At 54.8% G+C, this 57331-nt stretch carries 59 protein-coding genes, 2 pseudogenes and 1 riboswitch (2 of these 62 running past the window's edge); of the genes and pseudogenes, 58 read left to right on the forward strand and 3 right to left on the reverse strand.

The genetic code is table 11. From position 1 onward, the window contains the following. The 22 genes from MGLY_RS13130 to MGLY_RS13235 form a co-directional block, all read left to right on the forward strand. Positions 1 to 1676, forward strand: the 3' portion of a protein-coding gene (locus MGLY_RS13130) for a PolC-type DNA polymerase III (protein WP_156276453.1). 2002 nt of this gene lie to the left of the window's left edge; 1676 of the gene's 3678 nt are visible here — the last part of the coding sequence; its start codon lies beyond the left edge, outside the window; the stop codon is at positions 1674 to 1676. 390 nt (positions 1677 to 2066) lie between these two features. After that, on the forward strand, positions 2067 to 3089 hold the full coding sequence (locus MGLY_RS13135) for a LacI family DNA-binding transcriptional regulator (RefSeq protein ID WP_156274515.1): 1023 nt from the start codon (positions 2067 to 2069) through the stop codon (positions 3087 to 3089). Positions 3090 to 3161: 72 nt separating this feature from the next. Then, positions 3162 to 4211: a uroporphyrinogen decarboxylase family protein gene (locus MGLY_RS13140; protein ID WP_156274517.1), complete on the forward strand. Its 1050-nt coding sequence runs from the start codon at positions 3162 to 3164 to the stop codon at positions 4209 to 4211. Positions 4212 to 4218: 7 nt separating this feature from the next. Next, on the forward strand, positions 4219 to 5733 hold the full coding sequence (locus MGLY_RS13145) for a sugar ABC transporter ATP-binding protein (RefSeq protein ID WP_211661894.1): 1515 nt from the start codon (positions 4219 to 4221) through the stop codon (positions 5731 to 5733). Continuing rightward, positions 5723 to 6733 carry an ABC transporter permease gene (locus MGLY_RS13150; protein WP_156274519.1) on the forward strand — a complete coding sequence of 337 codons (1011 nt, stop codon included), beginning with the start codon at positions 5723 to 5725 and terminating at the stop codon, positions 6731 to 6733. Before MGLY_RS13145 ends, MGLY_RS13150 begins: the two co-directional genes overlap by 11 nt. Before the next feature lies 1 nt (position 6734). Next, positions 6735 to 7733 carry an ABC transporter permease gene (locus MGLY_RS13155; protein WP_170291081.1) on the forward strand — a complete coding sequence of 333 codons (999 nt, stop codon included), beginning with the start codon at positions 6735 to 6737 and terminating at the stop codon, positions 7731 to 7733. Between the two features lie 206 nt (positions 7734 to 7939). Then, on the forward strand, positions 7940 to 9157 hold the full coding sequence (locus MGLY_RS13160) for a sugar ABC transporter substrate-binding protein (RefSeq protein ID WP_156274523.1): 1218 nt from the start codon (positions 7940 to 7942) through the stop codon (positions 9155 to 9157). Positions 9158 to 9262: 105 nt separating this feature from the next. Continuing rightward, positions 9263 to 10387, forward strand: coding sequence for a uroporphyrinogen decarboxylase family protein (locus MGLY_RS13165; RefSeq protein WP_156274525.1), 1125 nt, complete (start codon positions 9263 to 9265; stop codon positions 10385 to 10387). A gap of 35 nt (positions 10388 to 10422) precedes the next feature. Continuing rightward, entirely contained in the window at positions 10423 to 10746 is a 324-nt protein-coding gene (locus tag MGLY_RS13170; protein WP_156274527.1) for an L-rhamnose mutarotase, read from the forward strand. A 78-nt stretch (positions 10747 to 10824) separates the two neighbouring features. Further along, entirely contained in the window at positions 10825 to 12618 is a 1794-nt protein-coding gene (locus MGLY_RS13175) for an L-fucose isomerase (protein WP_156274529.1), read from the forward strand. A gap of 40 nt (positions 12619 to 12658) precedes the next feature. Continuing rightward, the gene (locus tag MGLY_RS13180; protein ID WP_156274531.1) at positions 12659 to 13801 is read left to right on the forward strand and encodes a uroporphyrinogen decarboxylase family protein; all 1143 of its coding nucleotides are present in this window, start codon (positions 12659 to 12661) and stop codon (positions 13799 to 13801) included. Between the two features lie 37 nt (positions 13802 to 13838). Next, positions 13839 to 14633 (forward strand): class II aldolase/adducin family protein, encoded by a 795-nt coding sequence (locus MGLY_RS13185; protein WP_156276457.1) that lies wholly within the window; start codon positions 13839 to 13841, stop codon positions 14631 to 14633. Between the two features lie 82 nt (positions 14634 to 14715). Further along, a complete protein-coding gene (locus MGLY_RS13190) occupies positions 14716 to 14988 on the forward strand; it encodes a BMC domain-containing protein (protein WP_156274533.1) in 273 nt (90 codons plus the stop codon). Positions 14989 to 15049: 61 nt separating this feature from the next. After that, positions 15050 to 15346: a BMC domain-containing protein gene (locus MGLY_RS13195; RefSeq protein WP_156272178.1), complete on the forward strand. Its 297-nt coding sequence runs from the start codon at positions 15050 to 15052 to the stop codon at positions 15344 to 15346. Position 15347: 1 nt separating this feature from the next. Next, a complete protein-coding gene (locus tag MGLY_RS13200; RefSeq protein ID WP_156272177.1) occupies positions 15348 to 15620 on the forward strand; it encodes a BMC domain-containing protein in 273 nt (90 codons plus the stop codon). 13 nt (positions 15621 to 15633) lie between these two features. Further along, positions 15634 to 17106, forward strand: coding sequence for an aldehyde dehydrogenase (locus MGLY_RS13205; RefSeq protein ID WP_156272176.1), 1473 nt, complete (start codon positions 15634 to 15636; stop codon positions 17104 to 17106). A gap of 203 nt (positions 17107 to 17309) precedes the next feature. Beyond that, complete coding sequence (locus tag MGLY_RS13210) at positions 17310 to 17912, forward strand: hypothetical protein (protein WP_156274535.1); 603 nt, start codon at positions 17310 to 17312, stop codon at positions 17910 to 17912. Next, positions 17873 to 18649 (forward strand): 4Fe-4S dicluster domain-containing protein, encoded by a 777-nt coding sequence (locus tag MGLY_RS13215; protein WP_156274537.1) that lies wholly within the window; start codon positions 17873 to 17875, stop codon positions 18647 to 18649. Before MGLY_RS13210 ends, MGLY_RS13215 begins: the two co-directional genes overlap by 40 nt. Next, positions 18649 to 19194, forward strand: coding sequence for a BMC domain-containing protein (locus MGLY_RS13220; protein ID WP_156274539.1), 546 nt, complete (start codon positions 18649 to 18651; stop codon positions 19192 to 19194). Before MGLY_RS13215 ends, MGLY_RS13220 begins: the two co-directional genes overlap by 1 nt. A 69-nt stretch (positions 19195 to 19263) precedes the next feature. Further along, a complete protein-coding gene (pduL, locus tag MGLY_RS13225; protein ID WP_156276459.1) occupies positions 19264 to 19947 on the forward strand; it encodes a phosphate propanoyltransferase in 684 nt (227 codons plus the stop codon). 4 nt (positions 19948 to 19951) lie between these two features. Then, positions 19952 to 20182, forward strand: a complete 231-nt coding sequence (locus tag MGLY_RS13230; protein ID WP_170291082.1) for a EutN/CcmL family microcompartment protein — start codon at positions 19952 to 19954, stop codon at positions 20180 to 20182. A 198-nt stretch (positions 20183 to 20380) separates the two neighbouring features. Continuing rightward, a complete protein-coding gene (locus tag MGLY_RS13235) occupies positions 20381 to 21847 on the forward strand; it encodes a rhamnulokinase (protein ID WP_156274541.1) in 1467 nt (488 codons plus the stop codon). A 22-nt stretch (positions 21848 to 21869) separates the two neighbouring features. On the opposite strand, the gene MGLY_RS13240 is transcribed toward MGLY_RS13235, so the two are convergent. After that, positions 21870 to 22061, reverse strand: a complete 192-nt coding sequence (locus tag MGLY_RS13240; protein WP_156274543.1) for a hypothetical protein — start codon at positions 22059 to 22061, stop codon at positions 21870 to 21872. Between the two features lie 94 nt (positions 22062 to 22155). Between MGLY_RS13240 and MGLY_RS13245 the strand changes: the two genes are divergently transcribed. After that, entirely contained in the window at positions 22156 to 22551 is a 396-nt protein-coding gene (locus tag MGLY_RS13245; RefSeq protein WP_211661898.1) for an FGGY-family carbohydrate kinase, read from the forward strand. 151 nt (positions 22552 to 22702) lie between these two features. Here MGLY_RS13245 and MGLY_RS18665 read toward each other — a convergent pair whose 3' ends face one another. Next, positions 22703 to 22912: a PIN domain-containing protein gene (locus MGLY_RS18665; protein ID WP_156274545.1), complete on the reverse strand. Its 210-nt coding sequence runs from the start codon at positions 22910 to 22912 to the stop codon at positions 22703 to 22705. A gap of 163 nt (positions 22913 to 23075) precedes the next feature. On the opposite strand from MGLY_RS18665, the gene MGLY_RS13255 reads away from it, so the two are divergent. The 23 genes and pseudogenes from MGLY_RS13255 to MGLY_RS13365 all read left to right on the forward strand — a co-directional run bounded on the left by MGLY_RS13255 (position 23076) and on the right by MGLY_RS13365 (position 43411). Next, a complete protein-coding gene (locus tag MGLY_RS13255; RefSeq protein ID WP_156272057.1) occupies positions 23076 to 24506 on the forward strand; it encodes an ISLre2 family transposase in 1431 nt (476 codons plus the stop codon). 314 nt (positions 24507 to 24820) lie between these two features. Continuing rightward, a complete protein-coding gene (locus MGLY_RS13260) occupies positions 24821 to 25768 on the forward strand; it encodes an Rpn family recombination-promoting nuclease/putative transposase (RefSeq protein WP_156274547.1) in 948 nt (315 codons plus the stop codon). A gap of 39 nt (positions 25769 to 25807) precedes the next feature. Next, positions 25808 to 26161, forward strand: a complete 354-nt coding sequence (locus MGLY_RS13265; RefSeq protein ID WP_170291083.1) for a clan AA aspartic protease — start codon at positions 25808 to 25810, stop codon at positions 26159 to 26161. Positions 26162 to 26314: 153 nt separating this feature from the next. Next, entirely contained in the window at positions 26315 to 26791 is a 477-nt protein-coding gene (gene rimP / locus MGLY_RS13270) for a ribosome maturation factor RimP (protein WP_156274551.1), read from the forward strand. Between the two features lie 2 nt (positions 26792 to 26793). Continuing rightward, positions 26794 to 27882 (forward strand): transcription termination factor NusA, encoded by a 1089-nt coding sequence (gene nusA, locus MGLY_RS13275; RefSeq protein ID WP_156274553.1) that lies wholly within the window; start codon positions 26794 to 26796, stop codon positions 27880 to 27882. Positions 27883 to 27884: 2 nt separating this feature from the next. Further along, complete coding sequence (rnpM, locus tag MGLY_RS13280; protein ID WP_156274555.1) at positions 27885 to 28166, forward strand: RNase P modulator RnpM; 282 nt, start codon at positions 27885 to 27887, stop codon at positions 28164 to 28166. Beyond that, a complete protein-coding gene (locus MGLY_RS13285; RefSeq protein WP_156274557.1) occupies positions 28159 to 28467 on the forward strand; it encodes a L7Ae/L30e/S12e/Gadd45 family ribosomal protein in 309 nt (102 codons plus the stop codon). The genes rnpM and MGLY_RS13285 overlap by 8 nt, the downstream gene beginning before the upstream one ends. Before the next feature lie 18 nt (positions 28468 to 28485). Next, positions 28486 to 31281, forward strand: coding sequence for a translation initiation factor IF-2 (infB, locus tag MGLY_RS13290; RefSeq protein WP_156274559.1), 2796 nt, complete (start codon positions 28486 to 28488; stop codon positions 31279 to 31281). 7 nt (positions 31282 to 31288) lie between these two features. Further along, a complete protein-coding gene (gene rbfA, locus MGLY_RS13295) occupies positions 31289 to 31663 on the forward strand; it encodes a 30S ribosome-binding factor RbfA (RefSeq protein WP_156274561.1) in 375 nt (124 codons plus the stop codon). Further along, positions 31650 to 32612 (forward strand): DHH family phosphoesterase, encoded by a 963-nt coding sequence (locus MGLY_RS13300; RefSeq protein WP_156274563.1) that lies wholly within the window; start codon positions 31650 to 31652, stop codon positions 32610 to 32612. The genes rbfA and MGLY_RS13300 overlap by 14 nt, the downstream gene beginning before the upstream one ends. Then, positions 32612 to 33526, forward strand: coding sequence for a tRNA pseudouridine(55) synthase TruB (truB, locus tag MGLY_RS13305; RefSeq protein WP_156274565.1), 915 nt, complete (start codon positions 32612 to 32614; stop codon positions 33524 to 33526). Before MGLY_RS13300 ends, truB begins: the two co-directional genes overlap by 1 nt. Positions 33527 to 33538: 12 nt before the next feature. Further along, positions 33539 to 34501, forward strand: coding sequence for a bifunctional riboflavin kinase/FAD synthetase (locus MGLY_RS13310; RefSeq protein ID WP_156274567.1), 963 nt, complete (start codon positions 33539 to 33541; stop codon positions 34499 to 34501). Positions 34502 to 34578: 77 nt separating this feature from the next. After that, positions 34579 to 34800: a hypothetical protein gene (locus MGLY_RS13315; RefSeq protein WP_062284082.1), complete on the forward strand. Its 222-nt coding sequence runs from the start codon at positions 34579 to 34581 to the stop codon at positions 34798 to 34800. A 137-nt stretch (positions 34801 to 34937) separates the two neighbouring features. Continuing rightward, a complete protein-coding gene (rpsO, locus tag MGLY_RS13320) occupies positions 34938 to 35207 on the forward strand; it encodes a 30S ribosomal protein S15 (RefSeq protein ID WP_054936069.1) in 270 nt (89 codons plus the stop codon). A 143-nt stretch (positions 35208 to 35350) separates the two neighbouring features. Further along, on the forward strand, positions 35351 to 37588 hold the full coding sequence (locus tag MGLY_RS13325) for a polyribonucleotide nucleotidyltransferase (RefSeq protein WP_156274569.1): 2238 nt from the start codon (positions 35351 to 35353) through the stop codon (positions 37586 to 37588). A gap of 73 nt (positions 37589 to 37661) precedes the next feature. Continuing rightward, a complete protein-coding gene (locus MGLY_RS13330; RefSeq protein WP_156274571.1) occupies positions 37662 to 38378 on the forward strand; it encodes a polysaccharide deacetylase family protein in 717 nt (238 codons plus the stop codon). Positions 38379 to 38468: 90 nt separating this feature from the next. Further along, positions 38469 to 39587 (forward strand): D-alanyl-D-alanine carboxypeptidase family protein, encoded by a 1119-nt coding sequence (locus MGLY_RS13335; protein ID WP_170291085.1) that lies wholly within the window; start codon positions 38469 to 38471, stop codon positions 39585 to 39587. Between the two features lie 47 nt (positions 39588 to 39634). Beyond that, entirely contained in the window at positions 39635 to 40900 is a 1266-nt protein-coding gene (locus MGLY_RS13340; RefSeq protein WP_156274573.1) for a M16 family metallopeptidase, read from the forward strand. 86 nt (positions 40901 to 40986) lie between these two features. After that, entirely contained in the window at positions 40987 to 41364 is a 378-nt protein-coding gene (locus MGLY_RS13345) for a dUTPase (RefSeq protein WP_156274575.1), read from the forward strand. A gap of 46 nt (positions 41365 to 41410) precedes the next feature. Beyond that, complete coding sequence (locus MGLY_RS13350) at positions 41411 to 41725, forward strand: hypothetical protein (RefSeq protein ID WP_156274577.1); 315 nt, start codon at positions 41411 to 41413, stop codon at positions 41723 to 41725. Between the two features lie 6 nt (positions 41726 to 41731). Beyond that, positions 41732 to 41998, forward strand: a complete 267-nt coding sequence (locus MGLY_RS13355) for a YlmC/YmxH family sporulation protein (RefSeq protein ID WP_156274579.1) — start codon at positions 41732 to 41734, stop codon at positions 41996 to 41998. 436 nt (positions 41999 to 42434) lie between these two features. Continuing rightward, positions 42435 to 42968, forward strand: a pseudogene (locus MGLY_RS13360) (methyl-accepting chemotaxis protein); the annotation flags it as partial. A 14-nt stretch (positions 42969 to 42982) separates the two neighbouring features. Beyond that, complete coding sequence (locus MGLY_RS13365) at positions 42983 to 43411, forward strand: chemotaxis protein CheW (protein ID WP_170291086.1); 429 nt, start codon at positions 42983 to 42985, stop codon at positions 43409 to 43411. Positions 43412 to 43582: 171 nt separating this feature from the next. On the opposite strand, the gene MGLY_RS13370 is transcribed toward MGLY_RS13365, so the two are convergent. After that, complete coding sequence (locus MGLY_RS13370; protein ID WP_156274585.1) at positions 43583 to 44572, reverse strand: Rpn family recombination-promoting nuclease/putative transposase; 990 nt, start codon at positions 44570 to 44572, stop codon at positions 43583 to 43585. 767 nt (positions 44573 to 45339) lie between these two features. Continuing rightward, positions 45340 to 45544, forward strand: a riboswitch (Lysine riboswitch). Between the two features lie 100 nt (positions 45545 to 45644). On the opposite strand from MGLY_RS13370, the gene dapB reads away from it, so the two are divergent. The 12 genes and pseudogenes from dapB to MGLY_RS13430 all read left to right on the forward strand — a co-directional run. After that, entirely contained in the window at positions 45645 to 46436 is a 792-nt protein-coding gene (gene dapB, locus MGLY_RS13375; protein WP_422880115.1) for a 4-hydroxy-tetrahydrodipicolinate reductase, read from the forward strand. Positions 46437 to 46514: 78 nt separating this feature from the next. Continuing rightward, the gene (gene dpsA, locus MGLY_RS13380; RefSeq protein ID WP_156274587.1) at positions 46515 to 47408 is read left to right on the forward strand and encodes a dipicolinate synthase subunit DpsA; all 894 of its coding nucleotides are present in this window, start codon (positions 46515 to 46517) and stop codon (positions 47406 to 47408) included. Between the two features lie 22 nt (positions 47409 to 47430). After that, a complete protein-coding gene (locus MGLY_RS13385) occupies positions 47431 to 48048 on the forward strand; it encodes a dipicolinate synthase subunit B (protein ID WP_156274589.1) in 618 nt (205 codons plus the stop codon). A 4-nt stretch (positions 48049 to 48052) separates the two neighbouring features. Next, entirely contained in the window at positions 48053 to 49060 is a 1008-nt protein-coding gene (locus MGLY_RS13390; protein ID WP_156274591.1) for an aspartate-semialdehyde dehydrogenase, read from the forward strand. A 20-nt stretch (positions 49061 to 49080) separates the two neighbouring features. Then, entirely contained in the window at positions 49081 to 50322 is a 1242-nt protein-coding gene (dapG, locus tag MGLY_RS13395; RefSeq protein ID WP_156276467.1) for an aspartate kinase, read from the forward strand. Next, a complete protein-coding gene (gene dapA / locus MGLY_RS13400) occupies positions 50309 to 51196 on the forward strand; it encodes a 4-hydroxy-tetrahydrodipicolinate synthase (RefSeq protein WP_156274593.1) in 888 nt (295 codons plus the stop codon). Before dapG ends, dapA begins: the two co-directional genes overlap by 14 nt. Before the next feature lie 119 nt (positions 51197 to 51315). Then, the gene (locus MGLY_RS13405; RefSeq protein ID WP_156274595.1) at positions 51316 to 52983 is read left to right on the forward strand and encodes a ribonuclease J; all 1668 of its coding nucleotides are present in this window, start codon (positions 51316 to 51318) and stop codon (positions 52981 to 52983) included. 246 nt (positions 52984 to 53229) lie between these two features. After that, positions 53230 to 53427 (forward strand): annotated as a pseudogene (locus MGLY_RS13410) (IS3 family transposase); the annotation flags it as partial. Positions 53428 to 53790: 363 nt separating this feature from the next. Then, positions 53791 to 54744 (forward strand): substrate-binding domain-containing protein, encoded by a 954-nt coding sequence (locus MGLY_RS13415; protein ID WP_170291087.1) that lies wholly within the window; start codon positions 53791 to 53793, stop codon positions 54742 to 54744. A 68-nt stretch (positions 54745 to 54812) separates the two neighbouring features. Next, positions 54813 to 56162 (forward strand): HAMP domain-containing sensor histidine kinase, encoded by a 1350-nt coding sequence (locus tag MGLY_RS13420; RefSeq protein WP_156274601.1) that lies wholly within the window; start codon positions 54813 to 54815, stop codon positions 56160 to 56162. Positions 56163 to 56181: 19 nt separating this feature from the next. Further along, positions 56182 to 56862 (forward strand): response regulator transcription factor, encoded by a 681-nt coding sequence (locus tag MGLY_RS13425; RefSeq protein ID WP_156274603.1) that lies wholly within the window; start codon positions 56182 to 56184, stop codon positions 56860 to 56862. 164 nt (positions 56863 to 57026) lie between these two features. Continuing rightward, positions 57027 to 57331 carry the beginning of a 4Fe-4S dicluster domain-containing protein gene (locus MGLY_RS13430; protein WP_156274605.1) on the forward strand. It continues 604 nt past the right edge of the window, so only the first 305 of its 909 coding nucleotides appear in the window; its start codon is at positions 57027 to 57029; its stop codon lies off the right edge, out of view.

The raw sequence follows: 57331 nt of genomic DNA on the forward strand, positions 1-57331 counted from the left end.
ACCTGGTAGGCTCGCGGGGATCGGTGGGTTCTTCCCTGGTGGCCACCCTGGCCGGGATTACGGAAGTAAACCCCCTGCCGCCCCATTACCGCTGCCCGGCCTGTCGCTACAGTGAGTTTGTTACCGACGGCAGCGTCAACTGCGGTGCCGACCTGCCGGCGAAAGATTGTCCCCGCTGTGGTACCAGGTTGTTAAAAGACGGCCACGACATCCCCTTTGAAGTCTTCCTGGGCTTTAAAGGCGATAAGGTACCGGATATTGATCTTAATTTTTCCGGAGAATACCAGCCCCGGGCGCACCAGTACGCCGAAGAGATCTTCGGCAAAGACCATGTTTTCCGGGCCGGGACCATAGCCACCCTGGCGGAGCGGACGGCTTTCGGTTTTGTACATAAATACCTGGAGGAGCGGGGCCTCAAGGCCCGCCAGGCGGAAATCAACCGCCTGGTCAAGGGGATTACCGGCGTCAAGAGGACCACCGGCCAGCACCCGGGGGGGCTGATGGTCGTCCCCCGGCGGGTGGATATCCACCTCTTTACACCCTTGCAACGCCCGGCCGACGATACCGGCAGCAATACCATCACCACCCATTTTGACTATGAAGCCATCAGCCACCGCCTGGTGAAGCTGGACCTCCTGGGCCATGACGACCCGACGGTTATAAAAATGCTGGAGGACCTTACCGGCGTCAACGCCCGGGAGATCCCCCTGGATGAGCCCCGGACCATGTCCCTTTTTGCCGGCGTCGAAGCCCTGGGGGTCCGGCCGGAAGACATCGGTGCCCAGGTCGGTACCCTGGGGATTCCTGAATTCGGCACCCGTTTTGTCCGCCAGATGCTGGAGGAAACCAGGCCCCGGACCTTTGCCGAGCTGGTGCGCATCAGCGGTTTCTCCCATGGTACTGATGTGTGGTTAAATAACGCCCAGGAGTTAATTAAAAGCGGCACGGCGAAACTCAGCGAGGCCATTTCCACCCGGGATGATATTATGAACTACCTCATGCAGCACGGGGTGGTGGCCGATATCGCCTTCCGGACCATGGAGGATGTGCGTAAAGGCAAGGGCGTCAAAAAAGAGTATGAAGAGGCCATGCGGGCGGCAGGAGTTCCCGAATGGTTCATCCAGTCCTGCAAAAAAATCAGCTATCTCTTTCCCAAGGCCCATGCCGTGGCCTACGTAACCATGGCCTTCCGCATCGCCTACTTTAAAGTCTATTACCCGGAGGCCTTCTACGCTTCCTTTTTCAGCATCCGCGCCGATGAATTCGATGCTGATATTGTAGCTGCCGGCCTGCCCCGTATCCAGGAGGAAATCGCCACCCTGGAGAAAAAGGGCAACGAGGCTACAGCCCGGGAGAAAAACATCCTGACCATCCTGGAAGTAGCCCGGGAAATGTATTGCCGGGGCATTACCATGGAGCGCATTGATTTGCAAAGATCGGCTGCTTATCGTTTCCAGGTGGGGAAGGGCAGGCTGTTACCACCCCTGGCGGCCCTGCCCGGGGTAGGCCAGGCGGCAGCCGAGGCCATCGTCCGCGCCCGCCAGGAACGGCCCTTTACCTCCCTGGAGGACCTCCAGCGCCGCAGCCGGGTGAGTAAAACGGTCATCGAAGCCCTGGAGAAACACGGCTCCCTGGCTGATCTACCTGCCTCCGACCAGCTGGTGTTTTTCGGGTAAGGCAACACTCCCTTCTTGCTGGGAGTGTTTTTATCTTATGTCGCATAAAGAGGACAACGGACGAAATATGTAAACGATAACAAAACTGTTAAGTGAGATAATTATAATAAGGCTAGATAAATCATAAAGAAAAGCCCGGTGACAATTCGAAACAAGATATATGAGAGGCAATAAACATATATGAGAAGCAATAAATGATGATTTATTTGGGAAAATGGTATACCGCATTATCCATATAGCAACGTCAAGAGAAAAAATTTCATACAAAAATTTTTCTCCGGCAGGAGGAATCTGAAAACAAATGGCGAATATAATCCATATAATAGTAAACGATTACATAATATATAGCAATTATAATGGCAACGTTTAAAAAAGGAAGGAAATATAGCAATGCCGACCATTAAAGATGTAGCCGCCAGGGCCGGTGTTTCCACCGCCACTGTATCCCGGGTCCTCAACGGCGAGAAGGTCAAAGAAGAGACGGAGAAAAAAGTACTGGCCGCCATTGAAGCTTTAGGCTACCGTCCCAATCAGATCGCCAGGAGCCTCAAAACCCAGAAAACCCAGACCATCGGCTTTGTCGTTCCCGACTTTGGCCCTTTCTTCATGCAGGTTGCCGAGGTGGTTGAAGATATTCTAAATGGCTATGGTTATAGCCTGGTGGTCTGTAACAGTGATGAAAATCCTGACAGGGAAAAGGATCGGGTGCGAATGCTGGCGGAAAAAAAAGTTGATGGACTGCTGGTGGTTCCCACCAGCGATACTGCCCAACACTTAATTGAAATTCAAGAAGAAGGTACGCCCATAGTTTTAGTTGACCGGATGGTTAAGGATATGCAGATTGATTGTGTGCTGGTGGATAATGTCAACGGAGCTTACCAGGCAGTAGAACATCTTGTAACCCTTGGTTACCGGCGTATAGGGCTTATTAATGGCCGCCTGGAAGTTACTACAGGCGAAGAAAGATACCGCGGGTTTTTGCGAGTTTTTGAAGACTACAACCTCCCGGTAGATGAGAGCTTAATCTACACCGGTGATTTTTCAACTGAAAGCGGCTATGAACTTATGAAGGAATTAATGTCTCTTCCCGAGCCGCCACCGGCAGTTTTTGTCGCCAATTATTATATGACCATCGGCGCTATGATGGCCATCAATGAACTAGGGATTAAAGTACCCCGTGATTTAGCTCTGGTAGGGTTTGACGATATGGAATTAACAAAATTAGCCAACCCACCTTTAACAGCAGTTGTGCAACCAATGCAGGAGATGGGTGAGAAGGCGGCCGCGCTTATTTACAAACGAGTTAGCGGCGATAACTCTGGTTTCCCGCAGATGTACCGTTTAAAGCCGGAATTGGTCATTCGCCACTCTACCAGTCCTGTATGGAAAATAAAAAATCTTGAAGTTGTTTGACTTAATGTTTCGAAAGGAGTTCTAATTTTTCTGGCTTTAAGATTATCTCTAGCTAAAGGAGGAAGACAATTTATGACTTCCAAAGAACGGGCACTGGTTGCAATTAAAGGAAATAAAACAGACAGATTACCCATGTGGTATGGGGGCGCACCCGAAACGACCCAAAATATAATGGATTTTCTTGGTGCAAAGACAGAGAAAGAAGCATTATATGATATTCTTGGCATGGACTTTAAAACCATTAGGCCTAAATATATCGGATTGCCCTTTAAAAAATATGAGGATGGAACTGTAGAGAATGAATGGGGAATTAGAAGAGGCGGTTTGCACTACGGCCAGGCTCTTAACCACCCTCTGGCAGACGCGCAGACAATAAAGGATGTTGAAAAATACAAATTCCCCGATCCCGATGATTGGGATGTAGTCATCACCAGGGAGGAACTGGAGGATGCCAGGGGGTATTGCCTTATCGGCGCAACATGGGCTCCGTTTTTTCACGATTCTACAGAACTTATGGGCATGGAACAATTCTTTGTCAATATGTATGTAAATCCCGGGGTGGTCGAAGCCATTATCAGAAAATGCTTTGAGTTTTATTATGAACTCAACCGGAGAACTTACGAGGCCAACCCGGATGTCATTGATTTCTACTTCTTTGGTAATGATTTTGGCTCCATGCGCGCTTTATTGATGTCCCCCGAAATGTGGCGCAAGTTTTACAAACCCTACGTTGCCAAACTGATAGAACAGGCCCATGCAAACGGAGCGGTAGCGGGTCTACATTCCTGCGGGGATATCCATGAAATCTTCCCGGATTTGATAGAAATTGGCTTAGACGTCATTAATCCTATCCAGGTAAGTTGCCAGCATATGGACCCAGCGGTGCTGAAGAGAGAATATGGCAAACACATTGCCTTTTTCGGCGGTATTGATGAAAATGAAATTTTATTAAACGGAACGGAAGCGGAGGTACGGGCCGAAACAAGAAGAATTATCGATGTCCTGGGCAGTGATGGCAGGTATATCGTGGCCGCCTCCCACGATTACCTGCTACCTGAAGTGCCAGCGCGCAATATTGTGGCCATGTATGATGAAGCCAGAAAATATAGCTCAGGAAGGTGAAGTAGGGGTGGATTTAATTCCGGCATTGCAAATGAAAAAGGTTAGCAAGAAATTCCCGGGTACCCTGGCTGTGGACAACGTTGATTTTGAAGTTTATCCCGGCGAAGTCCATGCCCTGGTGGGTGAAAATGGCGCTGGTAAATCAACCTTAATGAAAATGCTGGCCGGCTCCTTCAATGACTACACAGGGCAAATCTACATTGATGGAAAGGAGGTTAAACTACATTCCCCGGCTATTGCCAAAGCTAATGGTATAGCTATGATCTACCAGGAATTAAGCCTGGCCAGGCCGCTCACTATTGCCGAAAATTTGCTGGTGGGGAGGCTGCCGGTAAGAAACAGGTGGTTTATTGATAAAAGAGCCTTAATTCAGGAAGCAAGGGCCTGCCTGCAAAGTGTGGAACTAGATTATCTAGACCCCTTTTCCCCGGTGGAAGAAATCAGCCAGCATGAAGCCCAGCTAGTGGAGATTGCCAAGGCCCTGGGCAACAACCCCCGTATTTTAGTTATGGATGAGCCGACCTCCGCCCTATCGCGGGAAGAGGTGGAACGCCTGTTTAAAATAATAGGCAAACTGAAGCAGCAGGGGCTGGCCATCGTTTACATCAGCCATCATTTAAATGAAATTTTCCAGGTGGCAGATCGAGTTACCGTTATGCGTGATGGCCGGAAAGTAGCAACCCAGAATATAACCAACGTTACCCCGGAAAAATTGATCGAAATGATGGTCGGGCGCTCTATCAATCAAGTGTACTGTGCAGCGAAAAGAACTCCCGGCGAGGTAGTCCTGGAGGTTAAAAACTTAAGCCGGTATGGGTTTTTCCACCACATATCCTTCTGTGTCAGAGCGGGGGAGATTCTGGGAATTGCCGGGCTGGCGGGGGCGGGGCGCAGCGAACTGGGCCGGGCCATCAGCGGCGTGGACCCTGTGGATGCAGGAGAAATTATCCTTGCAGGCAGGAGGATTAAAGTCAAAAATATGGCCCGGGCACTCCAGTACGGTATCGCTTATCTGACGGAAGACCGTAAAACCCAGGGGCTTGCCCTGCGCCTCACCTTAGAGGAAAATCTGTTAGCGCCTTTGATTCCCCGACACTGTAAAGGTTTTATCTACCAGAAGCAATTAGGAACGGGTATAGTTAAAAGGTTAATAGACGACCTGCACATTTCCCCCCCGGACCCGTCCAGGATCGTAGGTAACTTATCAGGGGGAAATCAACAAAAGGTTTTGCTGGGCAAGTGGCTGGCTACCGGCCCGCGGGTGTTGATCCTTGATGAACCCACCCGGGGTGTAGATGTAGGCGCCAAACTCACCATTCATACGGCCATCGAAAAACTGGCCGCCCAGGGTGTGGCCGTCATTCTCATCTCGTCTGACCTGCCGGAACTGGTGCGGCTTTCCGACCGGGTATTAATTATGCGTAAGGGACGTTTACTGGGGGAAATACCCGGTAAGTCCTGTACGGAAGAAGCGGTGCTGCTGGCTATAAACAGTGAAGGAGAAATAGCCCATGCTGGTTAAATGCGAAAGAATAGAGCTGAATAAACGGCGCACAGAAACGGCCGGCTGGATCGAGAAGTTCGGTGTCTATATCATGATCCTTGTGCTTCTCATCCTGGGAACTTTAATTTCCAACAAGTTTTTAACCCTTGACAATCTAGCGAATGTTGTCCATGCTGTAGCTTTGCTGGGCATCGTTGCCGTCGGTGTCACTTTTGTAACCTACAGCGGGCATTTTGCTGACATGTCGGTACCAGGGATTATTGCCCTTTCGGGAATGGTCGCCGTTGACATGCTGCGTTACGGCCTTGTTGTTAGTTTAGTCTCGGGCCTGGTGACGGGTCTTATGGTAGGCCTGATAAACGCCTTTGTTGTTGGTAAACTGAGAGCCAACCCGATTATCTGGACCCTGGCGGTTGCCTTTGTGATCAATGGCGTAGTGAGGTGGCTTTACCGGGGTGAACAGATTTATCCGGACTTAAAGGCGGGCGAAAAGCTGGCGTCTGCTTTTGTGAACCTGGCCAGGATTAATATAGGAGGGGCGGTACCCATTACAGTTGTCGTATTCCTGGTAATGGTAATCATCGGACAACTATTGCTCACCAAAACAAAGTTTGGCGTGCAGCTAAAACTCATTGGTTCTTCCTACGAAGTGGCGAGAATGACGGGAGTAAACGTAACGGGGATGGTCGGGCTGGCCTTTATATTATCCGCCCTGGCCGCTTCCATCGGGGGGGTTCTCTTAACCTCGCTGGTAAAAATAGGAGCGTATTATAACGGGGTCGGCTATGACTTCCGGGCCGTCACGGCCATTGTCCTCGGCGGGGTGAGCCTGGCAGGTGGCAAGGGTAACATGATCGGTGTCCTAGGAGGGGTAGTTGTTATCGGCCTCTTGAATAATATCCTGACCCTCCTGGGTGTGGGGACTTTCTCCCAGACAATTGTCCAGGGTCTGGTGTTTATCCTGGTTGTCTGGTTCAATACCTATTCATTGCGAAAATTAGGGAAGGCTGATGGATAACATGAACAAAAAACTTTACCAGGTAATCAACAACTATAGAATCTATTTCCTCTGCGGTCTGGTATTCATAGCGATGGCCATATTCGTACCCAATTTCCTGACCCTCTATAATCTTACCAACATCCTGAAGGGCATGAGCTTAAATGCCGTGGTGGCCATCGGGTTTACCATCGTCATGATCTGCAAGGAGCTCGACCTATCAATCGGTACCACCCTCACCTTAGGGGCTATGTTTGTAATCGGGTTTCAACCAGCCCTGGGCTGGGGTTGGAGTCTCCTGATTGCGGTGCTGGCCGGAGCGCTGGTGGGCCTGGCCAACGGGTTGCTGGTGGCGCGGGCGAAGATCGACTCTTTCATAGTTACGCTGGGGACCATGACCACGGTCCAGGGGATTATCTTTTTATATGGTAAAGGTTATGCCTTAAACGCCACTGATTTCACCGTAGCCGACTGGCTGGAAACACCCATCATTCCACTTTTACCACCTCGGGTAGTGATTACTATTGTTTTTGTCCTCCTGTTCCAGGTTCTTCTCGCCCGTACCAGATACGGAAGGGGCTTTTACATGGTGGGAGCCAACCGGGAAACAGCCTGGCTGGCGGGGCTTAACACGGAAGGGTACGTTATTGTTTCGTTTATAATATCAGGTATAACCGCCGCCCTGGGGGGAGCCCTGTTTGCCATGAGCCTTAGTTCGGCCACGCCCACCATCGGCACCAGTTCCCTGATGATCGTTGTAGCGGCAACTATTATCGGTGGTACCTCCATGGCCGGCGGCAAAGGTAGTATCCTGGGCAGCGCGATGGCGGTTTTAACCCTGACCATCCTTTACAACGGCCTTACCAACCTGGGCGCGGGCTTTGAAATCCAGATTTTAGCCAGCGGCCTGGTGCTGGCCGTGGTGGTACTGTATGAAGCCTATGCCTTGTACCAGGCGGATAAGGTGAAAGGACAAAAGCCGGAGCTGTTAAAGGAGGTGAGCCTTAGGGAGAGCAAGTAGATGGCGGCGAAGCTCGAAAATTGAAACTGTGAAAAATAAATTAAAAGGAGGTATCTTTATAAGAGAGTGATCTTATGAAATTAAATTGAAAAGGCGAATGGAAAAGTGCAAAAATTAGTTAGAACGGGTGAGTTGTTGCCTGACGTCCAGGTAGTCTCATAATAACAAAATTATACGTGCAAATTATTGAGATAGGGGGTCTAGAGATGATTAAAAAGATGACCGGGATAGTACTGGTAGTTTTAATGGCCGCGTTATTAATGACCGGCTGTGGCGGCAAGCAAGCCCAGGAAGCGCCCAAAGGTGGGCAGACCGGCCAGGCTGACAAGAAAAGCTCCAACCTGGAGGAATCCATCAAAGCTGAGGGCGTGGTTGCCGGGCTGAAGGCTGATGACGGGCAGCTCCTTCTCCCTCCTCTGGAGAAAAAGGAAATTCCGCCGCGGCCTGCCGATCCCGCTAAACTTCCCGAAGAGGATGCCATGCACTGGTACGACATGGAGTATTCTGGCTGGGGCGTAACGAAAGTTAATATTCCTAAATCACCTAAAGATGGCGCTAAAGGGAAAAAGGTTACCCTGATCGTCCACGGCGACCATCCCTGGACCACGGCTTACATCCGGGGTGCCAAAAAAGTGGCCGATGCCTACGGAATGGAACTAAAGGTTATGTCCCCCAACTGGAACCCCGATGTCCAGGCCCAGATGGTGGACCAGGCCATCGGCGCCCGGCCGGATATGATCCTGATGATCCCGGTGGACGCCAAGATGGCGGTACAGCTTTTCCGAAAGATCAACCAGGCGGGTATCCCGGTTATTGCCACCAATACCCATCCCGAGAGCGAAGCCATGAAATATGTCATCGCCTGGACCGGCCCGGATGACTGGGGGCAGTTCAGGATGCTGGCCCGCAAATTTGCCGAGTTGATGCACAATGAAGGCGGTTATGCAATTATTCAGCATAATCCTGGCGGCTCTCCCTTCTTTGCCAGGACGTATGCCCCGATAACTGAACTGAAGAAGATTGCGCCAAAGATGGAGCTTCTGGATAAACAGGCGCCCGGGTTTGAAGCCGAAAAAACCATGCAGGTGGTGTCCGACTGGATTACCAGATTCGGCTCCAAACTTAAAGGTATAGTGCTGGCCGATGATTCCGCTCAGGCCATCGGCACTGTTGAAGCCCTCAAAAAGGCCAACCGGCAGGATATTATTGTCGTTGCCGCCGGCAACAGCAAAGTGGGCATGGACCTGGTGAAGGAAGGCAAAATCCAGGCCATCACCTACCAGACGGCTGAAGGTGACGGCGCCGCGGCGGTAAAGGCGGCAGCCGACTGGTTCAATGGCCATGACGTAGAACCGGTCCGCTACCTGCCCAAGCATATCATTACCAAAGACGATGTCGACAAGTTTATGCCGGCCCAGTGGTAGTCCAAAGAAATAGCCCGGGGGGAGTTATAGCCCTTAATGCTATAACTCCCCTGCCATAAAAGACGATTATCATTCAATCCTGGAGCAATAAGGGTGATATAAGAAATGGCGCAAATGACTTCCCGGGAAAGATTGCTTACCGCCCTGGCCAAAGGAGTGCCCGACCGCTTACCGGCGACGGTACACCAGTGGCAGCCCTATCATCTGGAAAGGTATATGGGTGGTATTGATACCCTGGATGCCTTCCAGGAGTGTGGCCTGGATGCCGTCATTCAGTATTTTGAAGCCATGGGGCAATTCTGGGTGCCGGGTAAAGTGGAGTCCAAAAGGTATTCAGATGAGTGGTATGACGAAGTAGAGATCGTCAATGACGACCCTGAGTGGATGATTGTCCACCATACCATCCACACTCCTAAAGGGACACTGACGTATAAAACCGAAGGCAATCGCTATACGGTGTGGATTACGGAATTTATGATCAAAAAGCCTGAGGATATTTACCTCCTGAAGTATATGCCTGTCCCAAAGCTTGATAAAAATGCCATCCGGAAAGAATACGATCGCATTGGCGATAGGGGAATTTTGAAGGGCTTTGTCTGGGGTGACCAGGCCGGTTGCTGGCAGCATGCCTGCGTGCTCTATGACACGGCGCCTATGATCTATGCGGCCATGGATGATCCAGCCTGGGTACACGAATTTTTGCATATCCTCCTGGAAAAGAAACTGCAGTTTATATATGAATCCCTGCGAGGAGCCAAATTCGATCTTATAGAAACCGGCGGTGGCGCTTCTTCTTCTACGGTCATTTCGCCCAAAATGTTCGAGGAATTCTGCCTGCCCTATGACAAGAAGATCCACGATGCCCTCCACGATGTGGGGCATATAGCTTCATACCACACCTGTGGCGGTATGCTCGGCCTCTTCGATCTCATCATCGCCACCAATACCGACTGTTCGGAAACCCTGGCACCGAAGGGCGTGGGAGGCAATATTGAGGGCTCCGAGCTGTATGAAGCCATGCACGGGAAAGTAGCCCTTATAGGTGGCCTGGACCAGTATAATATCCTGACCAACGGGACGCCGGAGCAGGTCAAGCAAGAAGTTCACAGGCTTTTTGAGATTTACGGCAAAGGCGGTGGATACATTATGATGCCTGCCGACCACTTCTTCGACGCGCCTAAAGAAAACCTGCTTGCCTATGGCGAAGCAGTAAGGGAATGCATCTATTAAGAAATAAGACAGCCAATATGGAGGGAACGATCGGTATGAAACGCTATGGTATGGTCATCAAGGTGAAACCCGAAAAACTGGAGGAATATAAAAAGCTGCACGCAGCCGTATGGCCCGGGGTGGCCAGGATGATTACCGAGTGCAACATAAGGAATTATAGCATTTTCTATAAAGACGGGTATTTATTTAGCTACTACGAATATATTGGCGATGACTATGAAGCCGATATGGCTAAGATGGCGGCCGATCCTACCACCCAGAAATGGTGGGAGGTATGTAAACCCTGTCAAGAACCCCTTGAGACGCGGGCGGAAGGGGAATGGTGGGCGGTTATGGAGGAAGTATTCCATCAGGATTAATTGAGATCTTTCCTGTCACGTCGGAGATGGGTACACAGCATATTTAAGCTGAATAAATTTTCGATGAAGGTGAAGCAAATGAAAGATGCACTTTTTTTAAACACCAGCTTGCCCAAAATCGGTATCCGGCCTATCATTGACGGGCGCCGTAACGGGGTGCGGGAATCTTTGGAAGAAACCACCATGGGGATGGCTAGAAGGGTGAAAAAGTTATTAGAATCCAATATAAAATATCCGAATGGTTTACCCGTGGAGTGCGTGATAGCCGATACCACCATCGGTGGGGTGGCCGAGGCGACTCGCTGCGCGGAAAAATTTGCCCGCGAAGGCGTCGGCCTGACGATTAGCGTGACTCCTTGCTGGTGTTACGGCTCCGAAACTATCGATATGGATCCTTTTATGCCCAAAGCCATCTGGGGTTTTAACGGCACGGAGCGTCCGGGGGCTGTCTATCTCGCGGCTGCCCTGGCGGGACACAGCCAGAAGGGGCTGCCGGCTTTTGGCATTTACGGGCGCGATGTCCAGGACGCCGGCGATGAGAATATTCCCGATGACGTCGCGCAAAAAATACTGCAGTTTGCCAGGGCGGGCCTGGCGGTCGCTCTGATGCGGCGTAAATCCTACCTGTCAATCGGCAACGTATCCATGGGCATTGCCGGATCTATAGTCGATCCCCATTTCTTTGAAAGCTACCTGGGCATGAGATGTGAATATGTGGATATGTCGGAAATAACCAGGAGAATTGAAGAAGAGATATACGACAGAGAAGAATATGCAAGAGCGATGCAATGGGTAAAGGAGAACTGCCGAGAAGGAACGGATCGTAACCCACCTGACAGACAGGCTGGCCGGGAGCAAAAGGATAATGAATGGAGTACTTCTGTTAAGATGGCCTTAATATGCCGGGATCTGATGGTTGGCAATCCCCGGCTGGCCGAGATGGGCTATAAAGAAGAAGCCGAAGGCCATAATGCCCTGGCTGCTGGCTTCCAGGGGCAGCGGCAGTGGACCGACCATTTCCCCAACGGCGATTTCATGGAAGCCATTTTAAATTCCTCCTTTGACTGGAACGGCATCAGGCGGCCTTATATCATGGCTACGGAAAACGATAGCCTCAATGGTGTGGCCATGCTGTTCGGTTATTTACTGACCAACACCGCCCAGGTTTTTGCCGATGTTAGAACCTTCTGGAGCCCGGCGGCAGTCAAGAGAGTAACCGGTAAAGAACTGGAAGGGGTTGCATCAGGGGGTATTATCCACCTGATCAACTCCGGCGCGGCGGCCCTGGATGGTTCGGGGAGGATGAACAAAGACGGCCGATCGGCCATGAAACCCTTCTGGGAGATAACACCCGAAGACGTAAAAGCCTGCCTGGAGGCAACCACCTGGTGGCCCGCTGTCCGGGAGTATTTTCGCGGCGGTGGCTTCTCTTCAAAATTCGTTACCAGGGGCGGCATGCCCATAACCCTTGCGCGGGTGAATATTATTAAAGGACTGGGACCCGTATTGCAGATAGCGGAGGGTTACACAGTAGAATTACCGGATGATGTACACCGGATCCTGGACGACAGGACCGACCCCAGCTGGCCCACGACATGGTTTGCACCAAGGTTGACGGGTAAAGGCGCCTTTACCGATGTCTACGCGGTGATGAATAACTGGGGAGCCAATCACGGTGCCTTCAGTTACGGGCATATCGGAGCAGATTTAATCACGTTGGCCTCGATTTTAAGGATACCTGTATGCATGCACAATGTTCCTCCGGAAAGGATCTTCCGGCCCAGCGCCTGGAATGCTTTTGGCACGGAAGACCTGGAGGGAGCAGATTACAGGGCCTGCCGCAACTTTGGGCCCTTGTACGGGAAGTACTGATTTACAAGACTATATTTAGAGATGACAGGAGGTTTTTTCCATGAGCAAAACCAAAGGTGGCATTAAAACCGAACGGGTACTTAAAGCCTTAAACCATGAAGAACCGGACCGTGTGCCTATAACTGACTTTTTTTGGAGCCTTTTCTTGCAAGAATGGCAAAAAGAAAAAGGGAAAGATGCCTTTATCTATGATTATTATGATCTTGATATCCTTGTGGTCAGTCCCAATATGGACCCTCGTGTGATGCGCAGCCGTTTCATCGAGAAAAATGATGAATACATGATTTACGAAACCGGCTGGGGGTCTGTTATTAAAAGACAGATTGAAGCTCCCATGCCTATGTTCCTGGAGTTCGGCATCAAGTCGGCGGCCGATTACGCAAAATTTGAGTTCGATGATCCCTTGGACCCCCGCCGTTATTATGACGAGCGGGACGATATCATCAATACCGGTGACACCTACCTCGTATTGCCCAGTTTTGCCGAGACAGTAGAGCGCTATAAAAACGACTATTTCATTTTTGGTAGTGTCTGTGAACCCTTTGAAGCCCTCTGGCGCTGCCGTGGTACGGAAGGGGCTTTAATGGACCTGGTCCTCTATCCCGATGAAACCCAGGCCTTTATCGACCGCCTGACGGAGCATATGCTGGCCATCGGCAAGAAGCAGATTGAAATGTTCAATTTAAAGGGCATGTACATCTGGGGCGACGTGGCTTACGACAAGGGCATGTTCTTTTCCCCGGATCTGTGGCGGAAGATGTTTTACCCGGCAGTGAAAAAGCTGTGCACTGAATTCCACGCCATGGGGGCGAAGATCATTTACCACGGCTGCGGCAATGCTCGTGCTATTTACGAGGACCTGATCGACGCGGGTGTGGACTGCTATAACCCCCTGGAAGCTAAAGCTGGCCTGGATGTGGTGGAATTAAAGCGCCAGTACAAGGGCCGGCTGGCATTTAACGGTAATATTGACGTCCGGGTTTTAGCCGAAGGGGATAAAGATGCGATCCGGAGGGAGGTCCTGCGTAAACTAAACGCTGCCAAAGGCGGGGGCTATATCATTTCTTCTGACCATTCCGTAGCTGCTAATGTACCGCCGGAGAATTATGATTACCTGGTGCAACTGGTACGGGAGTATGGCAGGTATCCGCTAGATCTGGGGGAGTTTGACGAGGAAATATAGCTATATATTTGGAACAACAGGTTGGGGGGCAAACATGGTGCCTTCGGAATTTCAATTACGCCAGGATATCTGCGAAGTAGGGCGGCGGATTTACCAGCACGGTTTCGTGGCTTCCAATGACGGTAATATCAGCATCCGCCTGAATGAAAAAGAAGTATTGGCGACACCTACCGGCGTCAGTAAGGGTTTTATGACCCCGGAGATGCTGGTTAAAGTCAATATGCAGGGAGAACAATTGAGCGGGCAGTTAAAACCTTCATCGGAATTGAAAATGCACCTGGAAATATACCGCCAGCGGCCGGATGTACGGGCGGTGGTTCATGCTCATCCGCCGACGGCTACCGGATTCGCCGTGGCCGGTATTCCCCTGGATCGTTGTGTGCTGCCGGAAATTATTATCAACCTGGGGAGTATACCCCTGGTTGCCTACGGGACGCCCTCGACTGATGAAGTGCCGGCTGCGGTGAAGGAATATATCGGTAGCCATGATGCCCTGCTGCTTGCCAACCACGGAGCCCTGACTGTCGGTACGGACGTATATAATGCTTATTATAAAATGGAGTCGCTGGAGTTATTCGCCAAAATCAGCCTTACCGCCAGGTTGCTAGGAAATGAAAATGTTCTCTCGGCGGAACAGGTCTATAAGCTTATGGAAATCCGGGCCAGGGCAGGAGTTACTTCACCCAACCCCGGCTGTGTTGATTGTGGCGCCTGCAGCGTCTCTACCCGCGAAGCCCCGGCCGCAACCGGCATAACGGAAGAAGAGCTGCGGGAGATTATTACCAATGTAACCCGGCGCGTCCTGACATCACTTGGGGATAGGAAACAGTAAAGGAGGGGCATGGTAGCTCCGTCTTCCTTTAAGTTAAGTTAAGTTAATTACAACCCGTGCAAGTCAATTTTGGAGGCACACCATGAACAATCAAGCCCTGGGTATAATTGAAGTTCGCGGCCTGGCCGCCGCCGTTGCCGCCGCGGACACGGCCGCCAAGACGGCTGCAGTCACCATCCTCGGCTACGAACCGACCAAAGGCAGCGGCCTGGTAGTATTAAAAATCAGCGGTGAAGTCAGCGCTGTCACGGCAGCCATCGAAGCCGCAAAGGAACAAGTTGCTAACGTCAGCACCGTTTTTGCCAGCCGGGTCATCGCCCGGCCCCATGAAGAACTGGCACGGTATTTAAGCTAAGAAACCCTCCAGGTAAAAAACACGAAGAACCCTAAAAATTTAAAGGAGGAAGAGTCAACTCATGAGCGCCTTAGGACTCATCGAAACCAAAGGTTTAGTCGCCGCCATCGAAGCCGCCGACGCCATGCTCAAAGCCGCCAGCGTCGAACTGGTGGGCATGGAAAAGATCGGCTCCGGCCTGGTCACCGTCATGGTCACTGGCGAAGTCGGCGCCGTCAAGGCGGCCACCGAAGCCGGCGGGGCAGCCGCCGCCAGGCTCGGGGAAGTCATCGCCGTCCACGTCATCCCGCGGCCCCACAGCGACGTAGCCCGCATCCTGCCCGGTAAAAAAGACGCCTCTACCAGGGGGGTAGATTAACATGAAAGACGGCGCCCTGGGACTTATCGAAACCAAAGGCTTAGTCGCCGCCATTGAAGCCGCCGACGCCATGCTCAAAGCCGCCGGCGTCGAACTGGCCGGCATGGAGAAAGTCGGCTCCGGTCTCGTCACCGTCATGGTCAGCGGCGATGTCGGCGCCGTCAAGGCGGCCACCGAAGCCGGGGCCGCTGCCGCTGGTCGCTTAGGTGAGATTATTGCCGTCCACGTTATCCCGCGGCCCCACACGGACCTCAGCAGAATATTACCCTCCTAAGCGGTGAGCAGAAATGATCGACGAAACCACTATCGCCAGCATTGTCGCCGAAGTATTAAAAAACATCCAACAGCAGTCCTGTAATGGGACAACAGCTACCACGGCAACAGCGTGTAGCGGTGCCTGCCAGGCGCGGGCCGGCCAGGCCGTGGCCACTGCCTCGCGCGGTGACAAAGGCGTATACAGCGACTTGAATGCAGCCATTAGCGCTGCCAAAAAAGCGCAGCAAGAACTGGTAAAGCTAAGCCTCAAAACGAGGGGCGAGATCGTCGCCGCCATCCGCCGGGCGGCCATAGAAAACGTAGAAATAATCGCCAGGCTGGCCCACGAAGAAACCGGCTACGGCCGGGTCGAAGACAAGATCCAGAAGAAGCTCTACGCCGCCCGCTTAACCCCGGGGTTAGAAGACATAAAGACCGAGGCCATCAGCGGCGACAACGGCCTCATCCTGATTGAGCGGGCGCCCTTCGGCCTCATCGCCGCCATCGAGCCGGCCACCCATCCCGGCTCCTGCGTCATCAACCATGCCATCAGCATGGTCGCCGCCGGCAACAGCATTATCTTCCTGCCCCATCCCAAAGGGCTCAAGACCACCCAGTACCTGGTGCGCCTTTTCAACGCCGCCATTCAGGAAGCCGGCGGGCCGGAGGATTTATTAGTCGTTGGCGATAAAGTCAGCCTGGAAAACCTGGACCTGGTCTTAAGCCATCCCGATGTAGATCTGGTCGTCGCCACCGGCGGTCCCGAAGTGGTTAACCGGGCCCTGAGAAGCGGCAAAAAAGCCATTGCCGCTGGCCCCGGCAATCCCCCGGTGGTCGTCGACGAAACAGTGAAAGACCTGGACTACGCCGCCAGGTGTATTGTCGACGGTGCCGCCTTTGACAACACCGTCCTCTGCATTGCCGAAAAGGTCATCATTGCCGTGGAAGCGATAGCCGGCGAGCTCCTCTTCCACCTGCAGAACCACGGCGCCTATCTGGTGCAGGACGAAAGGGACAAAGAGAACCTGGTGCGGGCCATCCTGCCCGACGGCCGGACCTTTAACCCCGAACTAACAGGCAAAGACGCCGTACTTATCCTGAAGCAAGCCGGCATCAACGCCCCGGCGCACACCAGGATCGCCCTCATAGAATGTCCCCCGGAGCACCCCCTGGTGCAGGAAGAACAGCTGCTGCCGGTCCTGCCCCTGGTGCGGGTAAAAGACTTTGACGCCGCCCTGGAACTGGCCGCCCGGGTCGAGCACGGCTACAAACATACGGCCATCATCCACAGCCAGGACGTAGGCCGCATCACGGCTTACGCCCGCAAGCTCCGTACCGACATCCTGGTAGCCAACGCCTCCTCGGCCGCCGGGTTAAAGATCGGCGGGGAAGGGCACTTCAGCCACACCATCGCCAGCCCCACGGGCGAGGGTATCTGTACCCCCCGCACCTACACCCGGGAACAGCGGACGGTCATCGCCGGGGCGCTGCGGACGGTAGACTAGTAATTAAACGCAGCTTAATTGTGAAATCAGGAACAAGAGCGGAGTGGAAGCGGCGAGGAAGTGGAGCAGGTGGGGGGTTATCAGGGTTAAATATAATTTAACGCCTTGAGGAAGGCCCCGGGCTGCCTCTCTCTAGCTGGAGAAGAAACGCATCAGGCGCCAGGGAAGAAAAGATATAAAAACCCGCACCTGGAGTGAAGGAAATGCCTGGCAGCGAACTAAACGCCATCATAAATAAAATAGCATCTGCCGGCGTGGTCGGCGCCGGCGGGGGCGGTTTCCCCACCGCCTTTAAACTGAAGACCGGAACACCTATCCAGACCGTTATCATTAACGGGGCCGAGTGCGAACCCTTACTTAAAGTCGACCAGGAACTGATGGCCCGCTACCCGGCGGAACTCCTGGCCACTTTAGCCACCCTTGTTCAGGCCACCGGCGCCCAAACAGGGGTCATAGCCCTCAAAGAAAAATACCGGGAGGCCCATACTGCCCTGGCTGGGGAAATACGCAATTACCCGGGCCTGAAGCTCCACCTCCTGCCGGACGTCTACCCCGTGGGCGATGAGCACTTATTAACCTATAGCGTTACCGGCCGAACAATCCCGCCGGGAGGATTACCCCTACAGGCGGGAGCGGTAGTTTTAAACGTCGAGACTTTATACAATATCCACCAGGCCCTGGAAGGCCACCCTGTAACCCATAAGTACGTCACCGTCACCGGCGCCGTCCGGCAGCCCATCACTGCCAGGGTACCGGTCGCACCCCGATGCGGGAACTCCTGGCCCTGGCCGGCGGCCCGGCTGTAGACGAATACCTTCTTATCGCCGGCGGCCCCTGCATGGGTAAGGTTACAGGCATTAATGCGCCGGTTACCAAAACTACCAAGGGCATTATTGTCCTGCCCCTGGACCACCCCCTGGCTGCCAGTTACCAGCGGGACCTGAACCGGGAGCTGAAGATCGCCCTCAAGGTCTGCTGCCAGTGCCAGCAGTGCACGGACTTCTGCCCGCGACACCTTTTAGGACATCCCCTGGAACCCCACCGGGTCATGCGCGCGGTTACCTATGGCCTTGTTGATATAACCTTGCCCCAGGCCCTGCTTTGCAGCGAGTGCGGCCTCTGCGACCTTTACGCCTGCCCCTTCAACCTCTCCCCGCGCCAGGTCAACAGGAAAATAAAGGCCGAACTGCAGCAAAAGGGTTTCCGGCCCGGCCCCTGGCAAGCTACTATCCCTTCCCTTTTCCGGGAAGGACGGCAGGTACCCACTAAAAGCCTTATCAACCGCCTGGGCTTAAAAGAATATTACGCACGCCCGGTAACTTTCCGGGAAGGAAACATCAGGGTTAACCTGGTCCACCTCCCCCTCAGGCAAAGTGCTGGTGTCGCTCCCCGGCCGGTAGTCAAGGTGGGCGACCGGGTAGAAAGAGGCGATCTCCTGGCGCGCATAGAGAATGATACCCTGGGAGCCAGCCTTCACGCCAGCATAAAGGGCACGATCACTGCCCTCAATCCCGTAATCATCATTGAGGGAGGTGGTGACTGATGGGAATCGCCATCGGCCTTATCGAGCTGAAGAGCCTGGCGCGGGGGGTTATGGTGGCCGACGGCTGCCTGAAAGCCGCTCCGGTATCCGTAAAAATACGCACCACCTGTCCCGGCAAAAGCCTGATTATCTTAAGCGGCGAGATCAGCGCCGTTAACAGCGCCGTTGAGTATGGCCTCAACAACGGTGGGATAACGGTCATCAGCAGCCTGGTGTTAGGCAATATCCATCTCGGGGTCCTGCCGGCCCTGGTTGGGATAGCCGAAGTAACCACTAAAGGTGCCCTGGGAGTTATCGAAACCTTCAGCGTCACGGCCGCCATCAAAGCCGCCGACACCGCAGCTAAGGCGGCCGTTGTCGAGCTCCTGGACATCCGTCCCGCCTACGGGCTGGGAGGCAAGGGGGTAGTCATCCTGACCGGCGGCGTCGGCGCTGTCAAGGCCGCCGTAAACGCCGCTACACTTCCCCTCAAAGAAGAAGGGGAACTAGTGGATGCTGTTGTTATTCCGTCGCCCCACCCTGAACTCTGGGATCAACTAGCATAAACGGCAAGCCAGCCGCCTGTTATGCAGGACTGCTGCCAGCCAACCATACTTCAAAGTAAGGTGACCATAATGTCCACTGCTGCCCTTATCGATTTAATCGCCAGGGAAGTTATGGCCGAACTGAAGGAAGGCCGGGGTAAAACCGCCGCGGCCGGTACGGCAGCCCATGCCATTCCGGCGGCCAAACGTGTTCCCGTACTCGTATCTGCTCGCCATGTCCACCTGGCCCAGAAGGAGATCGACATCCTCTTCGGGCCCGGCTACCAGCTGACCAAACGGAACGACCTCTACCAGCCGGGAGAATTTGCCGCCAACGAAGTCGTCACCCTGGTAGGCCCCAAATTGCGCCCCCTCACCAGCGTCCGCATCCTGGGGCCGATGCGTGACCGCACCCAGGTAGAGCTCTCCCGCACCGACGCCATAACCTTAGGCATCCCGGCACCGGTGCGCCGTTCCGGGGACCTGGCCGGTTCCGCCCCCATTACCCTGGTCGGTCCCCGGGGTTCCGTTACCTTGCGGGAAGGGGCTATTATCGCCAACCGCCACATCCACATGAGCCCGGTCGAAGCGGAAAAATGGGGCCTTCAAGACAACGACGAAGTCACCGTGCGCACCATTAAATCCGACCGGCCCACCATCTTCGGTGGCGTCCAGGTACGGGTCAGCCCCAAGTTCAAGCTCGTCATGCACATCGACACCGACGATGCCAATGCCGCCGGGCTGCAGTGCGGTGACGAAGTAGAAATCAGGTGAGAAGATGCTGATTGCCGAAGTAACCGGAACGGTGGTCGCTACCCGTAAACATGAAAGCCTGACCGGCAGCAAGCTCCTCCTCATCCGTCCCCTCCAGGGCAGCCGCCGGGGCGAGACGCTGGTGGCCGTGGATACCGTCGGTGCCGGCAAGGGAGAACTGGTACTGGTAGCCACCGGGAGTGCCGCCCGGCTGGGCCTACGCGTATCCCAGGCCCCGGTGGACCTGACTTTGTAGGCATTATCGACCAGGTGGAGGGAGACATCAAGGGGCTGCCGCGCTGAGTTGGTGCCGGCAAGACGAGTGGTAGCAACTAACTTTGCCCGAAGGATTCCCATATGTAACGTCCTTCGAGGCAGGAACTTAATGCAATAGCTCAAAACATGAAAAAGAGTTTGCGAAAGAACTGTGGTAAGGAGGAGGGAGTGTTACGACATGCCTTACCTCGCCTTTGACCTGGGGGCCGAGAGCGGCCGGGCCATAGCCGGTACCCTGCGGGAGGGCCGCCTCACCCTGGAAGAAATCTACCGTTTTCCCAATGAACCGGTACGGGTCCCGGACGGCCTGCACTGGGATGTTTTACGCCTCTTCCACGAAATGCAAGAAGGCCTGCGCCGGGCCGTGGCCCGCTACGGGACGGGCCTTAAAAGCTTGGCCGTCGACACCTGGGGTGTGGACTTCGGCCTCCTGGGGGAAAGGGATGTCCTCCTGGCCAACCCCTACCACTACCGGGACGGCCGCACCCGCGGCCTGATGGAGGAAGCCTTCAAGGTTGTACCGAGGGAAGAGATTTTTTCCCATACTGGCATCCAGTTTATGCCCATCAACTCCCTTTACCAGCTCCTGGCCTGGCGGCAGCAACAACCGGGCCTGTTAAGCCAGGCAAGGACCCTCTTGATGATGCCCGACCTGTTTAACTTCTTTTTTTCCGGCATAAAAGCCAGCGAATTCACCATCGCCAGCACCACCCAGATGTATAACCCCCGTACCGGTACCTGGGCCACGGGCATGCTGGATAAGTTAGGGTTACCGGCTACCCTCCTCCCGGCCATCAACCCGCCGGGGACGATTACAGGCCGCCTCTTACCCCGGGTAGCCCGGGAAACCGGAGCCGGCGAGATAGTCGTCATTGCTCCCGGCAGCCACGATACGGCCAGCGCCGTAGCCGCCGTGCCGGCAGCAGGGCCGGACTACCTGTACATCAGCTGCGGCACCTGGTCGCTGGTAGGGGTGGAGGTCAGGGAACCGGTAATCAACGAGCAAACCTTGAGCCTCAACTTTACCAACGAAGGCGGGGTGGGAGGTACCTTCCGGCTCCTCAAGAATGTCACCGGCCTGTGGCTGGTCCAGGAGTGCCGCCGCACCTGGGAGCGACAGGGGGAAGCTTTAAGCTATGGCGAGCTTACGGCCCTGGCCCGGGAGGCCAATCCCTTGACTACCGTTATCGACCCGGACCACCCGGCCTTCCTGAACCCGGAAGACATGCCGGCGGCCATCCAGGGATACTGCCGGGAAACGGGCCAGCCGGTGCCCCAGACTAAAGGCGAGATTGTTAGGTGCGCCCTGGAGAGCCTGGCCTTGAAATACCGCTGGGTGCTGGAAAAGCTGGAGGACATCCTGGGGAAGAAACTGGAGGTTATCCACATGGTGGGCGGCGGTACGCAGAACGAGCTCCTCTGCCGGTTTACCGCCAGCGCCACTGGGCGCCCGGTGGTGGCCGGTCCGGTGGAAGCCACGGCCGCCGGCAACCTTCTGGTCCAGGCCATGGCCCTGGAGGAAGTGGAAAGCATAGCTGAAGCGCGGGAGATAGTGCGCCATTCCTTCGCCCTGAAAACTTATGAAGCGGTAAAGACAGGACCGTGGGAGGAAAAGTATAAGGCATTTGTTAAGCTGCTGGGCTGATACTGCCCCATAGTTTGTCGTGTTATTTACCATGGAGGTATATTATATGGATGACTATAATCTGGTCATTGGCGTCGACTTTGGCACTGATTCGGTGCGGGCGGTGGTGGTAGACGCCGCCACCGGGGAAGAGCTGGCTAATGAGGTAGCATATTACCGGCGCTGGGCCGCAGGTATGTACTGCGATCCGGGCAAGAATCAATTCCGCCAGCACCCCCTGGACTATCTCGAAGGGCTGGAAGCCACCATCAAGGGGGCCCTGGCCAAACTGCCGCCGAGGGCCGTGCAGCGGGTGGCGGGCATCGGCATTGACACCACGGGTTCAACACCGGGCGCCGTCGACGCAGACGGGCGGCCCCTGGCCCTGCGCGAAGTTTATGGAAGAAGGTATAGAAATCAAAGAAGTCATCGCCCTGGGCGGCATCGTCAGGAAGAACGACTTTGTCATGCAGGTCCTGGCCGATGTGCTGGCTATGCCCATCAAAGTTGCGGCCTCGGACCAGACCTGCGCCCTGGGGGCAGCCATGTTCGGCGCCGTTGCTGCCGGTTTGTACCCGACAGTGGAGGCGGCCCAGGAAAAGATGGGCTGCGGCTTCGCCAAAACGTACACCCCTGACCCTGAAAATGCCGCCCGCTACCGCGAGCTGTACCGTGACTATCTGGCCCTGGGCAGGGTGCTGGAGGATTATTTGCGGAAGATGTAGTTAGGCACAATTCCTTATTAAATCTGGCTTAATTGTGAAATTAGGAACATAAGCGGAGCAAAAGCGGCGATGATGTGGAGAAGGGGGGGGGGGGGGTATCCGGGTTAAGTGTAATTTAACGCCCTAAGGGAGAAGCCATGGGCTGCCGTATTTATTTTATTCCAGCTGCTTCTTCCGGACTTAAAGCAGCTACAGCCGGAAAAGCCTTCAAGTTAGCTGTCACTACTTTTAACCCGTGAACAGCGGCTGTGGCGGCGATAAGGCTGTCGGCCATACCTATGGCTTTTCCCTTGGCGGTCCATTCGCGCCTTAATGCTGCTGCTTGCTCAGCGATTTGACGGTTAAAGGGAGAACGGCTCACTCACGGCGAAATCTTACCGGGGGTCTCCTTCTCTATGCTGAATTTCTCACCTCTATTTTTCCTCGTTAGTGTAAAATTACAGTAGGCAGGAGGAAAAAGGAGCAAAAAAGAGAAAAGAGACCTCACAAGAAGAAAAACACCGTAAAAGGAGTGAGGTCTCTTTATGGTAAACGGTAATACCAGTACCGCTACCATCTTTAGTTTATTAGATGGTATCGAGAATTTCAACACTCTAGAAGAAGTTATCCTGCAAATAGCCAGGCGATTATTGGTAGCCGTACTGGAAGCCCTGGATGATGCCCTTATGCCAGCAAAACCCAAGAGATATAGGATAGCTGGCTTCCGCTACCGCACAATCACCTGCCTGTACGGGGATATAACCTTTAAGCGCCGACTATATGTCAAAGCGACGCGCAAAAAGAAAAGAGGCGAGGGAAGGTTTCTGTTAGACGAAGCCCTGAACTTACGCCAAGGAAAGCGCCTGACAGGAAGACTGCTCAAATTAGCCGTATCGCTGGCAACCCGGTTACCCTTCAGGCAGGCAGCGGAAATAATGGCCGAAGCAGGGATGGGCCAATTAAGCCATATGACCATCCATAGCGAAGTAAAACGAAATGGACTGGAACAAAAAGGACTGCAAGAAGCCCTGCGCAACAAGCTATTCGTGAGCGGGGAAGAGCCCCAAGGCAAAAAGAAAAAAGTACCGGCACTATTTATCGAAGCCGATGGCATAATGATTCCCCTGCAAAGGAGCAAGCAAGAGCGGATAGAAGTAAAAGTAGGAATAGTATACGAAGGGTGGATAGAAAAAGGGAATGCCCGGCATCTCAAGAACCCGCGGGTAGTAATGGGCATCTATGAAGATGGAGAACAATTTTGGGAAGCCCTCACCACGGAAATAGCCAGGTACTACGAGATAGACGAAAAAACAATATATGTGGTCAATGGCGACGGAGCCAGCTGGATCCAGAAGACAGCCAAAGAACAGTTACCAGGAGCCATTGTACAATTGGACCGCTACCACCTCCACCGGGATATAAGGCAGGCTTATGGGAACGAAACAGCGCGAGGATTAATGGAGATTTTAGCCAAAGGTCAAGAGCAGGTCTTTTTGGACACCATGGAAGCACTCATAGAAGAAGCACCGAACCGCAAAAACAAGCAACAACGCCAAAAAGTATATGACTACTGTCAAAGATATCGCGATAACCTGTTAGATTACCGCTTGCGGTTACCACGACAACTGGAAGGGCTAAAGTTATACGGGATGGGCGTAGCCGAAACAACAGTAGACAAAAAAATAGCCATTCGCATGAAAAAGAGGGGAATGAGCTGGAGCGAAGCAGGAGCAACGGCCATGGTAGCATTACTTATGCTCAAAGCCAATGGAGAATTAGCCGCATGGCTAGAAAAGAAGATGCCACAAGTAGAAAAGAATCCCGTTAAAGTAATAAAAGAAAAGAAGATAGTTAAAGAAGACGTAGAAGCATGGTTAAGGAAGAGAGTACCAGCCCTTGTTGGCCCTGAGGCGGGAACAGATTGGGTTAAATATACCTTGAGGCAACTAACAAGAATTAGTGGAGCTATATTCTAACCCCTTTTCCGGCTTAATTAGAGCAGGCAGTAATTCGCGAAGCCTGTCAAGGTCGCCGTAGGCGGCCGCAGGCTTTAACCTTGACAGGCGCAGAGAATTACTGCACAATACTCCGGAGCCGGAAAAGGTGTTGGATATATATGGGATTTTTATGTGAGGTCTCTTTTTGCCTACTACATCTTGACACGTACTTTTTCCTCCAGCTCATTGAGAGCCATACCAGCCATATGATAAAATATACTTAAAAAGTATATTGCTGTTAGCTATTAATGAATACTACCCAATGGGTATAAAAGTATAAAGGATGAAGCTCTGTGTACCCCAATAATAAGGAGCAACCCAACGACGCCCAGGACAGGGTGATTAAAGTCCTTTTTAAGGATACTGGTGAAGCCGTGCTACGCCGGTTTCTTAACCTGGATGTCCATTTACAGACCAAATTACCTACGGAGCACATCAAGGTCAAAGCCATAGCCAGGAAGCTTTCCGATCTGGTCTTTTTAGCCACTATCCAAGGGAAAAAAGCTTGTGTACATATTGAGATACAGAATACCATAGACCGAAACATGTATCGTAGGATGTTAGAGTATGGCCTGGCGATAATGGAAGAACACGATTTGCCCCTCTTCCAAATTTTGATTTATGCCGGGCGCAGGAAAGCCCGTTTTCGCAACTATATTCACCATGATTTTGGTATTTATCGCTGGTTATATCACTTTCCCATTCTAGATCTTGGCGGTTTATCGCGCCAGGAGTTATTGGCACTGGGGGAACCCGACTTGCTTCCCCTTTTACCCCTGTGCGAAAGGGAAAGACGGCGGCATTCTCCGGAAAAATTTATCCGCGAATGCCTGGACATGTTGCTTGGACAGGTGCGGTTACAAAATTTATCACTGGAAGAGAAGGGTACTCTCCTTTTACGCATGCAAATTTTAGCTGGTTCTGTAACTGATCCTTCCTGGGCGAAAAAATTATTCGATGAGGTGATGCAAATGTTTTCTTTGGAAGAGAACTGGGTGTATAAACAAATAATAGAAAAGGGCATAGAAAAAGGTATGGAAAAAGGTATGGAAAAAGGAGAAATTGATACAATCAGGTCGAATATCAAAAAGGTATTAAGGCTACGTTTTGGCACTTTACCTTCTGAGGTAACATCCGAACTGGAAAGAGAAACTGCAAAACAAAAGCTAGATTACCTGCTGGAAAGGGCCGTCCTGGCTGCCAGCATGGAAGAGTTCAAGAGTGCTCTATTTTCTGCTTAGGCCATAGATTCATAAAGCTAGAACAGGAGGGGTGTGCCCGTGGGGCACGTATTTGTAAACGTGCAGCTGGAAGGGGCCAGTAGCAAAGAGGAAACAACCATGCTGGTCGATACCGGGGCCACTTTGAGCACTATTCCCAGAGATTTAGCAGACCGGCTGGGGGTACCCCGCCTGGGACCGCGCAAGGTGCAACTGGCCGATGGCCAGGAACTCCAGGTAGAAGCCGGGGTGGTGCACGTAAAAATTGACGGCCGGGAAGCGCCGACCACTGTTTTAATTCTCGGTAATGAGCCCCTGCTGGGGGTAGAAACTTTAGAAACCCTGGGGTTAAAGGTAAATCCCTATACCCGGCAGCTTGAACCGGCCCGGGCTTTTACCTTAAGGCTAAGATAATTTGCTCCGGCTTGATTTTTTCCCTTGCAGGCGGGAATAACCTGTGTTATACTATTTCCAGGTTGTTTACACCCAGACATTACTTGTTGCATTACTGGAAAAGAGTGGGTCAGTGCCCACTCTTTTATGTTGAAAACTTGGGAGGTCACCCTTTTGAGCAAACTGACAGAGTTAATCCAGGGCCTGGTAGAACCGGTCCTGACCGGGATGGGCTACGAACTGGTCGACCTGCAATACGGCCGGGAAGGAGGGCGCTATATCCTGCGGCTGTTTATCGACCGGCCGGAAGGTATTGGCCTGGATGACTGCGAGAAGGCCAGCCGGGCCGTCGGTGACATCCTGGACCAGGAGGATCCCATCCCCAACAGTTATTACCTGGAAGTATCATCGCCGGGCCTGGAGCGCCCCTTAAAAAAAGAAGCCGATTTTCAGCGTTTTGCCGGGCGTAAAGTTAGAATGCGTATCTTTGCCCCTATTGACGGTCGACGTCATTTTCAGGGGCAGCTCCTTGGTTACCAGGAGGGGCAGGTGCAGGTGCAGCTCGATGATGGGCGCCGGCTGGCCATCCCCCTGGACCAGGTAGCGACTGCCAGGCTGGTCTTTGACCTGGCGGAGGATGAGGAGGCCTAAGGATGAATATCGAATTTATCCAAGCATTACGGGACCTGGAAAAGGAAAAGGGTATTAAGGTCGACATCCTGCTGGAAGCCATCGAAGCAGCCTTGATATCGGCTTATAAGAAAAATTTTGGCTCGGCCCAGAATGTCCGGGTGGAAATCCAGCGCGATACAGGGGAGATTAAAGTCCTGGCCCAGCGCCAGGTGGTAGAAGAGGTAGGCGATCCCCGGACGGAGATTTCCCTGGTTGAAGCCCGGGCCATAAATAGCAATTATGAGATTGGCGATGTGGTAGAAAAGGAGGTAACGCCGCGGGATTTTGGGCGTATAGCCGCCCAGACGGCCAAACAGGTAGTCGTCCAGCGTATTCGTGAAGCCGAGCGGAGTTTAATTTACGATGAGTTTATTGGCCGCGAGAACGATATTGTTACCGGGGTTGTCCAGCGCCAGGAAGGTAAAAATATTATCCTGGACCTGGGCCGGGCCGAGGCCATTCTTCTTCCCAGCGAGCAAAGTCCCGGTGAGGTTTACCGCCAGGGAGAACGTTTAAAAGCTTATATCCTGGAAGTACGCAAGACCAACAAAGGGCCGCAAATCCTGGTGTCCCGGACCCATCCCGGCCTGATTAAAAGGCTTTTTGAACTGGAAGTGCCAGAAATTCATGATGGGATTGTGGAAATTAAGGGAGTGGCCCGGGAAGCCGGTGCCCGCTCCAAAATTGCCGTCCATTCCCGGGAGGAAAAGGTGGACCCTGTTGGCGCCTGCGTGGGGCCTAAAGGCTCCCGGGTGCAGGCAGTGGTCCAGGAACTCCGGGGCGAAAAGGTCGATATTATTAAATGGAGTGATGACCCGGCTGTTTTTGTGGCCAACTCCTTGAGCCCGGCCAGGGTCCTGGACGTTACCGTGGATGAAGAAAATAAGGTCAGCCAGGTAATTGTCCCTGATAACCAGTTATCCCTGGCCATTGGCAAGGAAGGCCAGAATGCCCGCCTGGCGGCAAGGATAACCGGGTGGAAAATCGATATTAAAAGTGAGTCGGAAGCTGGTGACTGGGATACCTGGGATAACGACCTGGATCTTGCAGGCGGGATAGAGGAGGAGTAAGCTTGCCCAAGCCCAGGAAAATACCCGTGCGGATGTGTGTCGGTTGCCGGGCGCGCAATGATAAGCGTAATTTATTGCGCGTTGTCCGTACACCGGCGCAAGAGGTGGTTCTTGACCCTACCGGGAAACGTGCCGGGAGAGGGGCCTATATCTGCCCCAGGGTGGAATGCCTGCGCAAAGCCGTTAAAAGCCGGGCCCTGGAGCGGGCTTTAGGCGTAAGTTTAACCCCGGAGGTCCTGGCAGATCTCGAGGCCAGTCTCAGCCAGGGTAATGGCCATGAATGATGTTTATAACCTCCTTGGCCTGGCTTACCGGGCGGGCAAAGTAGCCTGGGGATACCAGGCAGTTATGACGGCTTTAAAGAGGAGGAAGGTTTATCTCCTTTTACTGGCAGGGGACAGCAGCCCCCGGCTGAGGGGCAAGTTGTTAGCAACCTGCCGGGAATATGGCAGCCAGGGAATCATTTTTGGTGATAAAGTTACCATCGGAGCAGCGCTAGGTAAACCTCCATGTGCCGTCGTCGGCGTTACGGATGCAAATCTGGCCAGGTTAATCCGGCAGCAAGTACGGGAGGTTGGTGCATGAGAATATGGGGGTGGTTTAATGGCCAAAACACGCGTTTACGAATTAGCTAAGGAATTACGGGTTTCTAATAAGGATTTAATGGACACCATGGCGCAGCTGGGTATCTATACCCGTTCCCACATGAGTGTCCTGGAAAACGGGGAAGTAATAAAAATACGCAATCATTACCGGCAAATGTGGCGGGCAGCCAGGGCGGCCAAGCTGAAGCAGCAACAGGCGGCAGCCGCGCCGCCGGTGGCAGAAGCTGTTGCACCGTCCCAGCCGGGTGTTGAGAAGGTGGCAGCGACCGGGCAGGCCCAGCATATTACTGAGAAAGCAGCGACCGGGCAGCCCCGGCAGGGTGCTGCGAAAGCAGCAGTTACCAGGCCCGAGGGGGGCGCTGAGAAGGCGGCAGCCATTACCCGGCTACAGCAGGGTGCAGAGAAGGCAGGTGCCGGCCAGCCCCAGCAGGTTAGTGGGAAGGCACCTGCCATGCCGCCGGCAGAGGCAGCGGCTAAGGCCCGGTCGGAAAAAGAACGGCAGCTGGCGGGTGTGGAACCTGTCCCGGCTGCAGCCCAACCCGAACGGCCCCGGGAACAGGAAGGTAAAGAACGTTCCGGCAAGCAGGCGGCCGGGAAGCAGCAATCCCGGGCTGGCGGGCAGCAAGCTGGCCAACAACCAGGACGGGCTAAGAAACGGCAGGAAGAAGGGCAGGCGCGCCGGCGAGAAAATAAAGGCCAGGAGCAGGAAGGCCGCCGGGGCCCGGAGCGGGAGGAGCGACCGGCCAGGGTTGACCAGCAGGTGCAGGTACTAACACCGGCTGCAGCCCAGCGGCCGGCAGGCAAAGGCGCCGGCAGGCCGGCGAAAAATAAACAGTTACGTATACCGAAACCGCCGGAGGCAGTTACCAAGGATTTGCCGGAAAAGCGGCGGGATCGACCTGCGGGTAAGCCGGCTGCCAAACAGGCCGAAACCGGGCGCAGCCGCAAGCTGGTTGAGCTTGAACAACAGCGGGAAGAGCGCCTGCTGCGGCGGGATAAAGATAAAAATAAGGCTAAGGCCGCCCAGCAGGAAGCGCCCAAAGTCGTCCGCCGGGTAACCCTGACGGGAAGCATTACCGTCCAGGAACTGGCAAAAAGGATCGGCAAAACGGCGGCTGAAGTTATCAAGTTTTTAATGGGGCAGGGCGTAATGGCTACCATAAACAAGGAGCTGGATATAGATACGGCCGCCATTATTGCCCAAGATCTGGGGGCCATTGTTGAGGTTAAAGAGGAAAAACCCCTCACTGTCCTGGAAGACCTGCCCGACGCTCCCGAAACCCTGCAAGAACGGCCGCCGGTAGTAACCGTTATGGGCCATGTCGATCATGGCAAAACCTCTTTACTGGATGCCATCCGGCGCACCAATGTTACGGCCACCGAGGCCGGCGGTATCACCCAGCATATCGGGGCCTACCAGGTAAAGGTTAAAAACCGCAAGATTACTTTCCTGGATACCCCCGGCCATGAGGCCTTTACGGCCATGCGCGCCAGGGGAGCCCAGGCGACGGATATTGCTATCCTGGTAGTGGCTGCCGACGACGGTGTCATGCCCCAGACGGTGGAGGCCATTAACCATGCCAAAGCTGCCGGGGTACCCATTGTCGTGGCCATTAATAAAATAGATCGCCCCGACGCCAACCCGGACCGGGTCAAACAGCAGCTGACGGAGTACGGCCTGGTGCCGGAAGAGTGGGGCGGCGATACCATCATGGTACCCGTTTCAGCCCTTAAAAAAGAGGGCCTCAATGAATTGCTGGAAATGACTTTACTCACGGCCGATATGATGGAGCTCAAGGCCAACCCCAATCGCCCGGCCCGGGGTATTGTCATTGAAGCCCAGCTGGATAAAGGTCGCGGCCCGGTGGCTACCATGCTGGTCCAGAAGGGCACCCTTAAAGTGGGCGACAACCTGGTAGCCGGGGCGGTTTACGGCCGGGTCAGGGCCCTCTTTGACGATAAAGGCGAGCGGGTAAAGAGCGCCGAGCCCTCCATGCCGGTGGAAGTCCTGGGCCTTTCCGAGTTACCCCAGGCCGGTGACATTTTCCAGGTGGTAGAGGATGAAAAGCTGGCCCGCCAGATTGCCACCTTGCGCCAGGAAGAACGGCGCCAGGAAGAATTAAAGGCAGCCGGCAAGACCTCCCTGGATGACCTGTTCAAGCAGATGGAAGCCGGCGAAGTTAAAGAACTTAATCTGGTGGTCAAAGGAGACGTCCAGGGTTCGGTGGAGGCCCTGCGGGCGGCCCTGGAGCAATTGTCTACCAGCGAGGTTAAAGTTAATATCATTCATGGTGGCGTCGGTGCCATTACCGAAACCGATGTCATGCTGGCCGCAGCTTCTAAAGCCATTATCATCGGCTTTAACGTTCGCCCGGATGCTAACGCCCGCAAGGCAGCGGAAGAGGCAGGGGTAGAAATCCGTCTCTACCGGGTGATCTACGAGATTATCGATGAGGTTAAAGCTGCCATGACCGGTCTCCTGGAACCGGTGAAACGGGAAGTGGTCCTGGGCCGGGCCGAAGTACGGGCTACCTTTAAAGTGCCTAAGGTAGGTACGGTGGCCGGTTGCCTGGTGACCGACGGCAAGATCCAGAACCGGGCCCTGGCCCGGGTAATCCGGGACGGGGTGGTGGTCTTTGAAGGCCGCATTGACTCCCTGAAGCGCTTTAAGGATGACGTCCGGGAAGTGGCCCAGGGTTATGAATGCGGTATCGGCCTGGAAAAATATAACGATATTAAGGAAGGCGACGTTATCGAAGCCTATATGATAGAAGAGGTTAAACGGGAACTGTAGGGAGGCGATGGCCGTGGCGCTGCGGGTTGAGCGGGTTGCCGAACAGATGAAAAAGGAAATTGCCCGGATTTTGCGGGATGAATTGAAGGATCCCCGCCTGGAAGCCGGCCTGGTTACGGTTACGGGAGTAGAGCTTTCCAACGATCTCCACTATGCTAAAGTATACGTCAGCATCTACGGGGATGCAGCCCAAAAGAGTGAGGTCATGGAAGGCCTGGCCAGGGCAACCAGCTTTGTACGGCGGGAAATCGGCCAGCGCCTGAGCCTGCGTTATACTCCGGAAATTACCTTTAAATTTGATGCGTCCATCGAGCACGGCGATCATATCAGCAGGTTGCTGGCGCGCGTCAAGGCAGAGGAGCAAGAACATGACGACCGTTGAAAGTATAGCTGCTGCCCTGGCCGCGGCCCGGGAGGTAGCCGTTGTCTCCCATATTATCCCGGATGGGGACTGCCTGGGTTCCACCCTGGCCCTGGCCTTAGCCCTGCGGCAGCGGGGTACAAGGGCCGTGGCCATTAACGCCGACCCGGTACCGGAGATGTTTCAGTTTTTGCCCGGCCAGAAAACCATCATCCCACCAGATAAGGTAACAGAGGTACCGCCGCTGCTGGTAATGGTTGACAGTACCGACATGGAGCGGGCCGGGGAAGGCTTCAGCCAGTGGCGGCAAAAAACCCAAATGGTAATTAACATCGATCACCATGTCAGCAATACCCGTTTCGGGGACCTGAACCTGGTGGACAGCCGGGCGGCAGCAACGGCCGAGTTAATCTATGCCGTCCTGGAAAGAATACCGGTAACCATTAACCCGGCAATAGCTACCTGTCTTTATGCAGCCCTGGCTACCGACACCGGCTCTTTCCAGTACGAGAATTGTACGGCTACGACCATGCGCCTGGCAGCGAGACTGATGGAGCAGGGGGCGGATTTGTCCCTGATCAGGGAATATCTCTGGGAAAGGAAGCCCCTGGCCAGTATCCGGTTGCTGGCGGCAGTTTTACCCACCCTGACCCTGGCCTATGACGGCAGGGTAGCCTGGCTGACGGTTTCCAGGGCCACGTTAGACGCCATTGGCGCCCTGCCGGAACATGCCGAGGGACTGGTAAATTACCCGCGCAGCATTGCCGGCGTTGAGGTGGGCCTGCTTTTCCGGGAATTGCCTGACGGCCTGGTTAAGGTCAGTTTGCGCTCTAAAAAAATCGTTGATGTTAACGCGTTAGCCGCCCGTTTTGGCGGCGGCGGCCACCGCCGCGCTGCCGGTTGTACCGTTAAAGGCGATTTTGCTACAGTCGTAGCCATGGTTGTAGCGGCAGCAGGTGAGGCCCTTTAATGGTAACGGGTTTTATTAACGTTTTAAAGCCTCCCGGCTTTACTTCCCACGATGTCGTCCAGAACCTGCGCCGCCTTTTAAAGAAACAGAGGATTGGCCATGGCGGCACCCTGGACCCCATGGCCGCCGGGGTGCTGCCGGTAGCTGTGGGCAAAGCCACCCGTTTACTGGAATATATCCAGGCGGGTGGCAAGGCCTACCGGGCGGAGTTTATCCTGGGGCTCAAAACTGATACCCAGGATCTTGGCGGCCGCGTCCTGGCCAGGCCGGGTTGCCCGGGCTTAAAGCTCGAGGAACTCCAGGCAGCGGCCCGGCGTTTCACCGGTACCATCAACCAGGTACCTCCCATGGTTGCGGCGGTTCATTACCAGGGCCGGCGCCTCTATGAACTGGCCCGGGAGGGACAGGAGGTAGAACGGCCGGCCCGCCGGGTGACCATCGAGAATTTCCAGGTGCTTAAAGCGTGGCCGGACGGGCCGTTCTTGCGGGTTATAGCAGATATTACCTGTTCCAAAGGCACCTATATCCGTACCCTGGGAGCCGACTGGGGTGATTACCTGGGGTGCGGGGCTACTCTGGCCTTCTTGCTCCGCACCCGCGCCGGCGGTTTTAAACTGGAGGAGGCCTGGACCCTGGAAGAAATAGCGGCGCAGGTGGCCGGGGGTAACGGGGATTTTCTCCTGCCGCCGGCAGCGGGTATTACCCACCTGCCGGCAATTACCGTCAGGGATAAGGCCGTTAAAGCAGTGGCTAATGGCGCGGCCATCGACCCGGCTGACTGCGCCCTGGTACCGGCGCTCCGGCCGGGGAGCCTGGCCCGCCTGGAATCTCCCGCCGGGGTTCTCCTGGCCGTAGCCAGGGTGGTGCCAAAAGGTGAAGGATATTGTTTTAAACCCGACAAGGTTCTGCAGTAAAGGGGTAAAGCGATGCAGGTATGGCAGGGAATGCCTGAAGGGGAAATAGCCAGAGGTTGTTACCTGGCCCTGGGGAATTTTGATGGCGTCCACCGGGGTCACCAGCATTTAATTGGCAGTATTGTCCAGCAAGCCAGGACGAGGGGGAAGCCGGCAGTAGTTATTACCTTTGCGCCCCATCCCGCCCAGGTACTAAGTGATAATCCGCCGGGCCTTTTAACGACCAGGACCAGGAAGGAAAAATTAATAGCGGCCCTCGGAGTCGACTTTTTGTTCATCCTGCCCTTTACCAGGGAACTGGCGCAGCTACCGCCGGAAACCTTTGTGCGGGATATTCTCTGGCCCCATTTTCAACCGCGGCTGGTGGCCGTGGGCTTTAATTTTACCTTCGGCCACCGGGGCGCCGGTACACCGGCTTTATTGCGCCGGCTGGGAGAGGAGCTCGGTTTTAAGGTAGAAGTAATGGCCCCGGTAACCTGCTGCGGGTTGACCGTCAGCAGTAGCGCCATTCGCAACGCCCTTGACCAGGGCGATATTTCCCTCGCCAGGAATCTTCTGGGCTACTGGCCGGTCCTGGCCGGTACCGTCGTTGGTGGCGACCGGCGCGGTCGTGAACTAGGTTTTCCAACTGCCAACCTGGCCGTACCGCCGGACGTCAAGCTGCCGGCGTGGGGCGTTTACGCCTGTCTGGCCCGCTTCCAGGACCAGGTGCGCCAGGCTGTAGTCAATATTGGCCGCCGCCCCACCTTCGGACCGGCCCTGCCGGCAACCATTGAAGCCCATTTACTGGACTTTGAGGGCAATCTCTATGGCCAGGAAGTAGAACTGGAGCTGCGCGCTTTTCTTCGCCCGGAGCGCAAATTTGCTACTCTCGGGGAATTAGTAGCCCAGTTGCAGGAAGATAGCGCCAGGGCGCGAGAGTTTTTGAGCGGCGATAGTTTGTTTACCTCCCAGCCCTGCGACCGGCAGGCGTAACCACCCGCAGGGCCATGGCGTAAAATATACTGCGGCGAATCCAAAAATTTACCGTGGCTAGATTGGGGCTGGGAATGATGAAGGTAGTGATTACTGCCCACGCCAGGAAACGCCTGCAGGACTTACGCCAGGAACAGATTAATGAGCATGATATCCGGGTAGCAGCTAGAAGCATCCCCGGCCATATACCCACGGCCACCCGTTTTCGGGGTTTTATGGCAGCTTCCGGGCGCCCCTTTGACCTGGTGGTGAAAGATGTGCTGGCCGGGCGTCTGGTGATTACCATTATTGGTAAGTAACAGGCAGGCAAAAGGAATAGTTGCGTTTAGTGCCCGGCCGGCTTATAATATAATTAATGAACCCGAGGCGAGGATGAGCGAGGCTCCGACGCTTTTCTTGGCCCGCTGGGGATTTTAAGGAGAAGGAGGTGACGCCGATGGCCCTGGATCCAGCTAAAAAGAGGGAAATTATCGCCCGCTACCGGCAGCATGAAAATGATACCGGCTCACCGGAAGTCCAGATTGCCATCCTGACGGAACGCATCAACCACCTGACGGAACACCTGAAGGTGCACCACAAGGACCATCACTCACGCCGGGGTTTGCTGAAAATGGTCGGTCAACGCCGTGGTTTACTTAACTACCTGCGGGACAACGATATTGAGCGTTACCGGCAAATTGTTGATGCCCTGGGTTTAAGGCGATAATTTTAAGGGGAGCGGTCAGGCCGCTCCCTTTTTTAATGAGTCCTTAACAGTATTTAAGGCGACATTGGAAGGAAATACTATAACAAATGTCGAATGAATTAAAGTTTATTAATGGCATATTTTAAGGAGGCTATTTAAAACTAATGCAAGGGGTATTACGGAAGACCCTCACCATTGCCGGCCGGGATTTAATCCTGGAAACCGGCCGGCTGGCCCGCCAGGCCGGTGGTGCCGTCCTGGTTACTTACGGCGGTACCATGGTGCTGGTCACAGCCACGGCTGCCGCCGAACCGCGGGAAGGAATCGATTTTTTCCCCCTGACGGTTGATTACGAAGAAAGGCTTTATGCTGCCGGCAAAATCCCGGGCGGTTTTATTAAACGGGAAGGCCGTCCCAGCGAAAAGGCCATCCTCTCGGCCCGGTTGATCGACCGGCCCATCCGGCCCTTATTTCCCAAGTATTATCGTAACGACGTCCATATCGTAGCTACGGTCTTATCGGTAGATCAGGATTGCCCGCCCAATGTGGCCGGTATTATTGGCGCTTCGGCCGCCCTGACCATCTCGGCCATTCCCTTTGCGGGGCCCATAGGCGCAGTAAGTGTCGGTTTAATCGATAACCAGCCGGTTATTAACCCGACCCTGGCTGAAGATGAAAAAAGTTCTTTAAACCTGGTAGTAGCCGGTACGGATACGGCTATTATGATGGTTGAAGCAGGGGCTAAGGAGGTACCCGAGGACCTGCTGCTGGAATGTATCGTGCAGGCCCATGAAGAGATTAAACGTATTGTGGCTTTTATCAATGATTTTCGCGCTGAGGCCCTGGAGCTGGGCCTGGCCAGAGAAAAACAGGAGGTGGCCGAGCCCCGCCTGGATCCTGAACTGGAAAGCCAGGTCCGGGAGATTGCCACCCCGCGCCTGCGGGAAGCTATTTACAGCAGCCGCGATGAAAAGCTCGTCAAGCAGGAAAGGGAAAGGCGGCTGGAGGCCTGCCGGGAAGAGATACAGAACCTGGTGCTGGCCGGCAAAGAAGAGATGCTGGCGGAGCACCCGGAGGTACCTCGCCTGGTCAATGATTTAATTAGCAAAATAGAGAAGGAAATTGTCCGGAGAATGATCCTTACCGAAGGCATCAGGATCGACGGCCGCGCCCTGGATGAGATCCGGCCCATTACCTGTGAAGTAGGGGTATTGAGCCGCACCCATGGTTCGGGGCTGTTTACCCGGGGCGAAACCCAGGTATTAACGGTAACTACCCTGGGCCCCATCAGCGATGAGCAGATCCTGGACGACCTGGGGGTAGACGAGTCCAAACGCTATATGCACCATTATAACTTCCCGCCCTACAGTGTCGGGGAAGCGCGGCCCATCCGTGCCCCCGGGCGCCGGGAAATCGGCCACGGGGCCCTGGCGGAACGGGCCCTGGAACCCATGATCCCCCCGGAGGAAGAATTTCCCTATGCCATTCGCCTGGTTTCCGAGGTCCTGGGTTCCAACGGCTCCACTTCCATGGGCAGCGTCTGCGGCAGTACCCTGGCCCTCATGGACGCCGGCGTGCCCATTAAGGCGCCGGTGGCCGGGGTGGCCATGGGCCTGGTCAAGGAAGGGGACCGGGTAGCCGTGTTGACGGACATCCAGGGGATTGAGGATGCCCTGGGCGATATGGATTTTAAAGTTGCGGGCACCAAAAACGGGATTACGGCCTTACAGATGGATATTAAAATTCCCGGTATAGACCGGGCCATTTTAGAACGGGCCCTGGAACAGGCCCGGCGGGGACGCCTGTTCATCCTGGATAAGATCCTCGCCACCATCCCGGAACCCCGGCCGGAGTTATCACCCTATGCTCCAAGGATGCTGACCATGACCATTGATCCCGATAAAATCCGGGATATCATCGGCCCGGGTGGCAAGATTATCAAAAAGATTATTGAAGAAACCGGCGTGGAGATTGATGTCGAAGACGACGGCCGTATCTTTATCGCTTCTACCGATGCCGCCAAAGGGAAACGGGCGGTAGAGATTATCGAAGCCCTGACCCAGGAAGTGGAAACGGGTAAAGTCTATAACGGCAAGGTGACCAGGATAACTGATTTTGGTGCCTTTGTAGAAGTCATCCCCGGCGTCCTGGGCATGCCCGGCAAAGAGGGCCTGGTGCACATCTCCCAGCTGGCCAATGAACGGGTGGCAAAGGTGGAAGACGTGGTCCAGGAGGGCGACTATATCCTGGTCAAGGCCATTGGCTTTGACCCCCAGGGCCGGCTGAAACTTTCCCGTAAAGAAGCCCTGCAGCAGGCGGTTGCTGAAGGGGGCGGGCGCCATTTTCGCCGGCAGGGCCGGGACGGCGGTAACCGGAGTTTTAACACCCGGCGGCCGCGCTAGCGGGCAAGTCTGATTATGGCCGGACGGGCATATACATTGATCAGTACTTGCTGAAATAAAGGTGGTGCGGTCAATGTATGTGCTCTACTACCGGCGGCAGTGGCTGCGGCGGTTAGGGGTTTTACTGGCCCTGGGGTTTTTGCTTGCCTTAAGTTTTACAGCCTGGCGCTGGCTTACGGGAGGAGCAGTACCGGCCATGAAAACCCAGCCCATTTACCAGGGTGACCCGGGACGCAAGGCCGTGGCCCTGACCTTTACCATTGACTGGGGAGAAGAATACCTGCCGGCCATTTTGACGGCCCTGCAGCAGGCCGGGGCGCGGGCCACCTTCTTTCCCACCGGCCAGTGGGCCGGCCGCCACCCGGAGCTGGTGCGGCAGATGCTGGCCGGCGGTCATGAAATAGGTAACCATGGCCAGAGCCATCCCCATCCCGACAATTTAAGCCGGGAGGAGAATCGCCGGGACATCCAGGCAGGAGAAGCCACCCTGATGGCCATCACCGGCAAGAAACCGGTCCTCTACTCTCCTCCCTACGGTGAGAGCAAACCCCAGGTGGTAGCAGCGGCGGGGGACCTGGGTTATAAATTTATCATGTGGACCATCAATACCGGGGATTACCTGCCCAACACCAGGCCAGATGATATCCTGGCGACGGTAATCCCCAAATGCCAGAACGGCGCTATTGTCCTGCTGCACCCAACCGAACCGACAAGCAAAGCCCTGCCGGAGCTCCTGAAACAACTGCAACAACGGGGCTATGCCCTGGTAACAGTTTCCGAGATCCTTTAAACGAGCAGGTGCCGCTTTTTTTATAAGGCCGGCCTTCCCTGGATATAATAAACCCTGTTTAATGAAAATTTTCCGGGGAGGGAAGGCCTGTTGCGCAGGCTTGCTTGCGGGCTGCTTCTTATCATAGTTTGCTTATTCTGGTCCGGGGCGGCAAAGGCTGCCGGTGAACCTTACCTCACGGCACCGGCAGCTATTTTGATGGAAGCCAGTACCGGCCAGGTGCTGTATGAGCACGGCGCCAGGAAAGAGCGGCCACCGGCCAGTACGACGAAGATCATGACCGCCATCCTGGCCCTGGAACTGGGCCGGCTGGATACCCCCGTTAAGGTAAGCAAGTATGCTGCCACCACACCCGGGGCCAGTATTTACTTAACTACGGGAGAAGTAGTAAAACTGGGCGACCTGGTTAAAGGCGCCCTGCTCAATTCCGGCAATGACGCTACCGTAGCCATTGCCGAAAGCCTGGCCGGTACGGAAGAGGATTTTGCCTGGCTCATGAACCGCAAAGCCCGGCAACTGGGGGCCAACCATACCCATTTTAACAATCCCCATGGCCTGCCTGACCCGGGCCATTATACTACCGCCTACGACCTGGCCCTCATAGCCCGTTACGCCCTGGGTAACCCCGTCTTTCGCCGGTTAGTAGCGACGCAGGAGGACCAGATCCCGGCGCCGGATGGCGTGCGTTACCTCTATAATACCAACCGCCTGCTGGGTTCCTATCCCGGTGCCGACGGGGTTAAAACGGGTACGACCGACGCCGCTGGCCAGTGCCTGGTCGCCTCGGCTACCAGGGAGGGTCGCCAGCTTATCGCCGTCGTCCTGGGCAGTTCCGACCGCTACGCCGATGCCCGCGCCCTGCTGGATTATGGCTTTAATGGCTTTTATACCGAAACAGCCAGGGCCGGGGAACCTGCCGGCCAGGTGTATGTCAAAAACGGGGAAGTGATAAGCGTTCCCGTCACACCGGTCATGACGGCCGGTTTTACCGTTCCTATGGACCAGGCAGCTTTACTGGAAAAGCGTGTGCTCCTGCCAGCTTTTGTCAAAGCTCCCATTAGCAAAGGGCAGGAACTGGGCCGGGTAAAAATCCTGTTCCAGGGCCGGGAGGTTGCCAGCGCTACCCTGGTGGCCACCCGGGAGGTGGCTGCCCTGCCCTGGTGGTCACGCCTGCCCCTGGCAGCAAGTTTTTCCGGGGAGAGGACATAACCGGCCCGGTGAAGAAATAAAGACAGAAAAAAGTTAGGGGGAAGGGAATGTACCAGAAGAATATCCTTGCTAACGGCATCCGGGTGGTGAGCGAAGAGGTTCCCTTTGCCAATTCCATAGCCCTGGGGGTATGGGTGCGTACCGGTTCCCGCAATGAAGACGAAACCAACCAGGGCGTTTCCCATTTTCTGGAGCACCTGTTGTTTAAGGGGACAACCAGGCGGACGGCCCGGCAGATAGCCGAGGAACTGGAAGCAGTCGGGGGAGTAATCAACGCCTTTACGACGAAAGAATATACCTGCTTTTACAGCCGGGTGCTGGCCGAACACATGGACCTGGCCATCGACGTTTTGAGCGACATGCTTTTTAACTCCCTCCTGGCTGGCGAGGATATCGAAAAAGAGAAAAAGGTCATCCTGGAAGAAATCAAGATGTATGAGGATTCCCCCGATGAACTGGTTCATGACCTCTTCGCCCAGACCATCTGGCCCGGGCATCCCCTGGGACGGGCCATTCTGGGTACTTATGAATCGGCAACCAATTTAAACCGGGATATCATTTACCGTTACTACCAGGAACAGTATAACAGCGCCAATATCGTCCTGGCGGCAGCGGGGAAATTTAACACTGCTGAACTGGTTACCAAATTGCAGGCGGCCTTCGGCCTGAAAACCTGCCCCGGGAAGCAGGGGGAATACCTGCCGCCCCACAGCCAGGCCAGGGTGAGTATTAACATTAAAGATACGGAGCAAGTGCAGATCTGCCTGGGAGTGCCGGGGCTACCCCAGGATGATGGGGCCATTTATGCCCTGCAGGCCCTGAATAATATCCTGGGTGGGGGCCTGAGTTCCCGCCTGTTCCAGCTCATCCGTGAAGAACAGGCCCTGGCCTATTCCGTATACTCCTACCATGCCGGTTTTAGTGACAGCGGCCTGTTTACCGTTTATGCTGGTACCAGCCCGGATAATTACTGTCAGGTAGTAGGGTTGATTTTGGAGGAACTTGCTTCCTTAAAAAACAAAGGGGTAACGACCCAAGAATTGAAGCGAACCAAGGACCAGATCCGCGGCAATTTGCTCCTTGGCCAGGAGAATGTCAACCATCGCATGAGCCGGCTGGGTAAGACGGAACTCACCTTTGGCAGGGTAATTACCGCGGAAGAAGTAATCGAGCGGTTGAATGAGGTAACTGAAGAAGATGTCCAGGCCATCGCCAGGCGTATCTTCCAGCCGGAATTTTTATCCCTGACCACCCTGGGACCGGAAGTTGAACCACTGGACCTGGCCGAGCGCGCCCGCCAGGCCGGGATATAGGTTGGAAACTGGCGGGCGCGTAGTGTTTCAAGGGGCGCAAAGACATTCACCAATTAAACGAATGTTATACTGGGAGGAGCAGCCGGATGGATCGTTTAGAGCATATCTTTACCCTCCAGGAACGCTTCGACCGGGACCTGGCCCAGCGGCGGCAGCTGCCGGATTACAGCCCGGCGGAGTGGATCCAGAAGGAAGTCCTGGCCATGGTCGCCGAACTGGGAGAACTCCTGGAGGAAGTAAATTTTAAATGGTGGAAGAATCCCCATCCCCTGGACCACGAAGCCATCAAGGGCGAACTCGTCGATATCCTCCACTTTCTCGTCAGCATGTGCCTCAAAGCCGGCATTACGGCGGAGGAATTTTACCAGGCCTACCTCATCAAAAATCAGGAAAACTTTCGCCGGCAGCAGGGATTAACGGACCGGCGGGAATATGCCGCCGCCAGGGAGGACAAGGAAGCATAAAATAATTGTCTCCCTTCATATCCTGTAATGAAGGGAGATGGAACTTATGCCGACGATACTCTTTTTCTTAGCCCTGTTGTTGCTTTTTATCCTGGCCGTACGGGTTAAGGTGGGCTTTTACCGCAGCAGCAACGTGGAAGCGGTGGCCAGCCCCGTTTCCCGAGCCCTGGCCGAACTGGTAGCCATCGCCGGGGGTATCTACCTCTCCCTGGTCCTCCTGGTTAGTTTTTTAAAAATCAACCTGCCGGAAGCCATAGCCATTGGTAAGCTGGCGGTCGACCCCCTGGCCGTTGTCGCCCTGGTAATAGCTCTCCTCCAGCCCCTGGTGCTGGGTTTCTGGCCGCGGCTGAAGGGGCGGTAGGGGTTCATGCGCCTGTCGGAACTCCTGGGCAAGGAAATAATTAACCTTTACGACGGCTCCCGCCTGGGGCAGATCGGTGACGCCGACCTGGTCCTGGACCTGGCCGGGGGGACCATTGCGGCCATTGTCCTGCCTGCGAGGGGGAGATGGCTACCTTTCTTTGGCAGCCGCCAGGAGATGGTGATCCCCTGGGAAGCCGTTCATAAGGTTGGCACCGAAGTAGTTGTTGTCAGCCTGGACCCCACCTACAGCCGCCGGCGCGAGAAAGATTGACGCAGGGGTTGGTGGGTAGCCCCCTGGCGAATTTTCTCGCGGGCTGTCAACTTACCGGGCAAAAGAACATCGTCATCGAGCCGTAATATGGTGCTGCCAAGAGGAGAGGAGATGCATCGCTTTACCAAAATTTTTACCTTAAAACGAGTTACCAAAGGAGGAAAAAAATACCTGTGTCAAATATAGACGATAAAATCGATAAAATATAATTATATAATTTAAAAAGGTGAACGAACATGAGTAATAGCATGGAGATTACCAATAAATGTAAATGGGGGAGGGGGGATATTATTACCATAAAACCCTCTTATTGGTAATTAACCTTAGGAGTTGTTTTTTTCTTTTCCTTTTCCCTTGTTTCCCACGCGGTAAAATCCCGCCTACAAACTTTCCTTTCTCTTAACCTTTTCTTTCTCTTACCAAAGTAATATTATTTAGCGGTATCGCCGACCAGACCAACCTCCTGGCCTTGAACGCCGCCATCGAGGCCGCCCGGGCCGGCGAGCAGGGCCGGGGGTTCGCCGTGGTGGCGGAAGAAGTAAGAAAGCTCGCCGAGCAGTCCCTTCAGGCGGCGCAGGAAATAGCTTCCCTTATCCGCCAGGTCCAGGAAGACACCGGCAAGGCGGTGCAGGCCATGGAAAGCAACGTCCGCGTGGTGGAAAGCGGCGGCCAGGTGATCGCGGAAGGGGCGGGAGCCTTCCAGCAAATCGAGGAGGACGTGAATGGCGTCTCCCAGCAGATCCAGGAAGTTTCCCGCTCTACAGAAGAACTGGCCAGGTTGAGCGAAGATATGGTCAACGCCATCAAGGCTATCGGCGAAATCGCCCAGCAGGTGGCCGAAGCCGGCCAAAGTATGGCTTCCAGCACCGAGGAACAATCGGCTTCCATTGAAGAACTCGCTTCGTCTGCCGAATCCCTTGCCAGCCTGGGCCAGCAACTGCGGCAAGCGATTTCCCAGTTCAAATTGTGAGGAAGGTGAGGCACGTGCAGGAACAAGTGGTCGCCTTTCAGCTGGCCGAGCAAATTTACGGGCTGGAGATCAACAGTGTGCGGGAGATCATCCGCTTCCAACCAGTCATGTCCATCCCCGAAGCGCCGCAATATATTTCCGGGGTCATCTCCCTGCGCCGCCGCTTTGGTTTACCGGGTGTCAAGGAGGAGGCGAGTTCGCGCATCATCATCTTGGACCTACCCGGAGTTACGGCTGGGATTCAGGTCGACGCGGTACTGGAGGTCCTGCGGTTGGAAAAGGGGGAGATTGAGGCGGTACCGTTACTGGCCGTGGGACAGGGTGCCGATTTTGTCAGGGGCGTGGCCCGCTGGCGGGAGCGCCTGATCCTCCTCCTTGAGGGAGCTAAGCTTCTCACGGAACGCGAAAAAGAGGTAATGGCCAATCTAGCTGCCGCTGGATGATGGTAAAAGCCGTTATTAACATTACCAAAATAGGAGTTAGGCGGTTCTCGCAACGAGGGGGCCGCCTCTAATGTTTGTGCGCCCGGCATGGGCGTTAACTTGATGGTGAAACAACAAGACCCGCCTCAGCGGATAAGGCGGGTCTTTCCCTTAATTTACGAGAGACAAAAATCACTGCTCCAGTTGCTTCTTCAGCGCGGCGATCTCGTCCGGAGCAAGCCCTGTCGCCCAGGCAATTTTATCTATTTCTATGCCCAGCTGCAACAAGTTTTTAGCAACTTCTATTTTGCCTTCCATCTTGCCTTCCATCCTGCCTTCCATCCTGCCTTTCATCTCGCCTTTCAACAAAGCCTGCCGCTGCATTTCTTCCAGGGTCAATTCCAGGTTGTAAATCATCCGTTCCACCTCCCAGGGATTGGTTGCGTCCAGGATGCCGTCAATTTTGGCGCTAAAATCTCCTGGCATTCTGGGCTTAACGACGTTCTTCAGCCAGGTAGTGAAATGGCGGAACTCATCAGGCGTGAGGCGCTTTAAGACCCCTGCCAGTCTCTGCAGCCGTCCAACAAGCTCTTCCGACCGCATTCTCCGGTCCAAAAGAAAAATGCTGGCGATCACATTGGCGGCTTTGATGAGTTCTTCTTCGCTGTAGCGGTTGACGTCAAACAGCAGGTAATGGAAGTCCAGGAGATGCCCGCTAAAATCCTGGTAACTGTCCAGCATTTCTTTGAAGGAAAGGGCCGCCGTCCAGGGTCCGGCCCCGTTGTAGAGCACCGCCGGGACGATGGGCGGCAGGCGGAAATTCTTGCTCTCTCGCTCATTCTGCGGGGTGTTGTTGTAGATTTCCCGCCAGATCTCGACCATGTAAAGCAAAAGCCGAAAAGGTATCAGGTAGTCTACCGTTGACTGTAGCTCCAGCAGGATGTAAAAAATGACGCTTTTATCTTTGATCTTAAGCCTGTAGACGACATCGGCTTCTTTCTCGCTGAAATCCTGGAGGACATAGGATTTGTTCACCAGGATGAGGTCGTTTTCGTCGATAGCCTCCACCCAGGTTTCCCGGACGAAGGTTTTCAGCAGTTCCAGGAAAACTCTCTTGTCGGAAAGAAGCTGCCTGTAACCCTTGTCGTGTGGGTGGTGGGGGGGGCCGGGGCTGCCCTTCATTTTCCGGCACGGGACCACCTTCTTTTGAAAACCATTATACCATATTTTTGGAGTACGGTGATAGCTTTAGGAAAGCCGGTAACGTCCGAGTTTTGCAGAGCTGAAAAACGCTAACCACTGGGGCAGTAGAAGCCGCAGGCCTGCCTTTCCGGCCGGACTTTTTACCCAGCCTTAACCAGGGCCTCTTTGCCGGCCAGGCAGATAAAATCCCGCGCCTGGAGTTTCGCCGGCACCCGGTGCTCCCCGGTAAGATAGAGGTCCAGGGTGGCCAGGCAGGCTGGCCGGTTTATTTTCCTCCCGGCCCAGGTTCAGGGCATAATAGCGGCAGCCCTGGCAGGTGGCAGTGGCCCGGTTTCTAAGCCGCGGGTAATATTATTAGGCGATTACCCTCCCCGTCTCAGGCTGCATTCAACCCTTGGTTATGAGAGTCCGGAAGAATTCGAGAAAAACTACGAGAACCAGATAAAAGCTGTTTAAGTTGGTGTCCCTCTATCGGGGGAAGTCCATTCTTAATTTAGAGCAGGCAGTAATTCGCGAAGCCTTACAAGGTTGTCGTAGACGGCCGCAGGCTTTAACCTTGACAGGAGCAGCGAATTACTGCACAATACTCCGGAGCCGGGAAAAGGTCCGGGGTATATATGGGATTTTTGGGTGAGGTCTCTTTTTGCCTACTATATCTTGACACGTACCAGGGCGCGAGAAAGATTGACAGGACTTATCTCCAGTGGTATCATAGGGTAAACAAAGGTATAAACTCATCTCGTGTGCAGTGGGGTAGAGGTGCAGCGGGCAAGAGTACTACCGGTGAGGTGGGCACCGGTGAGCCGGTAGGAAAGGGTACGCTGCCGAAGGGAGATGGCCGGCCCGGGCCATCTTCCTGGGCCGGTCGCTGAATAAGGGCCGGACTGTCACCGTAGATGCTGGCGCCACGAAGGATCGTTGGCCTATTTACGGTGGAGCGCTACTCGCACGAAGAGGCCTGGCGAGATGAGTATTCTGGTAATCCGGGGGAAGACCGGAGCGGGATGCTCATGGTTTTCCCTTAATTTTTTAAGCGGGGTGGATAACTACGATCAGGGTTGTGGTCACCGGTGCCGCCGGCCGTATGGGCCGGGAAATGACGAAGGGCCTGTTGCAGGCAGGAGACATCGAAGTAGCAGGGGCTGTAGACCGGGTGGCGGTTGGTACGGATATCGGTACCTTAAATGGCCTGCAGCCCGCCGGGGTGCTCATTAATGATGACCTGGGAGCAGTAATAAAAACTACCCGCCCGCAGGTGATGGTTGATTTTACCGTGGCTGCTGCCGCCCTGGCCAACGCCCGGCTGGCCGTAGAGCAGGGAGTATGCCCGGTGATTGGCACCACCGGCATCAGCCCGGAGCAGCTGGATGAGTTGCACCAGCTTTGCGAAGCCAGGCAGGTGGGCGCGGTGGTGGCCCCCAACTTTTCTTTAGGGGCCGTCTTAATGATGCATTTTGCCCGGCAGGCGGCCCGTTACTTCCCCCGGGCGGAAATTATTGAAATGCACCATGAACAAAAAATCGACGCTCCTTCGGGAACGGCCTTAAAAACGGCGGAACTAATGGCTGAGGAGATAGAGACGGCCCTGGCCCCGCCGGTGGCAGAAGAAAAGGTCGCCGGGGCCAGGGGGGCCACGTACCGGGGCCTGGCCGTCCACAGTATTCGCCTGCCGGGTGCGGTGGCCCACCAGGAGGTAATTTTGGGCGGCCAGGGACAGCTCCTGACCATTCGCCATGACACTATCAGCCGGGAAGCCTTTTTACCGGGGCTTTTACTGGCCATAAGGCGGGTCCTCCACCTTAAGGGGGTGGTTTACGGGCTGGAAAATTTACTGGAATTATAGACCTGGCACCTCCCGGAGCGGCGTCACATATATTGCAAGTAGTACAGGTGTACTATCTTGGCAGGAGGTCGTTCCGGCATGGGCGGGATGCTGGCAGGGACCAGGGTGGCAATGCTGGGTGGCGATGCCCGCGAGGTTATTCTCCTGGAGGAACTGTTGCGCCAGGGGGCCGAGGTAAGGGTAGCCGGCCTGGGAGATTTGCCGGAGGGGGAAGGGTGTACCAGCTGGGAAGATCCCCTGGCAGCCGTCCAGGGGGCGGGGGTAATCATTTTGCCGGTACCGGGAGTTAATGCGAAAGGCATGATCCATGCTCCCCGGACGCGGCAACCCCTATATTTCACCCGGGAAGTGGCCGGGGCCATCCCGGCGGGAACACCGGTCCTGGTGGGGGTGGCGCGGGCCTACCTGAAAGATATGGCGGCAGAACGTGGCTGGCAGCTGGTGGAGACGGCCGAGATGGATGAAATGGCCATCTTAAATTCCATCCCTACGGCTGAAGGAGCTATCATGCTGGCCATGCAGGAACTCCCCATCACCCTCCATGGCTGTGAGGCCTTTGTCTTGGGACTGGGGCGGACCGGTTTTACCCTGGCCAGGATGCTGGCCGGGGTGGGAGCAAGGGTAACGGTAATCGACCGGGGCGCAGCCGACCGGGCCCGGGCTTACGCCGAAGGCTGGCCGGCCTTTACCTTTACGGAACTGGCAGCCATAGTCGAGGGGGCCGACGTTATTTTTAATACTGTACCCGCCCCGGTCCTGACGGGAGAACTGCTGGCCCGGACCAAACCCGGTGTCCTGATTATTGACCTGGCTGCGGACCCGGGCGGTACAGATTTCACTGCCGCTGCGGCCCTCCAGCGCCGGGCCATGCTGGCCCCGGGACTGCCAGGTAAAGTAGCCCCCCGGACAGCCGGGCAGATCCTGGCCCGTCTTTATCCCGCACTCATTGTAAAATGCCTGGAACGGCTGTAAACCCTACGTGGAGGTGCTTGCAATGCGGCTCAAGGGCAAAAGAGTAGGGTTTGCCGTCACCGGCTCCCATTGTACCCTGGCGGCGGTCATGCCGGAGCTGGCCAGGGTAGTTGCTGAAGGTGCCCAGGTTGTCCCTATCCTGTCGCCGGCTGTCAGGGATAGCGATACTCGCTTTGGCACCAGTGCCTTCTGGCGGGTGGAGTTAGAAAGGATTACCGGGCAAAAAGCCATCGATACTATTGTTACGGCGGAACCAATCGGTCCTAAAAAACTCTTTGACGCCGTTGTAGTCGCCCCCTGCACCGGCAATACCCTGGCTAAACTGGCCAACGGGATTACAGATACCGCGGTCCTGATGGCCATGAAGGCCCAGTTGCGCAACCTGCGGCCGGTGGTGCTCGCCATTTCCACCAATGACGGTCTGGGGGCTAACGCCGTAAATTTAGGCCGGGTAATGAATATGAAAAATATTTACCTGGTCCCCTTTGGCCAGGATGACCCGTATAACAAACCCAATTCCCTGGTGGCCAGGATGGAGTTAATTGTTGATACCATCCTGGCGGCCCTGGAAGGGCGGCAGATCCAGCCCCTTTTACTGGGTCCTCCACCAGAGGGGCAGGTGACAGGAGGAAAGCAATAAGCTGATGAAAACTTACAATGTCGCTGTGGTTGGAACAGGGGCCGTAGGCCAGACCATGCTCAAGGTCTTGGAGGAGAGAAATTTTCCCGTTGGCAAGCTGAAGGTCCTGGCTACCAGCCGTTCGGCGGGCAAGACCGTGACCTTCAGGGGCGAAGAGTACGTCATCGAGGAGACCACGCCGGCCTCCTTTGCCGGGATCGACGTAGCCCTTTTTGCCGGCGGCGAAGCCAGCAAGATTTACGGCCGGACGGCGGTGGAGGCCGGGGCGGTAGTGATAGACAACAGCAATAATTTCCGTATGGATCCCGAGGTGCCTCTGGTGGTACCGGAGGTCAACCCCCGGGACGTCCGCTGGCATAAAGGGTTAATTGCCAATCCCAACTGCTCCACCATCCAGATGGTGGTGGCTTTAAAACCCATCTATGATGCTGCCGGTATCAAGCGGATTGTTGTTTCCACCTACCAGGCTGTTTCCGGGGCCGGCCAGGAAGCCATTGATGAGCTGCGGCAGCAGACGCAGCAGGTACTGGCCGGGGAAGTGGTAACAGGTAAGGTTTTTCCCTGGCAGATCGCCTTCAACTGCCTGCCCCAAATTGATGTCTTCCTGGAGAACGGTTACAGCAAAGAAGAAATGAAAATGGTTAATGAAACTAAAAAGATCATGGGGGATGACCAGATCCAGGTCACAGCCACTACGGTGCGGGTGCCGGTCTTTAACGGTCACTCGGAGGCGGTCAACGTGGAGACGCGGGAAAAACTGACGGTAGCGGCAGCGAGGGAACTCCTGCGCCGGGCGCCGGGGGTCGTGGTGGTGGATGACCTGGAAGCCAAGGCCTATCCCCTGGCCATCCAGGCCGACGGCCGGGATGAAGTCTTTGTCGGCCGCATCCGGGAAGACTTTTCCATCGCCAATGGACTGAATATGTGGGTGGTAGCCGATAATTTACGTAAAGGTGCGGCGACCAATGCCATCCAGATTGCGGAATTGCTGGTGCAGGAGGGCCTTCTTTAAATAGATGTGAGGTGACGGTCATGAAGGTCCTGGTCCAGAAGTTTGGCGGTTCATCGGTAGCCACCCCGGAACAGCGTTTAATGGTGGCCCGGCATATTGAAAGGGCGTGCCGGGCCGGCTACCGGGTGGCCGTCGTCGTTTCGGCCATGGGCCGCCGGGGGGCACCCTATGCTACTGATACTTTACTGGATTTGCTGGGCGATAACCCGGTTTCCCCCAGGGAACGCGACCTGCTCCTGGCCTGCGGGGAGATTATTGCCGGTGTGGTTTTGAGCGCTACTTTACAGGGACGGGGTATAGAGGCCGTTTTTCTCACCGGCGGCCAGGCCGGCATTATTACCGATGCCCGCTTTAATGATGCCCGTATCCTCAGGGTGGAACCCCGGCGGGTCCAGTCCTACCTGGAGCAGGATCAGGTAGTGGTGGTGGCCGGTTTCCAGGGGGTTACCGAGGCCGGGGAAATCACTACCCTGGGCCGGGGCGGCAGCGATACTACGGCCGCGGCTTTAGGCGTGGCCCTGAAGGCGGAAGCAGTGGAGATATTCACCGACGTCGATGGCCTCAAGACGGCCGACCCCCGCATCGTTAGCGATGCCAGGACCTTGAGTACCATTACCTATACGGAAGTCTGCCAGATGGCCTATGAAGGGGCAAAAGTAATCCACCCCCGCGCGGTGGAAATTGCCAGGGAGGGAAATATACCCTTAAAGATAAAATCCACCTTTAGCGACGGGCCGGGCACCCTGGTGGTGGCCTGGCAGCCGGCTCCCAGTGGCGTGCATATCAGCCGCGACCGGGTAATTACAGGTATCACCCATATGGCGGGCCTGACCCAGCTCAGGGTTACTATACCAGAAGGGGAAGGGGCCGAAGCTGTTTTCCAGACCCTGGCCCAGAATAACATCAGTGTCGACTTTATTAACGTCTTTCCCGAAGAGCTGGTCTTTACGGTTGCTGCCGGCGCTGCCGGGCGGGCCGTGGAGCTGATTGAGGGACTGGGCCTTGGCGTTACGGCCCGCCCTGGCTGTGCCAAGGTGGCTGCAGTGGGGGCCGGTATGCGCGGTGTACCCGGGGTCATGGCGACCATTGTCACCGCCCTGAACCGCGCGGGGATAAAGATTTTACAATCGGCCGATTCTTATACATCGATATGGTGCCTGGTAGACCAGGCCGACATGGAGCGGGCCGTGCAGGTCCTGCACCGGGAATTCAAGCTGAATGATGAAGAGACGGGCGAGGTGAAAGCGTATGCCGTGGGGTAGAATCCTCACAGCTATGGTGACCCCTTTTACAGCAGATGGTAAATTAGACCTGGACGGTGCTAAAAAACTCGCCGCCTACCTGGTAGACCATGGCAGCGACGGCCTGGTGGTGGCCGGCACCACCGGGGAATCGCCGACATTGAGCCATGAGGAAAAAATAGCCCTATTCCGGGCCGTTAAAGAAGCAGTGGGAGGCAGGGCGGCAGTCATTGCCGGTACAGGTACCAACTCCACCGCCGCTAGCATCGAGCTTTCGCGGGAGGCAGAAGCCCTGGGGGTAGACGGCCTGATGCTGGTGGTACCCTATTACAACCGCCCCTCCCAGGAGGGCCTGTACCAGCATTTTCGGGCCATTGCCGGGGCCGTTTCCCTGCCTATTATATTGTATAATATACCTTCCCGGACGGGGCGCAACATGGATGCGGCTACAACCTTACGCCTGGCGGAGATTAAAAATATCGTCGCCGTAAAGGAAGCTAGCGGCGACCTGGACCAGGCGACGGCCATTCTCAGGGAGGCGCGGCCTGATTTTCTCCTGTACAGCGGTGACGACGCCCTGACTTTGCCTTTAATGGCCGTGGGCGGGTATGGCATTATCAGCGTCGCGGCCCATGTGGTGGGCGACAAGATGCAGGCCATGGTTAGGGCCTTTGTGAGCGGCGATGTGGCCGGGGCGGCGGCCCTGCACCGAGAGCTCTTCCCCTTATTTAAAGCCCTCTTTATTACCAGCAACCCCGTACCGGTGAAGGAAGCCTTGCAAATGCTGGGCCTCCCGGCCGGGCCGGTACGCTTGCCCTTAGTCGGGGCCAGCCCGGCGGAGAAGGAAAAAATCGCCGCGGCCCTGGAAGCAGCGGGCCTGTTACGGGCTGGTTAATGTTGCGGGATAAGGACTTTTGAGGTATAATAAATGTAGCTGGTTTTGAACGTGGGGGTTAACACCGGGCCGGCGGCAGCAGGCCCGGTCTTTAATTGTGGACGCATGGAGGTGGATTAATGGGCGAAAATGAGCAAAAGGTTTCTTTAATACCCCTGGGCGGCCTCGGGGAAATAGGCAAGAACATGATGGCGATCAGGTACGGGAACAACATACTGGTCGTTGATTGTGGCCTGACCTTTCCCGAGGAAGAAATGCTGGGCGTTGACGCGGTCATACCCGATTACAGCTACCTGCTGGAACACCGGCAAATGGTGAAGGGGATTATCGTTACCCATGGCCACGAAGATCATATCGGCGCCTTACCCTATGTGCTGAAGGACTTGAATGTACCCGTGTATGGTACCAGGTTGACCCTGGCCCTGCTCCAGGCCAAGTTGAAGGAGCAGGGGAACTTGAACGGGGTCAAATTACAGCAGGTTAAGCCCCGGGATACGTTAAGAATTGGCCCCTTCAAGGTGGAGTTTATCCATGTCAGCCATTCCATTGCCGATACCGTGGCCCTGGCCATCCACACGCCGGTGGGGACCATAGTGCATACCAGCGACTTTAAGATTGACCACACGCCCATCGATGGTGAAGTGTTCGATTTCTACAAATTTGCCCGGCTGGGGGAAGAGGGCGTCCTGGTGTTATTGTCCGACAGCACCAATGTCGAGCGCCCGGGTTTCACCATGTCCGAAAGGGTGGTCGGCGAAACCTTTGATGAAGTGTTTCGCCAGGCCAGGGAGCGCATTATTGTCGCCAGCTTCGCTTCCAATGTGCACCGGTTGCAGCAGATAATCTCTACCGCCTACAAGTATAATCGTAAAGTAGCCGTGGTCGGGCGGAGCATGGTCAACGTCGTTAACATAGCCCTTGAGCTGGGCTATCTGGATATCCCTGAAGATACCCTGGTGGATTTAAGCGAGCTGGCTTACCTGCCTAAAAACAGGACGGTGATTATCTCTACCGGCAGCCAGGGAGAACCCATGTCGGCCCTGACCCGCATGGCCAGGAATGATCACCGCCAGATCGAAATTGTTCCCGGTGATACGGTAATTATTTCGGCTTTACCTATTCCCGGCAATGAAAAACTGGTGGCGCGGACGGTTGATCAGCTCTTTAAGCAGGGGGCTGATGTTTACCACGAAGCCATAGATGGGGTCCACGTTTCCGGCCACGCCAGCCAGGAAGAGCTGAAGCTGGTCTTAAACCTGGTTAAACCCAAATTCTTTGTCCCCGTCCACGGCGAATACCGCATGCTCATCAAGCATGCCCGCCTGGCGGAAGAACTTGGTATACCGCCGGAGAATATCTTCGTGGCGGAAAATGGCCAGGTACTGGAGTTTACCCGTGAGCGGGGGGCCATTACGGGCCGGGTGCCGGCCGGGAGGCTCCTGGTGGACGGCCTGGGTGTGGGCGATGTGGGTAATATTGTCCTGCGGGACCGGAAGCAGCTGGCCCAGGACGGCCTTTTGATTGTCGTCGTCACTTTAAGCAAAGAAACTGGGGCCGTCATTGCCGGGCCGGATATTGTCTCCCGGGGCTTTGTCTATGTCCGGGAGGCCGAGGAACTGCTGGAGGAGGCCAAAGAAAAGGTCCGCCAGACCCTGGACAAATGCGAAGAACGCAGGGTAACTGACTGGGCTACCATCAAAGGCAATATCCGCGACAATTTGAGCAAGTTCCTCTTTGAGAAAACCAGGCGTCGTCCCATGATCCTGCCGATTATCATGGAGGTGTAATTTTTACACCGGGTGCCGGAAGGCCCCGGTTCTTTTTTCAGACCCGGGTAAGATATAGAATTCCGGCAAGGAAACCCCTAAAATCTGTCGAAATAGAAGCTTGAGATAGGAAATAAAACAAGGTACACCAGTTAAGATTGAGGTCGCAACAGGAGTGTTGCCGGAATGAAAATGGTTAACCCGCGGCTGACATTTAAAAAAGAGGCAATTATTTTTCCATTGCTTGCTGATTGCTGGTACACCTCCCCAATGGAAAGCTTCTTCAAAACATTGAAGACGGAACTCGTACATCATCGCCGTTTTAAAAGCCGGGCAGAAGCCAAGCTAGAAATTTTCGAGTATACCGAGGTTTTTTATAACCGGTTCAGGTTACATTCAGCTCTCGGGTATGAGACACCGGAAGAATTCAAGAAAAACTATGATAACCTGAAAAAAGTGGCTTAAGTTGGTGTCCTATTAAACGGGGGAAGTCCAAGCTCAAAGTGTTCGGCCGGGTGCCCGACAAAGAAGAGATCAAGAAATGGATCCAGGAGGAAATAAGCCAGTAATTGCTGGGCCACGGGTTGCTCTATACTGCCCGTGGCCCAGTTCTATTCCCACGTTTATGGTGTCAAGGTGTTTTTTCAGGTGTGAGTTACCAGAGACAGGCTATTGCTCTTAAGCCGAGTTTACAGGAAAATAATTATAGAAGGGGTCGGTTATCATGAGTAAGGTCGTGATTGCCCTTGATGAGGAAGAGTAGCTAATGCTGCAACGCACCTGTCTGGATAAAGAGGCCGGTGAGGTACTGGAAGGAGGGCACTGTCAGTGATATTCACCTGGCGGTTAAGGTTAATTTTCCTCCTGGCGCTTATTTCGCTCATCTTGCTGTTGTCAGGCTGTGCTAAAACAAACCGTGAGGGGATAATCAAACTCAACGATTTACGCAGCGATTACCCGGGGGCCAGTTATAACGGCCCTGCTGCGGCGGCGGAATTAAAGCGCCCCTTGCGCCTGGCCGCTGCACCGGTGATTTCGCCGGAAGAGGGCTACCAGGCTTACACAGATTTAGCCAGGTATTTGGAAGATTACCTGGAATACCCGGTCGAGTTTATCACCCGCCAGACTTATGCCGAAGTAAATCTCCTCATGAATTCAGGTGACATCGACATAGCCTTTATTTGCACCTATGCCTATGTCAAAGGCCAGCGTGATTTCGGCATGGAACTGGTAGCTGCTTCCGAAGTGGGCGGGAGGGCGAAGTATGCTTCCTATATTATAGTCCCTAAATCCAGCCCGGTGAAGGATTTCGCGGGCCTGAAAGGCCGACGTTTTGCTTTTTCCGATCCCATGTCCATGAGCGGGCGCCTGGTGCCCCTTTATTATATCCAGCAGAAGGGCGAGAGGCCGGAAACCTTCTTTCAGAGTTATATTTTTACCTACAGCCATGACAAGTCCATCAGGGCCGTGGCCGACGGCATCGTAGATGGAGCTGCCGTTGACAGCCTGGTATATGAGGCCTTTGCTAAAAAGCATCCGGATATAGCCGCCAAAGTTAAAATTATCCAAAGGTCCGACGACTTTGCCTCTCCGCCCGTAGTGATGCGCCCGGGCCTGGATCCGGCCCTGAAGGCGAAGGTCAGGGAAGCTTTTTTGCAAATGGATAGGAAGGAAAACGGGCGCAAAGTTTTAAACGAACTGGGAATGGAGCGCTTTACAGCCATCAACGATGAGGCCTATAATTCGGTAAGGGAAATCGCCCGTAAGGTGGGGTATCCGTGAACTCCGGCCATGATTTAAGAGAAAAGCTTCGCGTTATAGGTGCTAACCTTAGCTTTCGCTATAAAATTTTGGTTTTAGTCCTGGCGATAATTATATTTATGGGCCTGGTCATGACCCTCCAGGCCAGGGCCGTCCTGGGAATTTCCCTGGGCCAGCAACTGGACCAGCGTTCTCTGGCAACAGCCAGGGCTGTAGCCGCCCAGGGCAGCGAGCTGATTCTCACCGGTAACCTTTATGGCCTGCACCAGATGCTGATTGATATGCAGGCCAGCGGGAAGGATATCCGTTATATATTTATCCAGGACTCCTGGGGCCGCGTTCTTTCCCATACCTTTAACGGCGGTTTCCCCGTGGATCTGCTGGCCTATAACCAGCTCCCGCCGGGAAAAAAGGAAAGCCAGCAGTTATTGTTGACGGATGAGGGGTTAATTCACGACGCTGCTGTGCCGATCTTTGGCGGCCGGCTAGGGGTGGTCCGTGTTGGCCTTTCCGAAGTGGGCTTGCGGCAGGCTGTGTTTGCTGCCACAGCACGATTTGTGATGATGATCACTATTTTTTCCATTTTATTTATAGTTATGGCCTATCTGTTAACTGCCATTCTAACCAAACCGATCCGGGAACTGGTAGGGGCCACCAGGGCGGTGGCCCAGGGAAATTTGGACACCCCTGTAGCTGTCTCCGGGCATGATGAATTCGGCCTTCTGGCCGCCTCCTTTAACCGCATGATCGAAAGCTTGCGCCGCTCGCGAGCTGAGATTGAAGAACTGAGTAATTTACGCTCCGAACTTCTCGATAGGGTAGTTACCGCCCAAGAAGCCGAGCGGCGGCGTATCGCCCGGGAATTGCACGATGATGCCGGAGGCGCCCTGACGGCCATTCTCTTACGTTTAAAGGCCCTGGAGGATAAAGTGTCAGGGGAGAAGGAAGTAGCCGGGTCCCTGGCCGAAATCAGGGCCGCCTTAGGAGAGGCCATGGCCGGGTTACGGCGCCTGGCCCTGGAACTTCGGCCTGCTGTTTTTGACGAGCTAGGTCTTACCGGTGCCCTGCAACAAATAGCGCGCGATTACAGCGATAAATTTAACCTTAAAATCCACCTGGCCGCCAGAGGGGTGGAGGAACGCCTGCCGCCGAAAGCAGAACTGGCCATTTACCGCATTGTCCAGGAAGCCCTGAATAACGTTATTAAACATGCTGGAGCCTCGGAAGTTAGTATCCTTCTGGAACCGCGCGGTGAGGTCCTGCGTCTGATTGTCGAGGATAACGGCCGGGGTTTTGATCTGGAAGCAAGTGGCTATAAAAAGGGGCTGGGGCTCTTTAGCATGCGCGAGCGGGCCACCCTACTGGGAGGAAAGGTGATTATCGAGTCAACGCCTGGACGGGGGACGGCTATTTATGTCGATATCCCCTTAACCGCCTGAAGGGCGGGGAGGTGTAAGCATGGAGTTCACCGGTAAAATCAGGATTGTCATAGCCGATGATCACAGCGTCGTTAGGGCCGGTCTGCGTTATTTAATCAATGCCGAAGCCGATATGCAGGTGGTAGGTGAGGCCGTTGACGGTGATCAGGCTATTAAATTAACACGGGAATTGTCGCCCCACGTCCTACTCCTGGACATCAGTATGCCCTTCTGCAACGGGTTTACGGTGGTGGAACGGATTGCGGCCGAGATGCCGCCGGTAAAGGTTTTGGTCCTCTCCATGCATGAAGATCGTGAGTATGTTGAGAAGGCCCTGGCCTCGGGAGCGGCGGGTTATATAGTCAAGAGGGCTGCGGATAATGACCTGATCACCGCCATCAGGGTAGTTTACCAGGGTGGCGTGTTCATTCATCCCCTGGTAGCCAGGTTTTTAGTCGACGCCCTACAACATGGACTGAAGGTAAGGGGACACTCGGAGGGGAACCTTGAAGGCAGGAATGCCAATTTAACTTCGCGGGAGACAGAGGTATTGCGCCTGGTGGCTTTGGGTTACACTAATCACGAGATTGCCGAAGCCCTCGGCCTAAGCATCAAAACGGTAGAAAGTCACAAAGGTAATATTAGCCGCAAACTAAATCTTACCAGCCGGGCTGAACTGGTACGTTATGCCCTGCAGCAGGGATTGATACCCCGGGATTAAGGGTAAATTTTAGAGTTATGCGGTAGGATGCCTAAGGGAAAACCCTTAGGCATTTTTAATTCCAGGGATAACCCTGATTGGCCGGGGTGGGAAAAGACAAGATAATTGTGATAGAGGGCACAGTAACGCCCCTGTCAACTATGTAAAAGCAGAAAGGAGGCACAATGGTGGGCAAGGAAAGAAGAGAAGCCCGGGAGCCGGTAACCCGCAGAGAATTTCTCGCCAAAACGGCTACTGGAATGGTCCTGGGAGCCGTCAGTCTGGGAGTGCTTAACAGAAACCCTGCTTATGCCGCCGGGACAATGGCCGCACCCGTGGTCGGCCCTGATTCCCGGGCTACGGCTGTTAAAGAGTGGCCGGTTAAAAGCGACTGGGAAAACAAGATCCGCCGCCTGGAGCAGGACCTGGAAAGGGCCCTGGGCAAGCCCGTGGAGCAGCGGAAATGGGGTATGGTAATTGATTTGCGCCG

This window comes from Moorella glycerini, assembly GCF_009735625.1.
Taxonomy (GTDB): Bacteria; Bacillota; DSM-521; order Neomoorellales; family Neomoorellaceae; genus Neomoorella; species Neomoorella glycerini.

Coding starts and splice junctions, on each gene's coding strand:
- MGLY_RS13135 (WP_156274515.1), top strand. CDS start 2,067: ATGCCGACCATTAAAGATGTAGCCGCCAGGGCCGGTGTTTCCACCGCC.
- MGLY_RS13140 (WP_156274517.1), top strand. CDS start 3,162: ATGACTTCCAAAGAACGGGCACTGGTTGCAATTAAAGGAAATAAAACA.
- MGLY_RS13150 (WP_156274519.1), top strand. CDS start 5,723: ATGCTGGTTAAATGCGAAAGAATAGAGCTGAATAAACGGCGCACAGAA.
- MGLY_RS13155 (WP_170291081.1), top strand. CDS start 6,735: ATGAACAAAAAACTTTACCAGGTAATCAACAACTATAGAATCTATTTC.
- MGLY_RS13160 (WP_156274523.1), top strand. CDS start 7,940: ATGATTAAAAAGATGACCGGGATAGTACTGGTAGTTTTAATGGCCGCG.
- MGLY_RS13165 (WP_156274525.1), top strand. CDS start 9,263: ATGGCGCAAATGACTTCCCGGGAAAGATTGCTTACCGCCCTGGCCAAA.
- MGLY_RS13170 (WP_156274527.1), top strand. CDS start 10,423: ATGAAACGCTATGGTATGGTCATCAAGGTGAAACCCGAAAAACTGGAG.
- MGLY_RS13175 (WP_156274529.1), top strand. CDS start 10,825: ATGAAAGATGCACTTTTTTTAAACACCAGCTTGCCCAAAATCGGTATC.
- MGLY_RS13180 (WP_156274531.1), top strand. CDS start 12,659: ATGAGCAAAACCAAAGGTGGCATTAAAACCGAACGGGTACTTAAAGCC.
- MGLY_RS13190 (WP_156274533.1), top strand. CDS start 14,716: ATGAACAATCAAGCCCTGGGTATAATTGAAGTTCGCGGCCTGGCCGCC.
- MGLY_RS13195 (WP_156272178.1), top strand. CDS start 15,050: ATGAGCGCCTTAGGACTCATCGAAACCAAAGGTTTAGTCGCCGCCATC.
- MGLY_RS13200 (WP_156272177.1), top strand. CDS start 15,348: ATGAAAGACGGCGCCCTGGGACTTATCGAAACCAAAGGCTTAGTCGCC.
- MGLY_RS13205 (WP_156272176.1), top strand. CDS start 15,634: ATGATCGACGAAACCACTATCGCCAGCATTGTCGCCGAAGTATTAAAA.
- MGLY_RS13210 (WP_156274535.1), top strand. CDS start 17,310: ATGCCTGGCAGCGAACTAAACGCCATCATAAATAAAATAGCATCTGCC.
- MGLY_RS13215 (WP_156274537.1), top strand. CDS start 17,873: ATGCGGGAACTCCTGGCCCTGGCCGGCGGCCCGGCTGTAGACGAATAC.
- MGLY_RS13220 (WP_156274539.1), top strand. CDS start 18,649: ATGGGAATCGCCATCGGCCTTATCGAGCTGAAGAGCCTGGCGCGGGGG.
- pduL (WP_156276459.1), top strand. CDS start 19,264: ATGTCCACTGCTGCCCTTATCGATTTAATCGCCAGGGAAGTTATGGCC.
- MGLY_RS13230 (WP_170291082.1), top strand. CDS start 19,952: ATGCTGATTGCCGAAGTAACCGGAACGGTGGTCGCTACCCGTAAACAT.
- MGLY_RS13235 (WP_156274541.1), top strand. CDS start 20,381: ATGCCTTACCTCGCCTTTGACCTGGGGGCCGAGAGCGGCCGGGCCATA.
- MGLY_RS13255 (WP_156272057.1), top strand. CDS start 23,076: ATGGTAAACGGTAATACCAGTACCGCTACCATCTTTAGTTTATTAGAT.
- nusA (WP_156274553.1), top strand. CDS start 26,794: ATGAATATCGAATTTATCCAAGCATTACGGGACCTGGAAAAGGAAAAG.
- MGLY_RS13285 (WP_156274557.1), top strand. CDS start 28,159: ATGAATGATGTTTATAACCTCCTTGGCCTGGCTTACCGGGCGGGCAAA.
- infB (WP_156274559.1), top strand. CDS start 28,486: ATGGCCAAAACACGCGTTTACGAATTAGCTAAGGAATTACGGGTTTCT.
- rbfA (WP_156274561.1), top strand. CDS start 31,289: ATGGCCGTGGCGCTGCGGGTTGAGCGGGTTGCCGAACAGATGAAAAAG.
- MGLY_RS13300 (WP_156274563.1), top strand. CDS start 31,650: ATGACGACCGTTGAAAGTATAGCTGCTGCCCTGGCCGCGGCCCGGGAG.
- truB (WP_156274565.1), top strand. CDS start 32,612: ATGGTAACGGGTTTTATTAACGTTTTAAAGCCTCCCGGCTTTACTTCC.
- MGLY_RS13310 (WP_156274567.1), top strand. CDS start 33,539: ATGCAGGTATGGCAGGGAATGCCTGAAGGGGAAATAGCCAGAGGTTGT.
- MGLY_RS13315 (WP_062284082.1), top strand. CDS start 34,579: ATGAAGGTAGTGATTACTGCCCACGCCAGGAAACGCCTGCAGGACTTA.
- rpsO (WP_054936069.1), top strand. CDS start 34,938: ATGGCCCTGGATCCAGCTAAAAAGAGGGAAATTATCGCCCGCTACCGG.
- MGLY_RS13325 (WP_156274569.1), top strand. CDS start 35,351: ATGCAAGGGGTATTACGGAAGACCCTCACCATTGCCGGCCGGGATTTA.
- MGLY_RS13330 (WP_156274571.1), top strand. CDS start 37,662: ATGTATGTGCTCTACTACCGGCGGCAGTGGCTGCGGCGGTTAGGGGTT.
- MGLY_RS13340 (WP_156274573.1), top strand. CDS start 39,635: ATGTACCAGAAGAATATCCTTGCTAACGGCATCCGGGTGGTGAGCGAA.
- MGLY_RS13345 (WP_156274575.1), top strand. CDS start 40,987: ATGGATCGTTTAGAGCATATCTTTACCCTCCAGGAACGCTTCGACCGG.
- MGLY_RS13350 (WP_156274577.1), top strand. CDS start 41,411: ATGCCGACGATACTCTTTTTCTTAGCCCTGTTGTTGCTTTTTATCCTG.
- MGLY_RS13355 (WP_156274579.1), top strand. CDS start 41,732: ATGCGCCTGTCGGAACTCCTGGGCAAGGAAATAATTAACCTTTACGAC.
- MGLY_RS13370 (WP_156274585.1), bottom strand. CDS start 44,572: ATGAAGGGCAGCCCCGGCCCCCCCCACCACCCACACGACAAGGGTTAC.
- dpsA (WP_156274587.1), top strand. CDS start 46,515: ATGGGCGGGATGCTGGCAGGGACCAGGGTGGCAATGCTGGGTGGCGAT.
- MGLY_RS13385 (WP_156274589.1), top strand. CDS start 47,431: ATGCGGCTCAAGGGCAAAAGAGTAGGGTTTGCCGTCACCGGCTCCCAT.
- MGLY_RS13390 (WP_156274591.1), top strand. CDS start 48,053: ATGAAAACTTACAATGTCGCTGTGGTTGGAACAGGGGCCGTAGGCCAG.
- dapG (WP_156276467.1), top strand. CDS start 49,081: ATGAAGGTCCTGGTCCAGAAGTTTGGCGGTTCATCGGTAGCCACCCCG.
- dapA (WP_156274593.1), top strand. CDS start 50,309: ATGCCGTGGGGTAGAATCCTCACAGCTATGGTGACCCCTTTTACAGCA.
- MGLY_RS13405 (WP_156274595.1), top strand. CDS start 51,316: ATGGGCGAAAATGAGCAAAAGGTTTCTTTAATACCCCTGGGCGGCCTC.
- MGLY_RS13425 (WP_156274603.1), top strand. CDS start 56,182: ATGGAGTTCACCGGTAAAATCAGGATTGTCATAGCCGATGATCACAGC.